At 44.2% G+C, this 55287-nt stretch carries 69 protein-coding genes, 8 tRNA genes and 2 pseudogenes (1 of these 79 running past the window's edge); 72 read left to right on the forward strand and 7 right to left on the reverse strand.

Annotation, left to right across the window (positions count from 1 at the left end):
* Window positions 1-21: 21 nt before the first annotated feature.
* The 8 genes from COJ96_RS05560 to COJ96_RS05595 all read left to right on the forward strand — a co-directional run bounded on the left by COJ96_RS05560 (window position 22) and on the right by COJ96_RS05595 (window position 1194).
* A tRNA-Trp gene (locus COJ96_RS05560) sits at window positions 22-95 on the forward strand.
* A gap of 11 nt (window positions 96-106) precedes the next feature.
* A tRNA-His gene (locus COJ96_RS05565) sits at window positions 107-182 on the forward strand.
* A 29-nt stretch (window positions 183-211) separates the two neighbouring features.
* A tRNA-Gln gene (locus tag COJ96_RS05570) sits at window positions 212-286 on the forward strand.
* 4 nt (window positions 287-290) lie between these two features.
* Window positions 291-365 (forward strand) — tRNA-Gly (locus COJ96_RS05575).
* An 8-nt stretch (window positions 366-373) separates the two neighbouring features.
* Window positions 374-447: transfer RNA gene (locus COJ96_RS05580), tRNA-Cys, on the forward strand.
* A 42-nt stretch (window positions 448-489) separates the two neighbouring features.
* Window positions 490-575, forward strand: a tRNA-Leu gene (locus COJ96_RS05585).
* Window positions 576-602: 27 nt separating this feature from the next.
* A tRNA-Leu gene (locus COJ96_RS05590) sits at window positions 603-684 on the forward strand.
* 436 nt (window positions 685-1120) lie between these two features.
* A tRNA-Gly gene (locus COJ96_RS05595) sits at window positions 1121-1194 on the forward strand.
* Between the two features lie 79 nt (window positions 1195-1273).
* Here the strand turns inward: COJ96_RS05595 and COJ96_RS05600 are convergent.
* Entirely contained in the window at window positions 1274-1945 is a 672-nt protein-coding gene (locus COJ96_RS05600) for a B3/B4 domain-containing protein (protein ID WP_098571983.1), read from the reverse strand.
* 110 nt (window positions 1946-2055) lie between these two features.
* Here COJ96_RS05600 and queG point away from each other — a divergent pair, with 110 nt between their 5' ends.
* From queG to yhbH, 6 genes are all read left to right on the forward strand, one after another.
* Complete coding sequence (gene queG, locus COJ96_RS05605; RefSeq protein ID WP_098571984.1) at window positions 2056-3186, forward strand: tRNA epoxyqueuosine(34) reductase QueG; 1131 nt, start codon at window positions 2056-2058, stop codon at window positions 3184-3186.
* Window positions 3187-3270: 84 nt separating this feature from the next.
* A complete protein-coding gene (locus COJ96_RS05610) occupies window positions 3271-4146 on the forward strand; it encodes an amidase domain-containing protein (RefSeq protein WP_098571985.1) in 876 nt (291 codons plus the stop codon).
* A gap of 73 nt (window positions 4147-4219) precedes the next feature.
* Entirely contained in the window at window positions 4220-4693 is a 474-nt protein-coding gene (gene trmL / locus COJ96_RS05615; protein WP_098571986.1) for a tRNA (uridine(34)/cytosine(34)/5-carboxymethylaminomethyluridine(34)-2'-O)-methyltransferase TrmL, read from the forward strand.
* A 51-nt stretch (window positions 4694-4744) separates the two neighbouring features.
* Entirely contained in the window at window positions 4745-5494 is a 750-nt protein-coding gene (gene nfsA / locus COJ96_RS05620) for an oxygen-insensitive NADPH nitroreductase (RefSeq protein WP_098572196.1), read from the forward strand.
* A gap of 322 nt (window positions 5495-5816) precedes the next feature.
* A complete protein-coding gene (locus COJ96_RS05625) occupies window positions 5817-7712 on the forward strand; it encodes a PrkA family serine protein kinase (RefSeq protein WP_098571987.1) in 1896 nt (631 codons plus the stop codon).
* A gap of 282 nt (window positions 7713-7994) precedes the next feature.
* Entirely contained in the window at window positions 7995-9155 is a 1161-nt protein-coding gene (gene yhbH / locus COJ96_RS05630; protein ID WP_098571988.1) for a sporulation protein YhbH, read from the forward strand.
* Between the two features lie 12 nt (window positions 9156-9167).
* On the opposite strand, the gene COJ96_RS05635 is transcribed toward yhbH, so the two are convergent.
* A complete protein-coding gene (locus COJ96_RS05635) occupies window positions 9168-10715 on the reverse strand; it encodes a recombinase family protein (RefSeq protein ID WP_098571989.1) in 1548 nt (515 codons plus the stop codon).
* A 110-nt stretch (window positions 10716-10825) separates the two neighbouring features.
* Here COJ96_RS05635 and COJ96_RS28470 point away from each other — a divergent pair, with 110 nt between their 5' ends.
* The 13 genes from COJ96_RS28470 (at window position 10826) to COJ96_RS05695 (ending at window position 19584) form a co-directional block, all read left to right on the forward strand.
* Entirely contained in the window at window positions 10826-10993 is a 168-nt protein-coding gene (locus tag COJ96_RS28470) for a hypothetical protein (RefSeq protein WP_180229995.1), read from the forward strand.
* 134 nt (window positions 10994-11127) lie between these two features.
* A complete protein-coding gene (locus COJ96_RS05640) occupies window positions 11128-11958 on the forward strand; it encodes a DUF3102 domain-containing protein (protein ID WP_098571990.1) in 831 nt (276 codons plus the stop codon).
* A gap of 14 nt (window positions 11959-11972) precedes the next feature.
* The gene (locus tag COJ96_RS05645) at window positions 11973-12470 is read left to right on the forward strand and encodes a hypothetical protein (RefSeq protein ID WP_098571991.1); all 498 of its coding nucleotides are present in this window, start codon (window positions 11973-11975) and stop codon (window positions 12468-12470) included.
* A 12-nt stretch (window positions 12471-12482) separates the two neighbouring features.
* Window positions 12483-12872 (forward strand): helix-turn-helix domain-containing protein, encoded by a 390-nt coding sequence (locus COJ96_RS05650; protein ID WP_098571992.1) that lies wholly within the window; start codon window positions 12483-12485, stop codon window positions 12870-12872.
* Window positions 12873-13034: 162 nt separating this feature from the next.
* Complete coding sequence (locus COJ96_RS05655) at window positions 13035-13265, forward strand: hypothetical protein (RefSeq protein WP_098571993.1); 231 nt, start codon at window positions 13035-13037, stop codon at window positions 13263-13265.
* Window positions 13255-13902: an HNH endonuclease gene (locus COJ96_RS28475; RefSeq protein ID WP_218936499.1), complete on the forward strand. Its 648-nt coding sequence runs from the start codon at window positions 13255-13257 to the stop codon at window positions 13900-13902. Before COJ96_RS05655 ends, COJ96_RS28475 begins: the two co-directional genes overlap by 11 nt.
* The gene (locus COJ96_RS05665) at window positions 13902-14294 is read left to right on the forward strand and encodes a hypothetical protein (RefSeq protein WP_098571995.1); all 393 of its coding nucleotides are present in this window, start codon (window positions 13902-13904) and stop codon (window positions 14292-14294) included. The genes COJ96_RS28475 and COJ96_RS05665 overlap by 1 nt, the downstream gene beginning before the upstream one ends.
* A gap of 438 nt (window positions 14295-14732) precedes the next feature.
* Window positions 14733-15083 carry an ATP-binding protein gene (locus COJ96_RS29145; RefSeq protein ID WP_257148444.1) on the forward strand — a complete coding sequence of 117 codons (351 nt, stop codon included), beginning with the start codon at window positions 14733-14735 and terminating at the stop codon, window positions 15081-15083.
* Window positions 15080-15637 (forward strand): hypothetical protein, encoded by a 558-nt coding sequence (locus COJ96_RS05675; protein WP_098571997.1) that lies wholly within the window; start codon window positions 15080-15082, stop codon window positions 15635-15637. The genes COJ96_RS29145 and COJ96_RS05675 overlap by 4 nt, the downstream gene beginning before the upstream one ends.
* A gap of 37 nt (window positions 15638-15674) precedes the next feature.
* Entirely contained in the window at window positions 15675-16664 is a 990-nt protein-coding gene (locus tag COJ96_RS05680; RefSeq protein WP_098571998.1) for a DNA-methyltransferase, read from the forward strand.
* A gap of 30 nt (window positions 16665-16694) precedes the next feature.
* Window positions 16695-16889 carry a hypothetical protein gene (locus tag COJ96_RS05685; protein ID WP_098571999.1) on the forward strand — a complete coding sequence of 65 codons (195 nt, stop codon included), beginning with the start codon at window positions 16695-16697 and terminating at the stop codon, window positions 16887-16889.
* A gap of 109 nt (window positions 16890-16998) precedes the next feature.
* Window positions 16999-18351, forward strand: a complete 1353-nt coding sequence (locus tag COJ96_RS05690) for an AAA family ATPase (RefSeq protein ID WP_098572000.1) — start codon at window positions 16999-17001, stop codon at window positions 18349-18351.
* Between the two features lie 225 nt (window positions 18352-18576).
* Window positions 18577-19584: a toprim domain-containing protein gene (locus COJ96_RS05695; RefSeq protein WP_098572001.1), complete on the forward strand. Its 1008-nt coding sequence runs from the start codon at window positions 18577-18579 to the stop codon at window positions 19582-19584.
* Window positions 19585-19596: 12 nt separating this feature from the next.
* Here COJ96_RS05695 and COJ96_RS05700 read toward each other — a convergent pair whose 3' ends face one another.
* Both COJ96_RS05700 and COJ96_RS05705 read right to left on the reverse strand, forming a co-directional pair.
* Window positions 19597-19821 carry a helix-turn-helix transcriptional regulator gene (locus tag COJ96_RS05700; RefSeq protein ID WP_257148445.1) on the reverse strand — a complete coding sequence of 75 codons (225 nt, stop codon included), beginning with the start codon at window positions 19819-19821 and terminating at the stop codon, window positions 19597-19599.
* Window positions 19822-19875: 54 nt separating this feature from the next.
* On the reverse strand, window positions 19876-20097 hold the full coding sequence (locus COJ96_RS05705; protein ID WP_306460581.1) for a helix-turn-helix domain-containing protein: 222 nt from the start codon (window positions 20095-20097) through the stop codon (window positions 19876-19878).
* Window positions 20098-20200: 103 nt separating this feature from the next.
* On the opposite strand from COJ96_RS05705, the gene COJ96_RS05710 reads away from it, so the two are divergent.
* The 27 genes and pseudogenes from COJ96_RS05710 to COJ96_RS29570 all read left to right on the forward strand — a co-directional run bounded on the left by COJ96_RS05710 (window position 20201) and on the right by COJ96_RS29570 (window position 39343).
* Window positions 20201-21418 (forward strand): AimR family lysis-lysogeny pheromone receptor, encoded by a 1218-nt coding sequence (locus COJ96_RS05710; protein WP_098572003.1) that lies wholly within the window; start codon window positions 20201-20203, stop codon window positions 21416-21418.
* Between the two features lie 332 nt (window positions 21419-21750).
* On the forward strand, window positions 21751-22377 hold the full coding sequence (locus COJ96_RS05715; protein WP_098572004.1) for a MarR family transcriptional regulator: 627 nt from the start codon (window positions 21751-21753) through the stop codon (window positions 22375-22377).
* 437 nt (window positions 22378-22814) lie between these two features.
* Window positions 22815-23717, forward strand: coding sequence for a hypothetical protein (locus COJ96_RS05720; RefSeq protein WP_098572005.1), 903 nt, complete (start codon window positions 22815-22817; stop codon window positions 23715-23717).
* A gap of 274 nt (window positions 23718-23991) precedes the next feature.
* Complete coding sequence (locus tag COJ96_RS05725) at window positions 23992-24762, forward strand: hypothetical protein (protein WP_098572006.1); 771 nt, start codon at window positions 23992-23994, stop codon at window positions 24760-24762.
* A gap of 11 nt (window positions 24763-24773) precedes the next feature.
* Window positions 24774-25076 (forward strand): hypothetical protein, encoded by a 303-nt coding sequence (locus tag COJ96_RS05730; RefSeq protein ID WP_098572007.1) that lies wholly within the window; start codon window positions 24774-24776, stop codon window positions 25074-25076.
* A complete protein-coding gene (locus tag COJ96_RS05735) occupies window positions 25076-25471 on the forward strand; it encodes a group I intron-associated PD-(D/E)XK endonuclease (RefSeq protein WP_098572008.1) in 396 nt (131 codons plus the stop codon). The genes COJ96_RS05730 and COJ96_RS05735 overlap by 1 nt, the downstream gene beginning before the upstream one ends.
* Window positions 25468-25695, forward strand: coding sequence for a hypothetical protein (locus tag COJ96_RS05740; protein WP_098572009.1), 228 nt, complete (start codon window positions 25468-25470; stop codon window positions 25693-25695). Before COJ96_RS05735 ends, COJ96_RS05740 begins: the two co-directional genes overlap by 4 nt.
* Window positions 25692-27917 (forward strand): DNA polymerase, encoded by a 2226-nt coding sequence (locus tag COJ96_RS05745; protein WP_098572010.1) that lies wholly within the window; start codon window positions 25692-25694, stop codon window positions 27915-27917. The genes COJ96_RS05740 and COJ96_RS05745 overlap by 4 nt, the downstream gene beginning before the upstream one ends.
* Window positions 27917-28192: a thioredoxin family protein gene (locus COJ96_RS05750; RefSeq protein WP_098572011.1), complete on the forward strand. Its 276-nt coding sequence runs from the start codon at window positions 27917-27919 to the stop codon at window positions 28190-28192. Before COJ96_RS05745 ends, COJ96_RS05750 begins: the two co-directional genes overlap by 1 nt.
* Window positions 28192-28374, forward strand: coding sequence for a hypothetical protein (locus COJ96_RS05755; protein ID WP_098572012.1), 183 nt, complete (start codon window positions 28192-28194; stop codon window positions 28372-28374). Before COJ96_RS05750 ends, COJ96_RS05755 begins: the two co-directional genes overlap by 1 nt.
* A complete protein-coding gene (locus COJ96_RS05760) occupies window positions 28371-28565 on the forward strand; it encodes a hypothetical protein (protein ID WP_098572013.1) in 195 nt (64 codons plus the stop codon). The genes COJ96_RS05755 and COJ96_RS05760 overlap by 4 nt, the downstream gene beginning before the upstream one ends.
* A complete protein-coding gene (locus COJ96_RS05765; protein WP_098572014.1) occupies window positions 28562-29548 on the forward strand; it encodes a DNA-methyltransferase in 987 nt (328 codons plus the stop codon). Before COJ96_RS05760 ends, COJ96_RS05765 begins: the two co-directional genes overlap by 4 nt.
* Window positions 29545-30516 (forward strand): hypothetical protein, encoded by a 972-nt coding sequence (locus COJ96_RS05770; protein WP_098572015.1) that lies wholly within the window; start codon window positions 29545-29547, stop codon window positions 30514-30516. Before COJ96_RS05765 ends, COJ96_RS05770 begins: the two co-directional genes overlap by 4 nt.
* On the forward strand, window positions 30509-31021 hold the full coding sequence (locus tag COJ96_RS05775; protein ID WP_180229996.1) for a crossover junction endodeoxyribonuclease RuvC: 513 nt from the start codon (window positions 30509-30511) through the stop codon (window positions 31019-31021). The genes COJ96_RS05770 and COJ96_RS05775 overlap by 8 nt, the downstream gene beginning before the upstream one ends.
* The gene (locus COJ96_RS05780) at window positions 31018-31209 is read left to right on the forward strand and encodes a hypothetical protein (protein WP_098572017.1); all 192 of its coding nucleotides are present in this window, start codon (window positions 31018-31020) and stop codon (window positions 31207-31209) included. Before COJ96_RS05775 ends, COJ96_RS05780 begins: the two co-directional genes overlap by 4 nt.
* A pseudogene (locus tag COJ96_RS05785) lies at window positions 31202-32476 on the forward strand (glycyl radical enzyme family protein); the annotation flags it as partial. The gene COJ96_RS05780 and the pseudogene COJ96_RS05785, both read left to right, overlap by 8 nt.
* A 190-nt stretch (window positions 32477-32666) precedes the next feature.
* Window positions 32667-33296, forward strand: a complete 630-nt coding sequence (locus tag COJ96_RS05790; protein WP_098572018.1) for a hypothetical protein — start codon at window positions 32667-32669, stop codon at window positions 33294-33296.
* Between the two features lie 90 nt (window positions 33297-33386).
* Window positions 33387-34355: pseudogene (locus COJ96_RS05795) on the forward strand (ribonucleoside-triphosphate reductase, adenosylcobalamin-dependent); the annotation flags it as partial.
* Window positions 34356-34466: 111 nt separating this feature from the next.
* Window positions 34467-35120, forward strand: a complete 654-nt coding sequence (locus COJ96_RS05800) for a PhoH family protein (protein WP_098572019.1) — start codon at window positions 34467-34469, stop codon at window positions 35118-35120.
* 222 nt (window positions 35121-35342) lie between these two features.
* On the forward strand, window positions 35343-35540 hold the full coding sequence (locus tag COJ96_RS05805; protein WP_098572020.1) for a hypothetical protein: 198 nt from the start codon (window positions 35343-35345) through the stop codon (window positions 35538-35540).
* 44 nt (window positions 35541-35584) lie between these two features.
* Window positions 35585-35764, forward strand: coding sequence for a hypothetical protein (locus tag COJ96_RS05810; RefSeq protein ID WP_098572021.1), 180 nt, complete (start codon window positions 35585-35587; stop codon window positions 35762-35764).
* Complete coding sequence (locus COJ96_RS29565; RefSeq protein WP_098572022.1) at window positions 35764-35952, forward strand: zinc ribbon domain-containing protein; 189 nt, start codon at window positions 35764-35766, stop codon at window positions 35950-35952. Before COJ96_RS05810 ends, COJ96_RS29565 begins: the two co-directional genes overlap by 1 nt.
* Before the next feature lie 151 nt (window positions 35953-36103).
* Window positions 36104-36679, forward strand: a complete 576-nt coding sequence (locus tag COJ96_RS05820) for a DUF4230 domain-containing protein (RefSeq protein WP_098572023.1) — start codon at window positions 36104-36106, stop codon at window positions 36677-36679.
* Window positions 36676-36981: a hypothetical protein gene (locus COJ96_RS05825; RefSeq protein WP_098572024.1), complete on the forward strand. Its 306-nt coding sequence runs from the start codon at window positions 36676-36678 to the stop codon at window positions 36979-36981. The genes COJ96_RS05820 and COJ96_RS05825 overlap by 4 nt, the downstream gene beginning before the upstream one ends.
* Window positions 36978-37505 (forward strand): dUTP diphosphatase, encoded by a 528-nt coding sequence (locus COJ96_RS05830; protein ID WP_098572025.1) that lies wholly within the window; start codon window positions 36978-36980, stop codon window positions 37503-37505. Before COJ96_RS05825 ends, COJ96_RS05830 begins: the two co-directional genes overlap by 4 nt.
* 649 nt (window positions 37506-38154) lie before the next feature.
* Window positions 38155-38841: an FAD-dependent thymidylate synthase gene (gene thyX / locus COJ96_RS05840; protein ID WP_098572027.1), complete on the forward strand. Its 687-nt coding sequence runs from the start codon at window positions 38155-38157 to the stop codon at window positions 38839-38841.
* Window positions 38842-38875: 34 nt separating this feature from the next.
* The gene (locus COJ96_RS29570; RefSeq protein ID WP_373561662.1) at window positions 38876-39343 is read left to right on the forward strand and encodes a 3D domain-containing protein; all 468 of its coding nucleotides are present in this window, start codon (window positions 38876-38878) and stop codon (window positions 39341-39343) included.
* Here COJ96_RS29570 and COJ96_RS05850 read toward each other — a convergent pair.
* On the reverse strand, window positions 39333-39530 hold the full coding sequence (locus COJ96_RS05850; RefSeq protein WP_098572029.1) for a hypothetical protein: 198 nt from the start codon (window positions 39528-39530) through the stop codon (window positions 39333-39335). The genes COJ96_RS29570 and COJ96_RS05850 overlap by 11 nt on opposite strands.
* 86 nt (window positions 39531-39616) lie before the next feature.
* On the opposite strand from COJ96_RS05850, the gene COJ96_RS05855 reads away from it, so the two are divergent.
* Genes COJ96_RS05855 through dcm form a run of 5 tightly spaced genes read left to right on the forward strand, consistent with a single transcriptional unit; the run spans window position 39617 to window position 43073 of the window.
* A complete protein-coding gene (locus COJ96_RS05855; protein WP_142332964.1) occupies window positions 39617-39946 on the forward strand; it encodes an ImmA/IrrE family metallo-endopeptidase in 330 nt (109 codons plus the stop codon).
* Window positions 39946-40386 carry a hypothetical protein gene (locus COJ96_RS05860; RefSeq protein ID WP_098572030.1) on the forward strand — a complete coding sequence of 147 codons (441 nt, stop codon included), beginning with the start codon at window positions 39946-39948 and terminating at the stop codon, window positions 40384-40386. Before COJ96_RS05855 ends, COJ96_RS05860 begins: the two co-directional genes overlap by 1 nt.
* Window positions 40383-40979, forward strand: a complete 597-nt coding sequence (locus tag COJ96_RS05865) for a nucleoside/nucleotide kinase family protein (protein WP_098572031.1) — start codon at window positions 40383-40385, stop codon at window positions 40977-40979. Before COJ96_RS05860 ends, COJ96_RS05865 begins: the two co-directional genes overlap by 4 nt.
* Window positions 40972-41646: an AP2 domain-containing protein gene (locus tag COJ96_RS05870; protein ID WP_098572032.1), complete on the forward strand. Its 675-nt coding sequence runs from the start codon at window positions 40972-40974 to the stop codon at window positions 41644-41646. The genes COJ96_RS05865 and COJ96_RS05870 overlap by 8 nt, the downstream gene beginning before the upstream one ends.
* Window positions 41646-43073 carry a DNA (cytosine-5-)-methyltransferase gene (gene dcm / locus COJ96_RS05875; protein WP_098572033.1) on the forward strand — a complete coding sequence of 476 codons (1428 nt, stop codon included), beginning with the start codon at window positions 41646-41648 and terminating at the stop codon, window positions 43071-43073. Before COJ96_RS05870 ends, dcm begins: the two co-directional genes overlap by 1 nt.
* Here the strand turns inward: dcm and COJ96_RS05880 are convergent.
* A complete protein-coding gene (locus tag COJ96_RS05880) occupies window positions 43053-43424 on the reverse strand; it encodes a hypothetical protein (RefSeq protein WP_098572034.1) in 372 nt (123 codons plus the stop codon). The two genes, dcm and COJ96_RS05880, sit on opposite strands and share 21 nt — an antisense overlap.
* Window positions 43425-43845: 421 nt before the next feature.
* Between COJ96_RS05880 and COJ96_RS05885 the strand changes: the two genes are divergently transcribed.
* The 13 genes from COJ96_RS05885 (at window position 43846) to COJ96_RS05935 (ending at window position 55050) form a co-directional block, all read left to right on the forward strand.
* Window positions 43846-45099, forward strand: coding sequence for a DUF4942 domain-containing protein (locus COJ96_RS05885; RefSeq protein ID WP_180229998.1), 1254 nt, complete (start codon window positions 43846-43848; stop codon window positions 45097-45099).
* A complete protein-coding gene (locus tag COJ96_RS05890) occupies window positions 45099-45488 on the forward strand; it encodes a sigma factor-like helix-turn-helix DNA-binding protein (protein ID WP_098572036.1) in 390 nt (129 codons plus the stop codon). Before COJ96_RS05885 ends, COJ96_RS05890 begins: the two co-directional genes overlap by 1 nt.
* A complete protein-coding gene (locus COJ96_RS05895) occupies window positions 45475-45945 on the forward strand; it encodes a hypothetical protein (RefSeq protein ID WP_098572037.1) in 471 nt (156 codons plus the stop codon). The genes COJ96_RS05890 and COJ96_RS05895 overlap by 14 nt, the downstream gene beginning before the upstream one ends.
* Window positions 45946-46263: 318 nt before the next feature.
* A complete protein-coding gene (locus tag COJ96_RS05900) occupies window positions 46264-46593 on the forward strand; it encodes a hypothetical protein (RefSeq protein ID WP_098572038.1) in 330 nt (109 codons plus the stop codon).
* Between the two features lie 31 nt (window positions 46594-46624).
* Window positions 46625-46759 carry a hypothetical protein gene (locus tag COJ96_RS29150; RefSeq protein ID WP_257148446.1) on the forward strand — a complete coding sequence of 45 codons (135 nt, stop codon included), beginning with the start codon at window positions 46625-46627 and terminating at the stop codon, window positions 46757-46759.
* 3 nt (window positions 46760-46762) lie between these two features.
* On the forward strand, window positions 46763-46885 hold the full coding sequence (locus COJ96_RS29155; RefSeq protein ID WP_257148447.1) for a hypothetical protein: 123 nt from the start codon (window positions 46763-46765) through the stop codon (window positions 46883-46885).
* A gap of 72 nt (window positions 46886-46957) precedes the next feature.
* A complete protein-coding gene (locus tag COJ96_RS05905) occupies window positions 46958-47194 on the forward strand; it encodes a hypothetical protein (RefSeq protein ID WP_098572039.1) in 237 nt (78 codons plus the stop codon).
* Window positions 47184-48116: a hypothetical protein gene (locus COJ96_RS05910; protein WP_098572040.1), complete on the forward strand. Its 933-nt coding sequence runs from the start codon at window positions 47184-47186 to the stop codon at window positions 48114-48116. Before COJ96_RS05905 ends, COJ96_RS05910 begins: the two co-directional genes overlap by 11 nt.
* Before the next feature lie 1420 nt (window positions 48117-49536).
* Entirely contained in the window at window positions 49537-50358 is an 822-nt protein-coding gene (locus COJ96_RS05915; RefSeq protein WP_098572041.1) for a hypothetical protein, read from the forward strand.
* Window positions 50359-50412: 54 nt separating this feature from the next.
* Complete coding sequence (gene terL / locus COJ96_RS05920; protein ID WP_098572042.1) at window positions 50413-52167, forward strand: phage terminase large subunit; 1755 nt, start codon at window positions 50413-50415, stop codon at window positions 52165-52167.
* A 15-nt stretch (window positions 52168-52182) separates the two neighbouring features.
* Window positions 52183-52620 (forward strand): phBC6A51 family helix-turn-helix protein, encoded by a 438-nt coding sequence (locus COJ96_RS05925; protein ID WP_098572043.1) that lies wholly within the window; start codon window positions 52183-52185, stop codon window positions 52618-52620.
* A 490-nt stretch (window positions 52621-53110) separates the two neighbouring features.
* Window positions 53111-54232 carry a phage portal protein gene (locus COJ96_RS05930; protein WP_257148448.1) on the forward strand — a complete coding sequence of 374 codons (1122 nt, stop codon included), beginning with the start codon at window positions 53111-53113 and terminating at the stop codon, window positions 54230-54232.
* Window positions 54232-55050 (forward strand): phage minor capsid protein, encoded by an 819-nt coding sequence (locus tag COJ96_RS05935; protein ID WP_098572044.1) that lies wholly within the window; start codon window positions 54232-54234, stop codon window positions 55048-55050. The genes COJ96_RS05930 and COJ96_RS05935 overlap by 1 nt, the downstream gene beginning before the upstream one ends.
* Window positions 55051-55053: 3 nt before the next feature.
* Here COJ96_RS05935 and COJ96_RS05940 read toward each other — a convergent pair whose 3' ends face one another.
* Window positions 55054-55287 carry the 3' portion of a hypothetical protein gene (locus tag COJ96_RS05940; protein ID WP_098572045.1) on the reverse strand. It continues 192 nt past the right edge of the window, so the window shows 234 of its 426 coding nt (coding positions 193-426); its start codon lies beyond the right edge, outside the window; the stop codon is at window positions 55054-55056.

Raw genomic sequence — 55287 nt, forward strand, 5'->3', positions numbered from 1 at the left:
CCGTCCCCCTCCACCATTTATAGGGGTATAGTTTAAAGGTAGAACGAAGGTCTCCAAAACCTTTGGTGTGGGTTCGATTCCTACTACCCCTGCCAATTATACTGTGGCGATTGTGGCGAAGTGGTTAACGCATCGGATTGTGGTTCCGACATTCGTGGGTTCGATTCCCATCAGTCGCCCCATTATATTAAAATTCAAAATTAGTAAACATTGGGCTATAGCCAAGCGGTAAGGCATCGCACTTTGACTGCGACATGCGTTGGTTCAAATCCAGCTAGCCCAGCCAATTTGCGGAAGTAGTTCAGTGGTAGAACACCACCTTGCCAAGGTGGGGGTCGCGGGTTCGAATCCCGTCTTCCGCTCCAATATTTATGGCGGCATAGCCAAGTGGTAAGGCAGAGGTCTGCAAAACCTTTACCACCGGTTCGAATCCGGTTGCCGCCTCCATAATATTTGCCAAGTATATATAAGACTAAGTAATTAGTTTTCGCCGGGGTGGCGGAACTGGCAGACGCACAGGACTTAAAATCCTGCGGTAGGTGACTACCGTACCGGTTCGATTCCGGTCCTCGGCATTGCTTTATCAAAACATTTTAATACGCGCCGGTGTGGCGGAATTGGCAGACGCGCACGACTCAAAATCGTGTTCCGTTAGGAGTATCGGTTCGACCCCGATCACCGGTATCAAATGGTTTTAAAAAAAGTTGCTCATATATTTATGGGCAATTTTTTTTTGACTAAGATTATCGACCCTAATCGTTCCCTTGAATAAAGAAAAATGCAGTCAACGGTAACGAATAACCCCTAATTGTTCCCTTGATTAAAGAATAAAGCAGTCAACGGTAACGAATAGGCTCTAATCGTTCCCTTAATTAAATAAAAAAGCAATTAACGGTAACGAATAGCCCCTAATGGTTCCCTTAATTAAAGAAAAAGACAGTTCACGGTAACGAATAGATATGTCCGTATTTTCGATCATTGTGGGGGACGTGAACATCCGCACCCCCCTTTGTAATCTTTTTCGACAAAATCTGCATTTTTCCCTTGACTATAGTAAAAATAGTGTGTAATATAATAAGGGTCAGTTGCTGATATAAATGATTCATCAACTGTTAAAAATGCGGGTGTAGTTTACTGGTAAAACCTCAGCCTTCCAAGCTGATGTAGTGGGTTCGATTCCCATCACCCGCTCCATACATATTAACTAACGCAGTTTATCGTTACATAAGAGAACGATGAATTGCGTTTTTTTTATATAAAGAAAAAAGATGCCCTATGGACACCCGACTAATTGGAAGGTTGCTTCTCCTCCATGTATTTGAGTAAACATGTTCATCAATGACTCTGTTAGTCTCCTCGATTTTTCAACATTGGTTGACGGCTGCAAATAGATTATCTGCAGGGCATTTTTGGTCGCTAACGTTACTGGTGCTCTATCAGAATCGACGAAGGGACTTCCAAAGGGCCCCAGATTATCTGATGATACAATCAGGCGATGCAAAGAGTTTTTTCGTCCATTCAACCCAGTATACTCTTCTCCCTCCGTTCCCAATCGAATGTTCACGGGTCCATTTAAATTATCCTGATCGTAAATTCCAATAGGTACTTGATATTGTAAGGAGAAAAAATTATTTATATCAATTGCACTTTGAATAGATGAAAGATAATTTTGTTTTTGAACTCTTCTGTATAACGCTTCGACTGAGGGACGATATCGATTCGGGTCTTTCCCATACTTTTTAAAAACCGAACGCCATTCCTGAATACCAGAGAGTTCGCTAACATTTTTATTCTCTAAATCAAAAAAAATAGACTCTTGGAAGAGCTGAAGCCGTCCTCTAATCATTTGCGGCGACTCACCGACATTGATATTTTTATATTCAATTACCCCCACTTTAAAACTAGGTATTAGCTGGGTTACTTCCTCAGATAGATTAATTTCCAACCATTCCACCTCCAAAAATCATTGGAAATAGTTTATCATAAAATGATGCGCAACTAATAATTTAACTATCCAAAATTTTTATAAATCATTTCAAAGGAAGGAGGGGCCAAATGAAAGTCAAGGACTTAAAAGAAGAACTGATTGCCTATAGTAAAGAAATAGGTATCGATAAAATTGGTTTCACAACAGCGGACATGTTTTCTGAATTAAAAAATCGCCTAATAAGGCAGCAGTTACTTAACTACCAATCAGGATTTGAAGAACCAGATATAGAGAAACGAGTGAATCCTTCACTATTACTAGAGGAACCTCGTTCGATCATTTCTATTGCGATTGCTTATCCTTCCAAGATGAATCACCGTGTCGAAAGTAAGAAGGGTGAACGGAGAGGGATTTTCAGCAGGGCCTCATGGGGGCTTGATTATCATCATGTGCTTAATGATCGTCTTAAAAAGTTAGAGGATTTTATTATCACAAAGGTACCTGATGCGAGGTTAAAATCGATGGTTGATACTGGAGAGCTCTCAGATCGAGCCGTAGCTGAACGTGCTGGAATTGGCTGGAGTGGGAAAAACTGCGCCATTATTACACCGGAGTTTGGGTCGTATGTGTATTTAGGGGAAATGATCACAAGTATACCTTTTGAACCTGATACTCCAATAGAAGATCAATGCGGGTCCTGTACAAAGTGCTTGGACGCTTGTCCCACAGGGGCGCTGGTCCAAGGTGGACAGATTAATGCACAGCGCTGTATTTCCTTTTTAACACAAACAAAAACGTTTATTCCAGATGAGTATAGAGATAAAATTGGTAATCGCATCTATGGTTGTGATTCATGCCAGACTGCATGTCCTGTTAACAAAGGGAAGAACTATCATTTTCATGAGGAACTAGAACCACTTCCTGAAATTGCGAAACCTTTATTAAAGCCGATTCTAAAATTAAGTAATCGAGAGTTTAAAGCCAAATTCGGAAATGTTTCTGGTGCTTGGAGAGGGAAAAAGCCAATTCAACGGAATGCCATTATTGCCCTGGCACATTTTAAAGATGAATCAGCTATTCCAGATTTAGTAGACATTCTAGAGAAAGAGGGTAATCCCGTTTCAAGAGGAACAGCTGCTTGGGCCCTTGGGAAAATTGGCGGTGAGACAGCATTATCTGCATTAAAAAAGGCACAAGAACAAGAAACAAATCTTGAAGTACAAACAGAAATTGAAAAAGGACTACATTTTTATAGGTAAAAATGAGTGAACTAAAATGGTTCGCTCATTTTTTTGATTAAATTCTACTGACTATCATATGTATGAATGAAAGGGGTGAAGAATATGCTTCATTTGATACAAGAGTTATTTGAAAAAAGAGCAAATCAATTTGTTAGCGATAAAGGAACTACTCCTAAAGTATTTTTTCCAAAGGCTGATATGAAGCAAAGCACCTTTGCAAAAAGATCCGCTGAAATTGTAAAAGTAAAAACTTCCGGTAAAATAATTGAAATAGATAAGGAAGATGAATTTCAAACAGTAAAATATCAAGCCCATTATCAATATTTAATCAAGCAAAATGAATTACTGTATATGGAAGAAGAAGTGGAAGAAAGATTAGCTAAGTTTTATAAAAATGCTTTAGTGATGGACGAGGAAATCAGCCCTTATGGAGCGCAAGAAACCTATCAGTTTCCAACAGAATTGGATGTAAAGGATCAGGATGAACGATTAAGCTATCAGTATAACAGATTAAAGGCTGTCCAATATGCAGAAAGGTGGTGGAATAGCTACAATCCTGCATATAAAAAATTTGAGAATGATTGCACCAATTTTATATCACAATGCCTTCATAGTGGCGGAGCACCTATGAGAGGCTATCCTAATCGGGCAGCAGGCTGGTGGCTCCAAAAGAGCAATTATAGCTATAGTTGGGCAGTGGCACACTCTCTAAAGGGATACTTCGCAAATTCGAAAATAGGTTTACGGGCAAGGGAAGTGAACAGTCCGGATCAATTATTATTGGGCGACATAATTTGTTACGATTTTGAAGGGGATGGACGGTTTAATCATAATACGATTGTGACTGGTAAGGACGCAAATGGTATGCCGTTAGTTAATGCCCATACGTATAATAGTCGGATGAGGTATTGGGCATATGAAGATTCATCTGCCTATACCCCGAATATAAAGTATAGATTTTTTTCAATAATCGATTAAGGATGCTTAATTATTGAAAGGGTCTATGATAATGGTATAATTGCATGTAGAGTTTTTACATGAGGTGATTTCCATGTCAATTAATGTTGTTTTATTTCAACCGCAGATCCCTTCCAATACAGGAAATATTGCAAGAACTTGTGCAGGGACAGATACAAATTTACATCTTATCCGTCCGTTAGGCTTTTCTACGGATGACAAAATGTTAAAAAGAGCAGGACTCGATTATTGGGAACACGTTAATATCTTCTACTATGATTCTCTTGATGATTTTTATGAGAAGAATGCAGGCGGTGAATTTTTTTATATTACAAAATTTGGGCAGAAGGCTTTTAGCAGTTTTGATTACAGTCATTCAGGCAAAGATTATTATTTTATCTTTGGGCGTGAAACAACAGGACTACCGAAAGATGTCATTGAAAATAATAAAGAAGTCAGCTTGCGGATTCCAATGAATGAAAATATTCGTTCTCTAAACCTGTCCAATACAGCCGCCATTCTTATCTATGAAGCGCTAAGACAGCAAAACTATGCGCATCTACAATAATCCGAGGGGGCCTAAAGGGCCTCCTTTTATGTAATGGAAAGGAAGATTGTTATGAATGAAGTAATCCAAACAATATTAAACCACCGCTCTATTCGCCAATTTGAGGACAAGCAACTAACAGACGAACAAATTAAAACAATTGTTACTTGTGCTCAATCTGCATCCACGTCCAGCTTTATTCAGGCTTACTCAATAATAGGTGTGAAAGACAAAGAAATAAAGAAAAAATTAGCAGAGATTGCAGGTAATCAGGAATATGTTGAAAAAAATGGCCACTTTTTTGTCTTTTGTGCGGATTTATACCGCCATACCATTATTGGAGAGAATGAACAGGTAAATGTAGCCCCTTCGCTTGAAAGCACGGAAAAGTTTATGGTAGCCCTCATCGATGCATCTTTAGCCGCACAAAATGCAGTGATTGCCGCAGAATCGATGGGGTTAGGAATTTGTTACATAGGTGGAATTCGAAATAATTTAGATGAGGTAGCAAAGATTTTAAAAACACCAGAGCGGGTTATTCCTTTGTTTGGCCTAGCAGTGGGGTTTCCGACTAAACTAAATGAAAAAAAACCGAGGTTGTCATTTGAACATGTTTATCATGAAGACGAATATGAACAAGATGCAGAGGCATATATTAGCCAGCTGCAGAATTATGATAACTTAATTTCTAATTACTATGAAGAGCGGACAGGCGGGAAAAGAAAAGACCGTTGGACAGAACAAATGGCAAGGATGCTTGATAGGAAGAGTAGAATGTATATGAAGGAATTTATTCAAAAAAATAAACTGGATCTTCATTAAAAAAAGCTGCCAATTGGCAGCTTTTATTTGGTTGAACCTGGTTTGTCATTATAACCTGATGTGAAGATTGCCGCTAAAAATGCGACCATTACTAAACAAACGATGAAAGTGTTCATATTATGTAATCCTCCTTCGTCATACATTTTTCTATCTTGTCTCACATATAGTTTTATTATAGCCTATCTTATAAAAATGAAAAGAGGAAGATTCTTTTTATTGTTACAAAAAAGATAGACGCTAACCACAATGGTTACGCATGTTCAAAAGCTTATCAGCATAGAGTATATTAATCGTCTCTGATAAACCTACGGGGGAGGGCCTTATGGATATTCTAAAAAAAATCGAGATGTATCGTGAGGAAGAAGAAAAGTTACGTTGGGAAGGGTCATTCGCAGATTATTTGCAATTGTTGAGAGAGAAGCCATGGGTTGCACAGTCGGCACATTCACGAGTTTATAATATGCTTAAGGATGCAGGAATTACTGAAGAAAAAGGGACGAAGAAGTACGAATTCTTTAGTAATCAATTATTTGGGTTAGAGGAGTCACTTGAGAGGCTTGTTGAAGAGTACTTCCATCCAGCAGCCAAAAGACTAGATGTAAGAAAACGTATTTTATTATTAATGGGTCCTGTAAGCGGCGGGAAATCCACGCTTGTTACCATGCTAAAACGTGGACTTGAAGCATACTCCCTCACGGATCGAGGCTCTGTTTTTGCGATTAAAGGATGCCCGATGCATGAGGACCCACTTCATTTAATTCCACATCATTTGCGGAAGGATTTTTTTGATGAGTATGGCATCCGCATTGAAGGTAACCTTTCACCTCTGAACATGATGCGTCTTGAACAGGAATATGGTGGAAGGATCGAAGATGTATTGGTTGAAAGAATCTTCTTCTCTGAAGATAAGCGAACAGGGATCGGTACATTCAGCCCATCCGATCCGAAATCACAGGATATTGCCGACTTAACAGGTAGTATTGATTTTTCAACGATTGCGGAGTATGGTTCTGAATCAGATCCTCGTGCCTATCGATTTGATGGTGAACTTAATAAGGCTAACCGAGGAATGATGGAGTTCCAGGAGATGTTAAAGTGTGATGAAAAATTCTTGTGGCACTTACTGTCGCTCACCCAGGAGGGGAATTTTAAAGCAGGACGCTTTGCCCTCATTAGTGCTGATGAGTTGATCGTTGCTCATACGAATGAAACGGAATACCGATCCTTTATCTCCAATAAGAAGAATGAAGCATTACATTCAAGGATTATTGTTATGCCGATACCTTATAACTTAAAGGTGTCCCAAGAAGAAAGAATTTATGAAAAAATGATCAATGAAAGTGATGTTTCTGATGTTCACATTGCACCGCATACATTAAAAGTAGCTGCAATGTTTACTATTCTTACTCGTTTAAAGGAACCGAAAAAAGGCGATATTGATTTACTTAAGAAAATGCGCCTATATGATGGGGAAAGTGTAGAAGGCTTTAATACTGCCGATGTGGATGAATTGAAGAAGGAATATCCTGATGAAGGTATGAGTGGTATCGACCCTCGTTACGTAATTAACAGAATTTCATCGACAATCATACGTAAGGAAATACCATCAATTAACGCACTTGATGTATTAAGATCATTAAAAGATGGACTCGACCAGCATCCGTCCATCACCGCAGAGTTACGGGAACGTTATATGAATTATATTTCATTAGCCCGGAAAGAGTATGATAATATTGCCAAGAAAGAAGTCCAAAAGGCATTTGTATATTCGTATGAAGAATCAGCAAAAACCTTAATGGACAATTATCTTGATAATGTGGAAGCCTATTGCAATAAATCGAAACTGCGTGATCCGCTCACTGGCGAGGAGATCAATCCAGATGAGAAGTTGATGCGCTCCATTGAAGAACAAATTGGGATTTCTGAAAATGCGAAAAAGGCCTTTAGGGAGGAAGTCCTCATTAGGATTTCAGCCTTTGCTAGAAAAGGGAAACGATTCGATTATAATTCCCATGATCGTCTCCGTGAAGCCATTCAAAAGAAATTATTTGCTGATCTAAAAGACGTTGTGAAAATTACCACTTCATCCAAAACACCTGATGAACAGCAGTTAAAGAAAATCAATAATGTAGTTGCAAGATTAGTGGATGAACATGGCTATAATTCACAATCAGCGAATGAATTACTTCGTTATGTAGGAAGTCTATTAAATAGATAATAGGTTGGGGTTAAAATAGTAGGGACTGGCAGAAGGAAATCTGTCAGTCTATTTTTTTCCTTACTCAAATTCACGATAACATCTGTAATGCTCTCACTGTAACACTTTGTCCAAATTCATAGGCGAAAGCACAATTGTCAAAATAATTTGTAAATTATTCTTTATTTCTGCATAGGATAAAGTAATCCATATTTATCTTATTTTTTCACTCTCGTTATCATATGTATTGGATGAAAATGTGTGCATTTTGGAACCTATTAAATTAATAAGGAGGGGTTTACATTGTCAACAAACAACCATCAATTTGTCATTTCAAGAGAAGATTGGTCCCTCCACCGTAAAGGCCACGATGACCAGCAAAGGCATCAGGAAAAAGTGCAGGAGGCAATTCGAAACAATCTTCCTGACTTAATTACTGAAGAAAGCATAATCATGTCTAACGGTCGAGATGTCGTAAAAATTCCAATTCGTTCATTGGACGAATATAAAATCCGTTATAATTATGACAAAAACAAACACGTGGGCCAAGGTGATGGTGACAGTCAAGTAGGTGATGTAGTAGCACGTGATGGTTCTAGCGGCCAGAAGGGACCTGGAAAAGGCCAAGGAGCTGGGGACCAAGCAGGTGAAGATTACTTTGAAGCGGAAGTATCATTAATGGAGCTGGAGGAAGCATTATTTAAACAATTGGAGCTTCCAAATTTGAAAAGAAAAGAAGAGCAAGAACATCTAGTTGAAAACATTGAATTCAATGATATTCGCAAAACAGGGCTGATGGGGAATATTGATAAGAAACGGACGATGATGTCAGCTTTTAAAAGAAATGCGATGACTGGAAAGCCAGCGTTCCACCCTATTTACAAGGACGATCTAAAATTTAAGACCTGGAATGAAGTAATTAAACCAGATTCTAAAGCAGTTGTGATTGCCATGATGGATACAAGTGGTTCGATGGGGATCTGGGAAAAGTATATGGCGCGCAGCTTTTTCTTCTGGATGACTCGATTTTTAAGAACCAAATATGAAACGGTAGAAATTGAATTTATTGCCCACCATACGGAGGCTAAAGTTGTTTCAGAGGAAGACTTCTTTTCAAAAGGGGAAAGTGGTGGAACGATTTGTTCGTCCGCATACCGGAAAGCACTTGAGATCATTGATGCCAAATATAATCCACGTAAGTTCAACATCTATCCATTCCATTTTTCAGACGGTGATAATCTTACTTCGGACAATGCTCGTTGCGTAAAGCTAGTTGAAGAATTAATGAAAGTGTCTAATATGTTTGGCTATGGTGAAGTAAATCAATATAACCGTAAACGCTCTACACTCTTTTCGGGGCTAGAGCGCATTAAGAACGATAAGTTTCGGTATCACATTCTGAGCCAAAAAGCGGACATTATCCACGCGCTTAAAACGTTTTTTCCGAAAGAAAAAGAAGGCTGATTTCCGGCCTTCTTAAATTCGCGGATATAGCCGTACCTCAAAGTCGTCTGGCTTCGTCCATTCTTTTTTTCGGAGGTAGGTCGCTTTATCCAACACCGTTTTCAATAGTGCATTTTTTCTCTGAATGTCTGCGCTGTGGTATGCGTCAAGCACCGATTTTAATTGCGGCAGAAAGTCGTCCACGTTAGACTTGCGCATTTCCTCCTTTTGAATCTCGTCAGTAAAACCTCGAATTTCTTCTTGCAGACCGTTTATGCGCTCGGCTAGGTTAGTTTGACGTTCCATAAACGTATCTATATCGTAGATGCCACGCTCTAGTAAATCGTGCAACTTGCTTTTCTGCGTCAGCAGTTCGTCGACTTCCGTTTGCTTTTTATCTATAAGCAACTTTTTATACGGAGTGTCATCGGTGCTGTCCGGTTTATTAGTTTCGGTAAGTGCAGCAATCCGTTTCGCCATTGCGCTTAAACCGCCCAGTACACTTTGCTCAACGAGATTAAGCGCGGCTCCTTTTTGAACGCCTTTGCACCCTGGCTGAGCGCATCGTATAACGTCGTTAGGCCGATTCGGTCGTGGCTGATACAACATGGAGTATCCACACACTTCGCATTTTAGGATGCCTGCCAACGGATTTGATAATGCCCTTCCTACGTTAGTAGACGGCCGCCAACGGCCGGAATGTGCGCGGTTTGCTGCTTCGAATAACTCAGCCGACACTAGCGGATCGTGAGCGTTCTCTTTTATCGTCCATTTATTGCGAGGCATTTTCACCTTCTTATACTTGCCGTTCCGTTTTACGTGCTTTATCTGGCCCCATACGATATTTCCGATGTATGCCTCGTTTTTAATAATCGCAGTAATGCTACTCGGCGACCAATTTTTACGCTTAGTGTTTGGCGGCTTAATTCCGAGTCTGTCCAATTCTTGAGCAATGGCTTGGCGACCGTGTCCGTCTCGCATCATTTCGAATATCTTTTTAACGACCCACGCCGTTTCAACGTCGGGATAAAGACGCAGATTTTCATCGCGTGCATATCCGTATGGCGGCACCTTTGAAATTGACTTTCCTTCGCCGGCCGATGCGACTCGACCACGCTGCATACGACGGGTAATCGCTTTTAATTCTTCGCGGGCGACAAGCGACTTGATTCCGAAGACCAGTTCCCACGTTTCCGATTCCGGATCATAAACTTCGGTCGGCGTGAGTATCTTCGTGCCCGAATAACGGAAGGCTCGGTCGAGTAATCCTTGGTCGAGCATGTCGCCACGACCCAGCCGGTCTAAGTCCATAACGAGGACGCCATCTACTACGCCAGCCTCTAACTCGCGGAGCATTTCCTGAACTTCAGGGCGCTCGGTGACGGATTCGCCGGATACGACTTCTTCATATATATGGACGATGTTGTGGCGCTCCCTTTTCGCAACAGAAAGCAAGGTGTTGCGGTGGCGTTCGAGCGTATCGTAAGTTTCTCCGTGTTCGCTCGCTTTCTTTTCTTCTTCGAGGTCTTTTCGACTTTTACGTAAATAAATATCAATATTAAGGCCGCTAGGACGACTCATTTAAATCACCTCTCCACGAATTATAACCGACTATACACGCCAATGTAAATTGAAATTATCTGCGCGAAAGAGCCGACTGGCGCGACATACAGTTTGGGAGCGTGGTTGACATGAAAGAATATAAATTCGGAAATACGAGGGTCATAGTTCACTCGCCGTTATGGGCGTTATCTGACGAAGAACAAGATAAATGGGTAAAAGAGGAAACCGAAAAAGGTAATCCCGTGCTTGCGGAGATTCGCGAGGCGATAAATGATTGTTATAGAAAGCGAGACTAGCGGTGCCGAAACGGGTATCGTTATTTTTTTTTCGATTTTTTTTACGAAGTAAGTGCGCGATGTTCAGGAGTCGTGCGACATACATTGTGTAAGGCGTAATAATCACACGGCATAAAACCGGAGGGGATTAATTAGTGAATAGTGTTACGGCGCTAAGCGATGATTTGCATGTGATAACGGTCGAGATTAATTCCTATAAAGAAGTTGCGGGTACCGCGATTTTTGAAATAGGTAAAAGACTAAAACATGTAAAAGAAAATGACTTAGCAAAAGGTCAGTGGAATAGCTGGTGCGAAACAGTGGTGGGGTTTAAGCGACAAACGGCAAATAGATTTATACAGGCTTTTGAACAGTTCGGTAACGGTACGACGTCGTACCATATTGAAAGTGGGAAAATTTTTGAGTTAATATCACTACCTGCTGAAGTGGATAGGGTTTCTTTCTTAAAAGAAGAGCACGTAATACCTTCTACAAAGGAGGTTAAGATGGTAGACGAAATGACCGTTCGCGAGCTACGCGAAGTCAAAAAAGCGCTAAAGGCAGCGGAAGCACAACGCGAGCTTGCCTTAAGAGACGCGCAAATCTTACGCGACACACTTGAATCAATCGAAGATAAAGAGCCAGAAGTTGAAGTTCGTACCGAGTACGTTGAAGTTAAGGACGGAGCTGCGGAAGAAAAACTTCGTAAATATGAAGAACGATTCGGCGACATTGGTGTTTATGAAGGTACTACGACAAGAGTAACGAATGGTGACGCAATAACTTACGCTGTATTCGAATTCTCTGAGGATGTCCGAAAATTCGTAGAAAAGTATAGCCATCTGCCTCATTTCGCAAGAGAGTTTAGTGGAATGATAGGCGAAGGTAAGTCGGAATATCAGAATGCGATTCAGGCGATGTTTTCATTAATGAAGTCGATCGAACGAAACTTATCCGAGGAAGACGTACTAATAATTAACCAATAAAAGGAGCGATTAATATGTTGAGTTTAAAAAACGTAAAAAATGGTGGAGTAGCAATTGTTTTCGGAAAAGAATTCGCAGAGGAAGCGCGAATGTTGTTTCCGGCAATTTCGGCGAAAATATTCGGTTTTGAAAAATTAACGGCACTACCTGAAAAGAAAGAATCTTCTTTGTTAGAGATTAAGCAGAAGGTTGAAGGATGTGGTTTGCCGAAGCCGTCCGTTCAGTTGAGTATTGAAAAACTCGAACCATCTAAGCCGGACTTCTCAGTGTACGTAAAACAATACGTTGACGAAGAATCTAAACAAATGCTCGCTTACAAAAGAATTTACGCTGAAATATATGCGCGAACAGGTTTAAAAGTAAACGAGGAAAAGAAAAAGATGATCGCTGCGAGAAAAGAAAAGCCTCACGGAATGAGAGGTCCTCAAATATGGGCGAGCGATGTTATAAGAGCTTTAGGCCTAAATGACTTAGCGTTAGAAATCGCTAAGCAGGTTGTTAAAGAAGTCTAAGGAGGCGCAATAATGTCCGACAAACATCTCGTATCAGTCGAAACTCAATCTGAAATATCGCTCACCACCGGAAAAAAGGAAACGCGCATCTTCGTTAAAATGTACGTCGAAGCCGTCCACAGCGGACTAATCGCCGACATGGGACCGGAACGCTGGCAGACACTTTGCGTAATAGCAGCGTTTATGGACGAAAAAGGCGAATGCTATCCGACACAATATGCGATAGCCCAACGATTAAATGTCGCCAGAGAAACGGCAAACAGGCGCATCAAGTCGCTATGTGATTATCGCTGGCAAGGGCGGGCGGTCGTTCAGAAGGTTCAGTCGCGGGATCACGATAAGCAAACGTGGGATAACGTCAGGTATACGATATTGCCGATAAGTGGGCTCGAGATATTCTAACGTCACACGGTAAGCGTCACTCGGCGGACGTCACATAAACAATAACCATAATAACGAGAGCCATTATAACGAGAGCCATAAAACATTGCGCTAGATAGAAAAGCACTATCTATCGCTACGATTATAAGAATAAAAGATATTGCGAAAAGGGGATAGTCGAAAATGAATAATAAGATAAGAGTTCCGAAACAAGTCGCAGCCGCCATCGCCCACTACGTCGCCCTAGCCGATTCCAAAACGCAAGCCTTCACGGACATCCTAGCGCTAGGCTACGAGGCTGCCCAATCCGAAGTCATCCTGCGCCATTTCGACCACGATTACGACGAACTGATGGAGGCGCTGATTTGCGGATATGAGGTGGCGGAAGATTGGAGTGGGAACTTTGAAAAATAACTATATTACAAAAGGCGATGTTACAGAAATCGAGTTAAATCACCGCTCAAAAGGTAAGTTTATCGCTTTAATAGATACCGAAGATTTACCTATAGCGAGTAGCATCCTGAATTCATGGTGCGCGAATGTAAACTACAGAGATAAAGTATACGTCGCAACAACTCAGAAAGGTAAAAACGTTAAGTTACACAGATTGATAATTGAGTGTCCGGAGGATAAACAAGTAGACCATATAAACGGGAATCCTTTAGATAACCGTAAAGTAAACTTAAGAGCAGTTACTCCTTCTGAGAATCAACTTAATAGACAAAAGGCACAGTCCAACAGTAAGAGTGGTGTACGAGGTGTTTCTTGGGATAAGGAACGGAATAAATGGAGAGCGATTATACGAGTAGAAGGAAAGCAAAGATATTTAGGGCACTATCTAGCATTAGATGAAGCCGAAAGAGCGGTTAGGGTGTTTTTATTTAAAAATGTAATTATACCTGAAGAAATAAGACTACCACTACAGAAATATTATAAGTATCTTTCCGAATCAACCCCAGACGAATATACTATCGGGCAGATGGACGGTGTAATGGCAACGCTTGACATTCTCGGTCTTAAAATCGCCGGCATTAATGGAGGTGAGTGCTGATGGCAACGAAAAAGCCTAACGTTAAAGATTGGCGCAACCTACCGAAGGAATCCTGGACCGTAACCACCTTTCGCCAATTCCTCTACGATCAGCACGAAGCAAAATACGGAATCAAATATACAACGCGCAGCTTTGCGATTGAAGGGCGATGGATTAAGGCGATGGTGGCGGAACACGGGGCGGAAGTAGTTAAGGCATTTATCGAAGGCTGCCTCGCTGAATATAAGCCGACGCGGGATTATCCTGGGCTTAACTTTTCGTTTATGTTTACGTATCAGAGGGCTCGAGTGCTTCCTAGGGTGCTGGCTGAAGTGAAACGAAAAGAACAGGCCGAAGCACGTCGCAATCACACACCGCAAGAATCAATCGAAGATATTACCGAATGGCTATAAAGGAGGTGAACGCTATTGACTAACGAAAAATCATGCCTTCTCGCTAGTCGGTGTAAAATCGCAGGGTCAGAACACTGTACACGCCAATGTCCACACGCCATAGCAATGCACGGTTTAAGCGGACTAGGAGGGCGCTCAGCGTCGGCAAATGTTCCGAGGGACTATCGCTTAGTCACCGTTGAAAACTCGCCAGCAAGGGCGTCTCAGGCAGGCGTGTATAAGGCTATCGATGCTTACATTAAGACGTACGAAAGGCAATTCGACGAGAACGGCGAAAGGATAAAGTCGTTATTCCTTTGGAGCGCAAATACCGGTACGGGAAAATCAACGACGGCCAGTGCTGCACTGAACGAATATTTAATAACGCATTATCTCGGCAGCATTAAAAGAGGACGACAAGCGCTTCAAAATCCTGCGTACTTTTTATCGGTGAATAATTTGCAGCAGACGCATAATAAAACGCATTTACCTGCGTCATTATCAACGAAAGAGAAACTCGGCGAGGAATTGATACGCGATATTGAACGAGCAAAGACTACGCCGTTTTTAGTAATGGATGACATTGCAGTTCGCAAAGCTACGACCTCCTTTGCGGGTATCTTATACGATATTTGCGATTACAGAACATCGAATCGCTTACCTACTATCTATACGTCCAATAAGTCGCTTGATGACTTACGCGAGTTTTTTATCGATGAAGATCCGGAAGGTAAAATCGTAGATCGTATTTCTGACATGGCTGCCGTACTCGAATTCAGCGGAGATTCAAAAAGGGGGATGAGGCGATGAGCGACGAACAAAACGAAAACGAAATTTACTTCAATTTCTTCGACTTAGTCCGAGTGGACGGTTACTGGCCGAGAGTATTCCGCGTTGACGGATACCACACGGACACTTGGCGCTATCCTAACGAAACATGGACAGAAACGGTCTACGAATTGGTAGATGCGCACAGCGGCGAATTCTTGGAGGCAGACGTCGAGGACTTAACGCTAGTGGAAACGGCAGACAAGGCGGACGCTTGGCTGGCGGCGAATCCTGCACCGACGGGCGCAAGTAAGCCGTTAGACACAAGCGAATGGGCAATCGATATTTCAAAATATTTCGGAGGTGTAATGAATATGGCGAAAAAGGAACCACGCAAGCCGACGGCAAGGGAGTTAAGCGCACAATTGGCGAAGGAAGCGAAGGCGGCACGGAAGAAGCGCGGCGAGCAGATTGATAACTTGCTAGACTTGCGGAATTGGGCTGCGGATATGTTGGCGAAGACGAATGATGAGGCGTATGGGGATCGCGTGATGGCGATAGATGCGAAATTGAAGGAGATAGTTGAGACGGAATAGACAAAAATTGTGACTTAACGAAAGGGGAACGAATTAATTGAGGAAAAAGTTACTAGGGAGTTTGGAGTTAAACCGGATATATCAAATGGACTGCTTAGAAGGAAGCAAACTTATCGAAAATGAAAGCGTGGATTTGATACTGACTGACTTGCCCTACGGAAATATGAATACTGATGGCGGACGAAAGCTCGGAATTAACGGATGGGATCACGCTATTGAGCCCGCGAAAGTGTTCGAAATTGCTAATCGTGTTTTGCGGAAAAATGGCAAAATGATTCTGTTCAGTCAAGAGCCTTACACTACCGAATTAATAAACTGTGCGATACCTAATTTACCATTTTCATATCGCGCTATATGGGAAAAGGACAATTTCGCTAATGCTCTCGGCGTGAATAAAGCGATGGTTAGTTTCTATGAGGATATTCTTATATTTAGTAAGAATGACTATCACGAAGCTAAACACCCATTAAGAGAGACTATGAAAAAATATTTAGAAAAGTATGGCAGGGACTACATCTTCGACTTATTCACTAAGGAAGGAAGGTACTCAAAACGCACAGTCGCGAAGGTACACGCCTCGTTTAAATTCGGATTTAACAGTGGCAGGTTCGATTTTATGGATTATAAAATGTACGAGTTTTTGAGTAACTATATCCAGTTTGAAGAAACCTACGAACAGTTGAAAGCAATAGACACCGTGTATAAACAAAGTTATTCCAGCACATTCAATCTCTGGGAAGGAAATAAATTTAAGTCAAATATCCTTAAATACAAGAAGGATTATGATGGATTTCACCCAACGCAAAAGCCTGTATTATTGCTTGAAGACTTAATAAAGACGTTCAGCAATGATGGCGATATAGTAGTCGATTTAACCTGCGGAAGTGGGTCGACTTGTGTAGCTGCCGCAAGAGTTGACCGCAACTTTATCGGATTTGAATTGGAAACGGAATATGTCCGCATTGCTAACCAACGCTTAGAAGTGATACAGGACGAAACGGCTGAACGGAAATTAACTGAAGAATAGACAAAAATTGTGTCGTTAGGAGGAGAGGAAATGAAAATTAAAAAGGAACATTTAGACATTCCGTTTTGTTCACTGATAGTAGGTGCGACAAATGATGAATCACCAAGAGAATTCATTAGAAACAGTGAAAGAGAGTTTGGAATGTCAATGGCTGATATTGATAATATGTCAGAAGAAGAACTTAATGGTTATATCGAACACTTGGATTATTTGTGGGATAAATAGTCGCACTTCGAACATATTGCGACCAAAATAACCAAAAATCGGTAAAAATGTATTTCGTATTCACGGGACTTACGGACTATGCTAGTATAAAAATTACGGAGGTGAGCGAATGCACTATACGCAAATGCTACTGAGCAAGGCGATCGACGATAACAACGTCCAGGCGCTAACAAAATACGGCATTACAGCGAAGGATTGTGCGACGGAGGGTGATAGGCAGACCCTCCGGTATATCCTCGATTATGCCGAGAAGAATCGCGGGCAGGCGCCCGGCTACGCAACAGTTACGGCGGAGTGTCCGGACTTCGTCTACACGCCGCAGGTGGGCGACAGCTACGAGTTTTTAGCGCGCGAAATAAAGAAGCACTCGGCAAAAGTGCAATTTGCGGAACTGGTTAACGGCAAGCTCGGCGAACAATTCGAAAATGTCGGACAAAAAGATATATTTAAGATGTTCGAATGGTTGCAATCCGAAGTCGAAAGTATTAAACTAAGAACAAGCGTTCGTAGTAAAATAGGAACGGACATCAAATCGGACGCCGAAGCGTTCCTTGCCGAATACCGCAGGCGAAAAGACGGCGAATCCTTCAAAATATGGCGTAGCAAGTTTCCGTCCATAAACGAACAAATTGGCGGATATCTCAGCGGTAACATGTATACATGGCACGGGCGATCAGGACGCGGTAAGTCGGTATTTACGATGGAGGAAGCGATTGAGGCAGCGGTCCAAGGCGCTAACGTACTCGTCTGGGCGATGGAAATGTCGCGCTTTGAGTGGATGGCGCGAGCCTATTCGGCAATCAGCGCCAGGGCAGGCATTGTCAACGCCAACATCGACGGCATTGATTACGAGGCAGGCTTCGAAAATCGAGCGTTGTTAACCGGCAAGCTGTCGGACGAATTCGAGGCGGGCTTCGAAATATTCTTATCGCAAATGGCGGAAGGAGAGCACTTGGCGGGCAATATTACGCTGAGAGCTGCTGATGATGCCGACTTCTTTACGCGAGATGTGAAGCAGTTGGAGGCGGATATCCTTGCGACAAAGGCTGACGTCGTGGTCGTCGATCCGATTTACCTGATGGATTACGAGGCCAATACGTCAAAGGTTGCCGGCGGTGATGTCGCCAATACTTCGAAGAGGATTCGGAGGCTGGCCGGACTGACTGGCGCCGTGATTCACGTTATTACTCAGGCGGACGAAGTGAAGGATGATAGGGATGACGAAGGCAATCGTGAGTTAAGGGCTCCCAAAAGGGCGGAGATAAAAAAGACGAAAGCGGTCCTCGAGGATGCTGCGAATGTATTCGGCATTGATACGTTGGATGGCGCTGGGATCATCGAGATTGGCAAAGGGCGAAACGGCGGTGAGGGTACGCAGGTCGAAGTGTTGTATCTGCCGAATTACGGAATAGTTCGCGAGGTGGAAACCGGAGAGGCGGCCGTGAGTCAGTTCGATTTTTAGTGGATGGGTAAAATAATCTGCAATTGGATGGTGTGTTCCATTTGTAGGTATGTTAAGTTCGTTCTACAAAAGAACAAATTTGGAATTTTTATTACAAAATAGTTACAAACGACATAAATCGACAAGTTTCACCTATTTACACATCGTTTAGACAGGCGTAATATTATAAAGTACTCAAACATGTATATTCAAGTTTTTGAATATTTAGATGCGGAGGCATGCACGATGGAACCAATACGAATACGCGGTCAGGACGTGGCGGTCGACATCCGCACCGAGCTCGAGCAATTTAATTGGGTGCGCCCGAAATGGTCGTCAGATAAGCTGATAGCAGCGAGCCCCTTCCGTTACGACAAAACGCCGAGCTTCTTCGTTAACTTCACCGGTCAGTATGCCGGATGTTGGGGCGACTCAGGCGCATATGACGCGGAATGGGCGAGCGGCAATTTCACGAAACTATTAAGCTTTCTTCGCAACGAAACGTATGAGGAAACCGAGGAGTACTTGCTCGGAGAATACGGTATAAACGATAGCCAAACCAATGTAATCACGCTCCGACCGGTCCGGCTTCAAGTTCAGCGATCTAGGCAGTCGCTGAGCGCTAGTATTCTCGCAAACTATACGGAAGACTATGCGTATCTGAAATCGCGCGGCATTAGCGAGGAAGTCCAAAGGCAAATGGGCGTTCTTTATGACCGCGAAAGCAGAGCGGCAGTTATTCCGTGGTGCTCTCCGAAAAAAACTTTAGAAAGTGTGAAGTACCGCACAGTCTACGGGAAAACTTTCTGGTATCATAGGGGCGGGCGACCTATTCGCGAGTTAGTTTACGGAATTGACCAGGCGGAAGCGACAACGGTAATCTGTGAGGCGGAAATCGACGCAATGAGCTGGCTTCAAGCGGGCTATAGTGCGGTAGCGGTTGGCGGCGCTAATTTTAACGCACAGAAGCGCGATTTACTCTTGCGTTCGAAAATTTCAGAATTAATCATCTGTTGCGACAACGATAAAGCAGGCGGCAAACTGCGTCGGGAAATTGAAGCGGCGATGAAAGGGCATGTGCGCGTGAGGCAGGCGTATGTGAGAGCGGATGGCCACAATGACGGCTTTTTCGTCAAGGACGCCAACGAGGCGCTAGTGAAGTACGGAGTGAGTTCCTTGCGTGAGGCGGTTGAGGAAGCGAAAATTTCGGATCAGTTGTACGTGAATTTACGTACCTTTGGTCGGGGTAGGTAACGCTCTGTTCCGTTACTTACCTTTCCTTTTTCGCTTGCGTTCGGACGGATCGACATAAACCCATTCGTAAAGATCGGTGATTTCGCAGCCGAGTATTTCAGCGAGATTCATTGCGCTATCGAGTTCCATTACGTTGCGTTTATTTTCCCAGCCGGAAATCGTCGATTTCGACTTTCCGATTCGGTCGCCGAGTTGTGTTTGCGTAAGACCGCGGGATTTCCGTATGTTCCGAAGCAAGCACTTTCCGACCGCAATCGTGGCGCTTCACCTCGCAAAAACGTATGTATTTAATTATTTCGACTTGGAGCCGTCAGGAGTGAAGCGAACTACTGCTTCGATAGGGACGTCCAGAAATAAGCAAATCTTTTCGACGGTACTTAGGTTGACGTCGCCATCACGATTAATGGCGGCGATTGTTTTCTGATGAAGGACTATGCCACGCATGTCGCTAATCACCATCTTTTTCTCAGTTAAGGTTTTACGAAGTGGCGAAAAATCTATCATTTTAACCATTTCCTTCCTAATTTTATGTATACTTTAGTGTACATTCGTGGTACAATTCAATTATAACAGACAACGGAAAAATTTAACATCATTTTTGAAAGGGGATTTCCGAATGGATAAACTGTCTAAAGAAGTTTGCGATACAATTGAAAACCACGATTATTTAACGTACAACCTAGTCGCCGAAATGATCGACGGCACTAAGGATGATATGTCAAAATTCCATACAAATAAAAGGCAATTAAGTTTCCGTAAATTCTTACGGTTATCTTATGTTCTTCATCCGGACAACCAAAAAGAAGTGTTTGACGGATGGTGCTTGCGCTTCAATACTACGGAAGCTATAAAACAAAGCTTTGAGTATGCGTCGATCACTCGGAATAAAGAGCTTTTAAAAACGCTTATTGATAAGTATAGCGATGACAGCGCTCTAAGTAAACACGTCGCGATTTATACCATCTTATACGATTTCTATACGAATGAGATTAGAGCGAAGGATTTAATAACCAGACTCGATAAAGTCGGGCAGTTAAAAGGCGAGTTAGTTATTTTATCCGATATCATCAAATGCTATAATTATTACTGGGCGGAAAATTACTCGTTAATGCTGGCAACTGCAAAAGAAGCCGAGAAAGAAATCAACAAATTGGGAGACAGGCAGTTATTCATCAAAGAGTGTTACTTACATAGGGTTGCCGAAGTATTAGGCCACGTTAGCCGTCATTTAAACGACATTGATTCAGCTCGTTTTTACGCTAATTTAATAATTAATGCAGATATCTGCGCGAAAACAGTTGCGGGCGCGACATATATATTAGGGATGTCGTACTTGCCCGAAGATAAAGAAAAAGCAATTAAATATCTTCAGATAAGATACGATATCACTAAAACTCTCGGAGAGCAAGATATAGAAAATAACGCTCGACGAGATTTAGATTTCGCAAAACTCTATTTAGACATTCAACTAGACGCCGACGCCGATCCTATACTTCTCAGACTACAGAATAACGAGGGAAGCGAATTCGAACTAAAACTAATTAGGGAGGCGGTTTTCCAGGGAGGCGACGATGAATTTTTAGTTTTCTTATGCGCTATGGCCAAAAACTCCTTAGAGAAAATGCACGAATGTCGCAAGTACTTTTTCAAACGAGGCAACTACTTCTTTACAAGTATGGCAGCCAGAGAAGCGAAGAAGTTAGGTGAAAGTTCCGCATTGATCGAGGAATTCATTGAAATTAAAACCGAAACCAAAGGGGATGTTGAATTTGAAGAAAATTTTATTAAGTGTTTTAATCGCGTCAGCAATCATCGCAGTTCCATTAGTGCTTAGCAACGGAGGAAAAGATACTGCCAGCGAAAAAGTCGGCGGCATTGTCACTTACTCAGAGAAAGTCGGAGGTTAATCCTAGAAATAAATAAAAGAAACTCCTTAAGGCGGCCATTGAGGTCGTCTTTTTTTTATGCGATTTTTATGTACACTGTAGTAGACAAAGAGTCAGAATTGAAAGATTGCCTACTTTCTACATTTTACCAATCGCCCATGCTATATTATTTATTGTAGACACGCACCAAAAAGTTTTTAAAGAAAATTTCAAAAAAGTGCGCGAAAACAAAAAGTCGTGCGACATACATTATGTAGCCGATAAAACGGGAGGTAATAAAATGAACGAAAGTAAAAAACTAAATATCAACCACGCAGTAGCTCGATACCTGGTAACGAAAGGCGAAGCGGATTTCAACGAAGTCTACCGCAGCCTACACGCAGAGTACCGAAAGAAGATCGCCTACTGGTCGACATCAACGTTTATGGCAAACAAACACGACGTTATGGAGATTTTCGATGATATGTTACTCCGGTCATTGGACGCAGTTGAAAAGAATGGCGGCGACTTCGTAAAGTTATTTCACCTCTCGCTAAACAGCCGCTACAAATCGCTACTACGAAAATTGACAACACGAAGAAAATTCGAGCAATACGAAGTGGAATCAGAAGAGGATGAGAAGCCGGCAAGCTTCGAAATCGACAGCGGATTCAGAATCGAAGAAGAAATTATCGCAAAGAAAAAAGCCGACCAGCGGCAACTGATCGACTCTCTTCTGAACGATGCGGATGCTAAAACAACGGCAATTGTTGAAGCGTTCCTGGTAAGTGAGAATGCATCTCCGACGGCAATCGGTGAAGCTCTCGGTTTACACCATTCAACTGTTATACGCTCACTCAAACGCCTGGCCGGCAAGTTTGATTCAAAAAAGTACGGCGATTATACCGACTTTTTAGTAGCGCTTTAATTTTAAGAGGTCGGTTAGGCCAATAGGCATTAGGTCTAACCCCTCGCGTTCATTATATCAACTTAATTTCGTTTTGTATATACGTTGTCTTGACACGTAATACGATTTAATCAAATTTTAATCTTTAATATAGTACGCTATTTTCGCCAAAAACGCAACGCCAAAGGAGGCTACGAAGTTGGGAAAATTCTTAAATAAACGTTTCTCTTCCTATTATACGCCGGAGTACCTAAAACATACGTCGTTTGAGCGACAAATTGAGCGGTTACAACACGATCCTATCCGACTTTGCGATGGCAATAACGAAAATGTATCGATAAAAAATATAAAGGCGGTGCGACTATGATGTTCGGAGCGTATTTATTACTGGTAGCTGCGTGGGGAAGTTGGGAAATTTGGCGTGAATGTTAACGAAGTCTAACGCAAGGAGGAACGAAATGAATCTCGAAGGGTTGACAGAGAAAGTCACTAAAGGGCGTTGGAAGACCGTTTACTACGAAGACCGGTCAGGAGAAATTGTCGCAAAAAAGTGTAGAGGAGATTGCGGCGAGGTTAAAGCGCTAGATGAATTCTCGGAACGCAATGATAAATATACTATAGGAGGGCGTGAATCAAAATGTAAAAAGTGTATGGCGGAATTAACTCGCAAATGGCGTACAAATAACAACGAACGTAATAGGGAGTACCAACGGAAATGGCACGAGGAAAATAGGGATTACCATATAGAACTTAATAAAGAATGGCGAAAGAATAATCCGGAGTATAGGCGTAAGTACCGAGAAGAAAACAAGGAACGTGTTAAAGAAGTCGAACAGAAGTACTACAAGGAAAACAAGGAACGAATTGCAGAGAATGCTAGAAATTGGTACCAAAATAATAAAGATCATTATATAAAGGCAAAACAAGAATACAGAAAAAATAATCCCGACAAAGTCGCATTAATCAAGCAACGTCGAAGAGCTAGAAAAATAAGTTTACCAGACGATTTCACCTCAGAGCAGATGGAAGTAACATTGTCTTGGTTTGGAGGATGTGCATTAACCGGTGACGATGGTGATTACCATTGGGATCATGTTATACCGATAGCTACCGGAAATGGAGGAACAACTTTCGGTAATATGGCACCGCTGAGAAGCGACTTAAATATATCTAAAAATAGCGCAAACATCTTCGAATGGTTTGAGGCGAATAGGCAACGTTTCAAACTAGAACAATGGCGCTTCGATAGACTAATAGAATGGCTTGCGTCGGCAAACGCAATGTCATTTGAGGAATATCGCGCTTATGTTTACGAATGTCATGCGAATCCAAACGAAATAAATGACGCCAAGGCGAATTAACTTTCGCCCGTCCGTGAACGCTTCGAAACAAAGGCGCTGACGCAAGCAGACTGTACGTAACGGTCGGCTCACCGTCCAGGACTTGGCGGCCCTCGAAGCGACCACGGGCGACTGGAGACGCTCGACACCTCCTTATGAAAGAAAATAATTGACGAAACGGCCTTCGGGTCGTCGCGGTAGGATTGACCGTCTACCGCCTGATGAGTCAGGTCGTGCGGGTGTGGGCGTTGCCGATACTCGAAAACTAAACGCCGAAAGGCAAGGAGGAAAACGAATGACACAATTTCAAAGCGGAGCTGACGCTCTAAACTCGCTAAACGCATCAAACGAAGGTGGTAACGGAAGCAAAGCGGAATTCGCAAGCTTCAAGAGTGGCAGTTCGTACAAAGTCCGCGTAACAAGTACAACGGACTTAATCAAGTTTTACAGCTACGGAATTTTTAAGAAGGTCAACAGTTTCGTTGCGAAAGACCCTTCGGTCAAAAACGCCAAAGGTTTCGCAGAGTCAAACTTCACACCGTGGGATCTTGCTTCGAACTACTATTCGGACTTAAAGCGCAAAGCAGAGGACGCAGGTCAAGCCGCCAAAGCTGAGGAATACAAAGCGGAAGCCGGCAAGTATCGCGCCAAAGAACGCTATGCCTTCGGATTTATCGACTTAACAACTGGCGAGCCAATCATCGTCGACCTATCGAAAAAGCAAGCGCAAGGCATCCACGCAGTTATTGCGAAGTATGCGGCGAAGCTTGGCAAGTTGGCGTTCGAATTAAGCAAGAGCGGAAGCAGCACGTCGACCGTCGTAAGTTTATCGCCAATTATCGATATGGACGAAGATTTGTCCGATAAAGAACGCGAGAATTTCGCTAAGTTTGCAGATAAGACATTCGATATGTCTCTATTTGACGGACTGTTATTCGAGGCTGACGAAAAGCAGCAGATTGAAAACTTAGTGGCGGCGGGCTTCGATATTACGCTTATCGGCTTGAGCATCGGCGCTAGTGGAGACGGACTTGGCGACTTATCCGAAGATAAATTCGAATTTTAGGAGGCGAAATAATGGGCGTTGACTTTTTAGCTTGTGAAACATGCGGAGATACATTTCCTGATTGTGGAGATTACGTCACTTGCGAATGTGGCAGACAATGGTGCTCCGATAGTTGCGCCGAGTCTGATGGCTTTCGCGAAGAAGAGGACGGATTTACTCCTAAAGGTTCGAACTGGTCGCAAGAAACAAGTTGTGATTATTGTCGCGGAGAAGATTTCGAGGATTACGAATTATTGTCGGAAGCACTCGACCTCCTTGGAAAAACGCGTCAAGACATCGTCGATATTTTAAAAGCTAAGCGGGAGGCGGAGTAATGGCACACGCAACTATTACGAAAGGACGTCACTCTGAACTCCTCGCCCAAACGGCGCTACTTGCTAACGGATGGAACGTTGCGGAGCCAATCGCTCCCGAAGCGTTCGATCTCGTAGCAAGGGCGCCAGGCTCTACGGAGTGGCAACGAATTCAAATTAAAAGCGCAAGGGTTCGCGATGATCGTAACGGTGAAATCGTTTGCTACACACGGAAGAACAACGGCAAAGTCTACGACCAAGATGATTGCGACTTGTTTATCGCGGTATTGAACAGCGACGTTTACATGTTCGCCAATCGGAATATCTCCGAGTACTGGGTAACGGCGGCCAACATCGAAGAGAAGTGGACGAAGTTGGAAATCGGAATTGAGCACTTAAAAGGGGCGGTTGTATGAGAGAGCCGTGGGAGTACGAGTTCGACCGATGGAAAACGACGCCACCAGCCGAGCCGGCCAGCGTAAGATTATGCGCCCATTGTGAAGGCGACCTTTTCGAAGGCGGCGAGTACGTCAAAGACCTGGTCGAAGGCGAATGGTACTGCGATACCGACTGCTACTTCGAGAAGATGCGCGACAACACTACGCTTGCAATTCTCGAGGCTGAGCGTGATGAGGAATGACGCCTAAACTAACATTAAATATTAAGGCGGACGATGGCGCGGCTGCTGAAGCGAATGCGCGGGTCAAATCGGCGGCCAAGAAGAAGGCGGATGCGACGGAAACGCTTAGCGAGGCATGGACGCGTATACTAGCGATGAACAATAGCGAGAGCGATCAGAAAAGACTTATCGAAGTGAAAAACGGAATGGATGCGGGCCTGGTAGGCAGAGAGCCCGCTGCCGTTTCGAAAAAGTTCAGTAAAGCGGAGGCTTTGCGCTTGTGGCGGCAACTACGAGAGCAAATGCGCGAATCAACCTTACGGAAGATGGTCGATGAAACTCCGGATAATTACTGGCTAATAACCGACGAAAGAAAGCTGCGGGAGTTTACCTTGTTGCTTTCGAAAGAAGACGAGATTGTCTTTGACGTTGAGACAACGGGTGTTGACGTATGGAACGACTACATTGTCGGTCATGTAATAACAGCAGTTAAGGCGGATATACACGCGTATATTCCAACTGGTCATAAGACGGATCATAAACAACTGCCGAAAGAACTCGTATGGAAGCATCTTAAACCGATATACGAGGACGAAAGAATCGGAAAGCTCGCACATAACGCTAAATTCGATATTCATATGCTCGACCGAGACGGAATTGATTTACGTGGGTTGACATGGGATACGCAAGAGGCTATGCGGATGCTTAACGAAAACGAAACGTCATTCGCGCTTAAAAACCTCGTAACAAAGTATTTAAAGATTCCTTCTTTAACTTACGGGGATTTATTCGGACAAATCGGATTTGACGAGGTTAGTGATTTAAAAGTAGCCTTGGCATATGCGGCAAAAGACGGTGACGTCACTCTTAAATTACGAAATTTTCAACGGGAGCACTTGGCGAAAATGCCTGGCGTACTTGAATATTTTCAGACGGTAGAGGTTCCGTTAATTAAGACGCTTGTTTATATGGAATCGACCGGATTTGAAATCGATAAAGAGTATGCCAAAACATATGGCGCTGAGATGAAAGCGGACATCGAACGCATGAAAGCGGAATTGATACAAGAGTTTGGCGACATTAATATCGATAGTCCAGCACAGTTAAAGCCTGCACTTGAACGTATAACAGGACTTACGCTTGTTTCAACGGATGCCAAAAAGGTATTAAAACCGTTAGCCGGAGAATATCCGATTATCGAAAAGCTACTCAAATATAAAGGCATGAACAAACTTTATTCGACTTATATCGGAGTATTGCCGGAGTTAATCGACCCACGTACCGGAAAGCTTCATACGAATTTTAATCAAAATGGTGCGAAGACAGGCCGATTATCAAGCGGTGGTGAGTCAGGCGTTAACCTTCAAAATCAGCCTTATCCGGCCCGTAAGTTATTTATTGCGCCACCTGGTTACGTATTGTTAGGCGGAGACTGGTCGCAACAGGAGGTCCGGTGCCTCGCTTACTTTACGCAGGAACCAACGTTGCTTGAAGCTTATCAGACAGGTCGCGATATCTACTCATCAATGGCGAGTGAAGTATTCGGCAAGCCTTATGAAGAGTGCGGAGATGGAACGTTTGAACGTAAAGCAATGAAAACCGGCGTACTTGCGAGTATGTATGGAACAGGGCCGAAAACACTCGGTCAGCAGCTCGGCATTTCAGAAAAAGAAGCGAAAGCATTTCTCGCCGACTTCTTTGACCGGTTGCCTCTCGTTAAAAAGTGGATCGATGAAAATACGAAGTTTGTTCGCAAACATGGATTCGTTTATATGGACGGAGAAAAGCGCAAGCGCCGACTGCCGACTGCATTAGACCGAAAAGCCACTTACGGACAAAAGAGTCAAGCAGACCGTCAAGCTACTAACGCAAGGGTGCAAGGATCGAGCGCTATCCAATCTAAGACGACGTTAAATGCGTTATATCAACTATGTCAGCGAAAAGAGGATTGGCGTATGTGGGTCACGGTCCATGACGAAGCCCTCAATGTAGTACCTGAATCTTTAACAAGAGCTGATGTTGCGGACTTTGAAAGAACGATGGTAAATACCTATGCGTTCGGAAATGTGCCTAATAAATGTGATATCGAAATTTCCCGCAGATGGGGCGAGGGGATGTCGGTTACTGAATTCTTCGAAGGCCCATCTGCAGTTTATCGCGAAGATTATAAAACCGATGAATCTTACGAAAAGAGAGTCCGATTCGTTACTGCGAATTGGCAAAAACGGGAGGAAACGAACTAATGGCGATTATTACAATTAAGAAATTTTCACGACAAGACTGCAGACCTTGCAAAGCACTAGCGAACTACCTTGGCGATATCGATTTATTCGGACTTGGTGCGACGCTTGAAAATATTGATATCGAAGAGCAGCCGGAAGTCATCGATCAATACGGTTTATCGAGTGTGCCCGTAATGGTGCTAGAGAGATCAGGCGTAGAAGTCCACCGCATCGTCGGCCTACGTCCTACCGAAGAAATCATCGACGCAATCGAGCACGCTAAGGTGGTGCGCTGATGACTCTTCGATATACTTTCGAAAAAGTACACGGAGAAGAATGGTATCAAGTCCGATTGAATGGCGAATTTATCACGTATGCAGAACGGAAAGATTCGAAGTTAGTCGATGAAATATTACGCGATAATGGGTTCGAAAGTAGAGAAGTTTATTGGGCGTATTTAATGGAGGCACGCAAATGACCGCCCGCATTGCAAACTTCGCAATCGTGATGGCGACGGTATACTTCGCGTTACCTGTCGTCTTTCACGGCGGAAGGCTAGCCCAAGCGGCGGCGATAACGTTGTTGGCTTTCGTGGCTAAGACGTTGTTATCGCCAGAGGCTCCGGAGATTTACTTGATTAACGGAAAAGACGGGGAGGATGCGGAATGACGAAAGAATTGCTCGGCGGGCTGGAATTAAACCGGATATATCAACGTGATTGTTTAAGCGACGGAGGCATGGCGCTGATTCCCGACAAGTCAGTCGATTTAATCGTAATCGATCCTCCGTATAATATCGGCAAGGATAAACGATGGGATAAGTGGCAGACGATTGAAGGCTATGTTCAGTGGATGTCGGACGTATTTAAGGAGTGCGAACGTGTTTTAAAGGACAGTGGTTCCTTTTACTGGTTTCATAACGATATGACGCAAATTTGGCGATTAATGCAGTCGATAGAGATTGAGACTAATTTCGTATATAAGCAGTTTATCGTATGGAATAAGCGTTTTGACTCAGCCTCCAATAAAGGATTCCTTGATGGGTTCGTCGAGGTCGGAGGCTTACGTAATTATCAGCAGATGGCGGAATATTGCTTGTTCTACACTTTGCAAGACGAATACGGATCTAATAAAAGCGGTTTTGGGTTTACGGACCTTCGTAAATATTTCAAGGAATTACACTCGTCTATCGGATTGAGTAAAAAGACTATTATTGAGACTGTCGGACAGCGTGCTGACCACTGTTTCCGGTATAACAGTTCGCAGTGGGATTTGCCCACGAAAGAAACTTACGACGCGATTTCTGAACTTCCTAGAGCAGTAGAATTCGAGTTTATCAGCTACGATGATTTGCGGAGTTTGTATGAAGCATCTAAGTATACGTATAACAACCTAAAAACGCATCACAGTGTATGGAATTATGAAATCGCTCAGAAACAAGGACACGTAACTCCTAAACCGTTAGAAACTATCGAAGCAATCATTCGCCACTCTTCAAACGAAGGTAATATCGTCCTCGACTGTTTCATGGGAAGCGGGACAACAGCTGTCGCATCCGTAAGAACGGGACGAAAATTCATCGGATTCGAGCGAGAGTCTGAGTATATAGAAATCGCAAATAAACGCTTAGATAACGAGGAGGAATCTATTTGACGAATATAAACGAAATCGCACGCCATTTCACGCAGGAACTTGATCGATGGTATTCGCAGCCTGAGCAGTTTGATAACGAGCTCGACCGTCAGATTCACGTATGGTACTCGAACCCACCGACAGTATGGCCGAAACGACCGTATTTCAGTCCGTCTAGTTCGAAAGCCTGCCCGCGAGAGCTCTATCTTAAGGCAAAGCGCGCTAAGAAAGACGTTAATCCTCAACCTCCGTACCAAGGCAGGTGGAAAGAAATCGGAACAGCTATCGGAGACGTGATTCAACGGACGGTACTCGCAATGGAGCGAAACCTGCCCGGCTGTCCTTTCCGATTCGAACGCAACGATGATGGCACGCCAGTATTCGAAGATTTTGCGAAAAAGAATCACGAGATTTACCATAACGGACAGCGCTTTTACCTGTACGGCACCTGTGACGGCATCATGCAGTATGTGAACGAAGAGACGGGCGAAATCATTCGTGTCGGCCTCGAAATCAAGTCGAAGCAAAGCACGCCAGCCAAAACGTCGCTCTATTCCTTCAAGGAAGCGGAGGAAGGCCACCGAAAGCAATGCGTTGCCTACTCGATCATGTATAACGTCGATTACTACATCATCCTTTACGTGAACGCGGCTAAAAAGGCGTGGGTGATGAGCGACGAGGATTACGAAGCGACTCCGGACATTCGAGCGTTTGGCTTCGAGATTACGGATGCCGACCGTCAGGAATTGCTAGATAGCTTCGCCGAGATAGCGAAGTGTATTGCTAACGACACACCTCCGGCGCTTGACTTGTCTCGTTGGACCTTTAACGGATTCAAGACGGCATGTGCGCAGAGCTTGACTGACGATGAATTTTCGATATTAAAGGCGCAAGTCAAACGCATGCAACGCTCAGGGCTTCCGCAATGGAAAAAGGATCAGTTCGTCGATGCGTTTATGTTTATCGAAGAGGCGCGTCAAAATGAGTAAGACGAAACCTTTCCGCGTTCTTGGACTCGATTTAAGCTTGACGAGTCCAGGATTCGCAATCGTTGAAGTTAAAAACGGAAATCCTCGCCTCATCAAGACGGCAAACTTTACGACAGACTCGAGCACGGCGCAGGCACTCCGCTACGAGGAAATCGAGGCATTTACGCTATTATTCATTCGCGAAAATAAGCCATTTGACGTGATAGCACGCGAAATATGGCCGCCAAGCCGTAACTATGCGCAGAACAATAAGATACACGGATGTTGGGCGGCTGTCGAGCGGGCGCTCTCACGATATGGATACGAAGTCGGCGAACATTTGACGCCAAGTAACGTCAAGAAAACGGTGACGGGGAATGGCTCAGCGAAAAAACCAGAGGTCGCCGAACATGTCCGTAAGATACTTGGGCTTGGCGAAGATTACAAGTTCGATAGCGATGACCATTCGGATGCAGCGGCTATCGCGCTCGCCTACCTGATTCGCGAAGGACTGATTAAGAAATGACCACGGAAGAACAACTCGAAAAATTGCACGTTGATATGGAACGCCAGCTCCGCGAGATTGAATTCGAATTAAAACATCTCGCGGACAAATACGGCGACAAGATGATAGAGTGGCGCAAGATTAAAGGCGGAATTATCGGAATAGAAGCAGAATTAGAACGCATAAAAGGGAGCGGATTGAATGACTAAGACAACACAACTATTAACGAATGAATTTATCGGAAAATACCCGGAGTTTCCTGCGCATATGAACGCGCTTGGCAAGTTTGTATACTTCCGGACTTACTCAAGGTTCTTGCCGGAAAAAGGGCGTCGTGAAAACTGGAAGGAAACGGTTAGGCGTGCGGTTGAGTATAACGTTGAATTATCCGTTAAACATAACGAAAAAATCGGCTATCCTGTTGACTTGGAGAAACATCGCAAAGAAGCGGAAGACTTATTCGACAGCATGTTTAATCTGCGCCAATTCTTATCAGGCAGAACAATGTGGATTGGCGGTGCGGATGGCGGAGTTGCTGAAAAGTATCCATTGGCAAATTTCAACTGTAGCTTCGTCAATATCCGGAGTTGGAGCGATTTAGGTGACTTATTCTACTTACTGCTTGTCGGCACAGGCGTGGGGTTCAAATGTACGAAAGAATTCGCGAATAATCTAGCCCCAATTCGCACGAACACAACGCTAATTAATGCTCCATATGAGCCGGTATCGAAAGACCTCCGACTTGAGCATACGAAGATTACAAAACTTGATAATGGGTACGCGAAGATTTACGTCGGCGACAGCAAGGAAGGCTGGGTTGAGGCATTGCGATTCTACTTCGACGTGCTGACTAAACCGGAGTACGAAGACGTCCACACAGTAAAAGTTTCGTATAATTCCGTCAGACCACTTGGAGAAAGACTGAAGACATTCGGAGGAACAGCGTCTGGACATGAACCGTTGGCGGAAATGTTCGAAGGAGTCGACCGCGTGCTGAAGAATAAAATTGATCCGAACTTGGCGCCACTAGAAGACGCAGTTAATGGTTATAAACACGTCCGACCGATTCACATTCTCGATATCGGAAATCTAATCGGAAATAACGTTGTTGTCGGAGGAGTAAGAAGAACGGCCGAAATTTTCCTTATGGACGCAGATGATTATGAATCTATTTTCGCTAAGTACGGAATTAACGGTCTTTGGGACGAAGCGAAGCATAAAGCGGTAATTGATAACGTTAAGGCAGTCGGCAAGGACGAAGTGGCGCAATGGCTCGAAAATATGACGCTATTTGACGCAAATGTACGTCCGCTGCATCACCGTAGAATGTCCAATAACTCTGTGGCATTTACGGAAAAGCCGTCTCGCGAACTATTAAACTTGATATTTACGATGATGCAAGCGGAAGGCGAGCCGGGGTTCATAAATCTCGAGGAAGCGAATCGACGCCGACCTAACGCAGAAGGATTGAATCCGTTAACCGCATAGCGGATGTAAAACCTCTCTAATTGCTGGGAACTCTGACCGCGTAATGGCGAAGACAATCAGCAGCGAAGCCCGAAAGGGAACGTTCAACGACTAGGCGAAAGCCGTAGGGTCCAAGAGGATTCGAAACGGGAGGCAGTCGGTCATAGATTACGTCACAAACACTGTAGGAGTGATTTGTATGAGGGAGTTCTTTAAAGAGCGAAACCTTTCTGACGGATTTATGGAGAATTTTACTGGTTTTATGTTAGGAGATGGGTACTTATCCAATCAAAATAAAAGCAAACATTCTGCGCAACTATGTATGAGAAACAAATTTCCGAATTATATCTACTACGTCTCGAAGTTGTTAACTGCTGAGGATGTAGAGCATATCGTGAAGATTAATGATGTGAAGGGTAATTTCAAAGGGTCAGGGTTTTCTTCGACCGTTTATACGAAATTCTATAAGACTTTCGCCGATTTAGAAAGAAAGTGGTACGAAACAAGAGATGATGGCACTCATTTCAAGATCGTACCGGTAGATTTAAAACTGACGCCAATCAGTCTACTACAATGGTACATCGGCGATGGATACTTAGTCAACCTTCACGGAAAACCTGAGCGAGTTCAGTTTTGTACTGACAGATATTCGGATGAAGAAATACAGTTTTTGCGAGATTGCTTCGAGCGCGACTTTGGAATAAGCGTTCAAATTGATTGGTGCCGAAGAAGGCTACGAATACCTAAGCGGTATCTCGGTGATTTCTTCGAAGTACTTCCGGAATGTCCACAGGATTTCAATAACGTATTAGGGTATAAGTGGGCGTAATCTAATAAATGACCGACTGGTGATATAGTCTGAGCCTTGCGGAAACGCAAGGAGGCAGTACGGAATCGGTGCTGCCGTAACATATCTGGTGCAGAAATATTATTAGACTCATATGGCGTATGTAATCTGACAACTGTAAATATGGTCCAGTTTGTCCGTGAAGTGGGCGGTAAGTACGAACTTGACATCGTAGGATTACTTGATGCTCAGCGACGTTCAGCTCGTGCCGGCTTACGTATGACATTGGCGACTTTGGAATTGCCGCATTGGGATGCCGTTCAGCAGCGCGATCGTCTGCTCGGAACATCATTAACAGGCGAAAAAGACGCGTTAGCTATGCTCGGATATAACGAAGAGGACGAATCTAATTTGCTGAAACTTCTCGGTCAAATTGCACGGGATGAAGCGGACGAATATGCGAAAGAACTTCGGGTGAGTTCTCCGTTATTAGTAACGACAGTTAAGCCGGAAGGAACCATTTCGCAAGTAGCTGGCGGGGTATCGAGCGGACTCCATTGGTCGCATTCACCGTACTATATCCGCAGAATCCGTATTAACGCTGCTGATCCACTAGCAAAAGCGGTTCAGAGTATTGGATGGCCTGTTAATCCGGAAGTAGGCACTCCAGGCGAAACGCATGCAGAACGATTATCAAATGCAAGAACACTTGTTATTGACTTCCCTGTTGCTAGCGGAGCGTCAAAGACGAAGGACGACGTATCTGCAGCCGAGCAATTTGAAACGTACTTCTCGTTCCAGCGCAATTATACCGAGCATAACTCGTCTAATACTATTCACGTTAGACCTGACGAGTGGACTACTGCGGAGGAAATCGTTTGGAATGGTTGGGACGAATTTACGGCGGTAAGTTTCCTTGCTTACGATGGCGGAACGTATCAACTCGCTCCTTACGAAGCCATTACAAAAGAGCAGTATGAGGTTCTGGCATCTAAGTTGACAGAGTTTGATCCGGAAATTTTACAACAATACGAAAGCGGAGCCGAGAGTGATTTAGACGGTATGGATGGCTGCGATGCGGGAATTTGCCCCGTTCGTTGATAAAATAATTTCGCAATAACTGCGCGACATTCAAATCTCGCGCGACATAGTAAATAGAAGGGCGGTAGCCAATCGGTTATCGCCCTTAATAAAACCCGGAGGTGTTGAAGCTTGCCATTACCGAAGAATAACTTACTTTTCGGATTTGAACCGAAGCTAACCGATGAACAACGTGAGTACGTCGATTCTATTTTCGATAACCAGTTAACGATCGTCAACGCAAAGAGTGGAACGGGAAAAACGACGCTGGCAGTAGCTTGCGCCAAGATTATCGGAAAGCCGCTAATTTACGTATTCTCACCTGTGCAAGAAAAGGCGATGGGCTTCCGTCCAGGAACGCAGCAAGCGAAAGAGAAGGAGTACCTGCAGCCGTTAATCGATGCGCTCCTAAAGATTAACGAAGTACCAGCGCGAGTCCTTTTTGACGAGGAGAATGTCGACGCATTAAAGGCGGGCCATATTTGGGTCTATCCGAAGTCTCACATCTTTGCACGCGGAACGAATATCGAAGATTGTACGGTGATAATCGATGAGTGCCAGAACTATACTCGCAACGAACTAAAGAAACTGCTAACGCGAATACACGACAATTGCACGGTAATAATGATCGGGCATGACGGCCAGGTCGACCTCGATAAACCGGAGAAAAGCGGATTTGCTCCTTACATCGAACATTTTCGCGATGAGCCTTACGCAAAAGTCTTAGAGCTTCACGTTAACTTCAGAGGAAAATTAGCGCGCCATGCGGACGAATTGAAATGGTAATCATCGTAAGTATTTTAGTCGGCAGCATGTTCGGTTTCATGGGAGCGTCACTTTTCGCAGTAAACGCTTATAACAAAGGATACGAAGACGGAAGGGGTGAGTAACGATGGAAAATCAAACGCACTTAAACGCAGTCGGCGAAATAACCGAAATGATTTACAAATCTACACACGGCGAAGAGGCGTAATCGAAATAAATTGCGACACAAAGGAGTTGGAAAAAATGAAATATGGAATAGGCGATATTGTTCGGTTTAAGTATGGTAGAGGGCAAAAAGACGGATTACATGAAATAACTGAAGTCTATAATGACAAGGTTTATCAATATGCCGTAACAAATGATGAATGTAATAGCGAATATTACGCTAAACATGACGATTTAATTTTCGTTTGTGCTTACAAAGATAGAAAAGATATTTAGTGCACACTACGAGGAAAAGGCGAAACAAAAGGAGGTAAATAACGATGGGTCAGGGTCAGCCGTTTAATTACGAAAATATCCTTTATAACGAAGTTATCGACTATTTAGAAACGAAGTGGCAACGCAAACTAACGGATCATGAGAAACACGTAGTCATCGAAGGTTATCGCTTCGGCAGAATGATTGAGTCCGAAAATGAGATACGTATACTGGAGGCGTTCTAATGCCGTTTTATTATTTCAAGTGTACGAAGTGTGACGAAGTTAAAAACGAACTTGTAGCGATGAATACGGAGTCAACCACCTGCGCCACCTGCGGAGCACTCACTACCAAGCAGCCGAGTTTTCGGTTCAGCGCGCACGGATTGCCTAACGGCTTCGCAAATACTCGGAGTCAATCACGAAAGGAGTGACGTAAATGTTATATGACGCAATACCCGCGCTAATTGGCGCAAAAGTCGTAGAGGCGGATGACAACACGCTCGTATTCGATAATGGTATTCGAATTGAGTGCGAAGATTTATATAACTACATCAACGTCTTACATTATAAGGAGTGATTTGGATGAAAAAAGCGGCCCTAGTCGCATCTGTCGCCCTAGCCAGCGGCATCTACGTCGGCACGGTATTAAACGCAAGCCATGCCGAAGTGGTCACGCCCGTCGAGGCGCCACACTATGTCGACAAGCAAGCGGTCATCAATGCGCTGTCAACGAAGGCTCAGCTCGTCGGTCTCACCGGCAAGGTTGCGAAAACGATCGAGTATCACGCGGACAAATGGTACGGAGACAAAACGTATAAGCTGGCGGCAACCGGCACGTTCAAACTTGGCGTATCAACGTCGGACATCATCGTAACCACCAGCGGCAACACGGTCACGGTCAAGTTTCCGCAACCTAAGATTATCAGCGTCGACATTCCGTTCGACAAGGCGGAGCTCAGTAAGGACGTCGGCATGTTCCGCAGTGACATCAGCGAAGGCGAGCTCCAGGCGATGTTCGGCAAAGCACGTACTGGGGCGGTCGAGGACATCAAGCGCAATAGGCAAGCGTTTGACAAGGCGGAGGCGTCAGTGGAGCGGACGATTGAGGCGTTGGTGGGTCAGGTTGATGGCGTGAAGAATGTGGAGTTTACGCAATGAGTTACGTGATGCTCAAAGCGGCCCGCCGCCTGATGTGCGACAAGTTTTCGGTGTTGTGCAATCTGGCGGAGCTCAACGCGAAACAATTAAGGGAGGAAGATACGATGAACGAAGATAAAACGTGCTGGTCTTGCGGTCATTACTTAATTGGCGGAGGTTGTTGGAAAGACGGAGACTTTGGCGAAGATGGTTGGCGCAACGTTGGTCCTAATGATTCTTGCGAAGGTTGGGTCGAGGAAACTACGCCCGGAACTATAAACGGAGAAATGTACGAAATGAACTCTAAGGAGGAAACGGAATGAATCTAAACGTTAGAATTAAACGCTTGAATGAGGACGCAGTTATTCCGAAATATGCTCGCGAAGGAGATGCGGGTTTTGATCTTATCGCTAGTCAGGACGTCATAATTGAGCCGGGAGTTACTACGTTAGTACCTACGGGCTTGGCGTTCGAGATACCGCCAGGTTACGAAATGCAGATTCGCCCACGTAGCGGAGTTACGCTAAAGACTAAACTTCGCGTGCAATTAGGGACGATTGATTCAGGGTATCGCGGAGAGGTTAGCGTCATTGTCGATAATATTGCCGAAATTAATGCCGATTTCGACCCTTGTATTTTACTAATTGACGACTCGGTAATCCGTTTTGATGACGGAAGCCAATCTAATACTTACATCATCCGCAAAGGCGACCGAATCGCTCAGGCGGTAATCGCACCGTTCGAAACGGCACACTTCGTTGATTCCGATAAGTTAGAAGAATCGATTAGAAGCACACAAGGTTTTGGCAGCTCAGGCGTTAGGGATGAAGGCGATATTATTGACTAAAGTAGATCATACAGGCAGACAGTTTGGTAGGCTTACTGCGATTAGAAAGGTCATTATCAATAATCGCGGACATTATGTTTGTAGATGTGAATGCGGTAATGAGCGAATTATCAGAGGAGACTCTCTCGTAGGAGGAAAATCCAAGAGTTGCGGATGCCTTTCTCCAGATGTTAATCAGGAAGTCCACAAAACTCATGGAGACTCAGCCACAAGGCTATATAATATATACCACAAAATGATATCACGTTGTTATCACAAAGAGAATGACAGATTTCATAGATATGGACAAAGAGGAATATCTATATGTAACGAATGGCTCAATGATTATGAGTCGTTTAAAGAATGGTCATTAAGTAACGGCTACACTGACGATTTGTCCATAGATCGTATAAATAACGACGGTAACTACGAGCCAAGTAACTGCCGCTGGACGACGGTAATAGTGCAGTCAAACAATACGTCAAGAACTAGGAAAATAGAATTCAACGGAGAAATTAAATCAATATCAGAGTGGTGCAGAGAACTTAACTACTCTTATGGGACAACGAGAAAATTACTGAAACAAGGGCATAAAACACCTGATGAAATATTCACGAGACCTCGATTAGGAAAAGGATATACCGGAACAAGATAACTAGGAGGGAGTAAAATGAACGAAATGATTAGCGTATTAGACAAAGGTTATGTGCGATTAACGAACGTAATGGGGTCCGACTTATCCGTCGTAAACTCAGCGCGAGTCAGTTACGACAAGGAATCTACGGAACTATCAGAAAAGGATGCGCGATTAATTCGCTTTCTAGCACGCGAAGGCCATACTAGCCCATTCCGCCATGCAACGGTTCAATTCGAAATGTACGCTCCGTTAATGGTAGCTCGCCAGCATTGGAAATACGTTGTCGGCAGCGATCATACTATGGATGCTTGGAACGAGTCAAGTCGGAGGTACATCACGGAAGAGCCTGCGTTTTATATTCCGCAATCAAATGAGTGGCGCCAAGCACCGGAAAACTCGAAGCAAGGTAGTGGAGACATAGTTGGCGGATATTTAGGAAAGGTAGCGACAGAGGCTTTAACGGAGTATATAGAGCGCGGTGAGCGACTTTATAGCGAAGCCATTGAATCCGGAATCTGTGCAGAGCAAGCGCGCCTATTCCTTCCGGCTTACGGAATGTATGTCCGCTATTACTGGACGGCAAGCCTTCAGTCGGTCGCCCACTTCTTACAACAACGTCTGGCACACGATAGCCAAGTCGAAATTCAGGAGTATGCAAAGGCGGTCAAAGCGCTAGCCGAACCGCACTTCCCTGTCAGCATCGCAGAATTAACGAAATAAGGAGCGGATACCTATCGGTTTACTAGCAACGATGATGTTAACTTACAATTTACTAAGTCCGCCAAGCATTGTCGCAGGGGAGCTCGCTAATCAAGTCGCTCCTCTAGCGCAAGAGTGGCGCCAGCAAGCCGAAGTACTAGCGCAGGAAAACGAACGCCTACGCGCCGAGAATAAGCGTCTGAGAGCGTCTCAGTGGCGGGACTTCACCGCAACAGCTTACACCGCAGATTGTCCGGAAGGATGCATCGGAATCACCAAGACGGGGCTCGACGTAAGGAATCGGACGCACCTAGACGGCAAGCGCATTATCGCCACTGATCCGAGCGTAATTCCGTTAGGCACGGCGGTCGAGCTCCGGTTTAGCGACGGACGGACCGAGCAAGCCGTTGCGTTAGATACCGGAGGCGCCATCAAGGGCGAAATTATCGATTACCTAATTAGCGACAATGAAAAAGCCCTCCAATTCGGAAGGCAACGGATAAAGATACGGATTATAAAATAGACGATAATTCATTGCGGTAAACGTGAATCATTCCGGATAAAGGAATGCTGCCGTCTTTACATCGCCCGTGCTTATGCAAGAATTCACGGAATACAATTTCGTTAACTTGAGTAGGAGTGGCGAAAGGGTCGTCGATTCTAACTTCGTAAACATCACGCTTTTTGCTATACAATACGGCACAACGCATAATAACACGCTCCTTAGATTTATTGTCTTAATTTTAACGTAATAACTAACGCAAGTCAAACGCATAATTAACGAGGGGGAATCAGAATGAAATTCAGAGTTGGCGCAATTGACTACGTAGTAACTGAGGCGCCCGGCCTACTAAGCAAGCACGACCTATTCGGACAGGTAACGTATGATGACGGCCTTATCGAAATCGAGCCTACGTTAAGCCAGCAACGCAAGCACAACGTCATTATTCACGAATTGGTCCACGCTTGCCTATTCGAGGCTGGCTACGATGAGCAGGACGAAGAGCAGGTCCGCAGGCTCGGCAATGTGCTGACGCAAGTGCTGCGGGATAATGATTTCGGATTTATGCGGGAAGTGGACGAAGGAAGCAACGAAATTAACGGAGCATTGGAGGCGTTGTATTAATGAGCGAATTTGCTAACGTAAATACCGATAAAGAAATTTGGCGCGAGATTGAGGGCGATTATTATGCGCCTAGTATTCACGTACACTCAAGCGGAAAAATAGGAATCAATGTCGGCGGAACCGTTCATATAAAAGACGTCCGCGATTGGCACAATCTAGCGCAAGAAGATTGGAAGTCCGAAGAAGTCACGGTCGACGGCACGCAAGCCAGCGAGCAAGTCGAAGTCGATGAAAGAGACGCATCGCCTTCTGTAGTCGAAATGCTCGCAAATCTGGCGCGCCGAGTAACTTCACTCGAGCAACAACTGGCGGCGACCCAGCGCAATTTGGAAACTTTCGCCGAGCAGACGGAGAGCAACTCGGAGGACATCCGGACGCTTGACGAACGCACGCAGTATAGAACGCTTGCAAAGGAAATGGCGAGGAGGCTAAGCCGATGAAACATACGCTAAATGTGAATCGTGAAGTCGACGTAATTAAGATAGCCATTTGCGGCCGCATTAGAAGCGGAAAGGATACTGCTGCTGAACATCTTTATATTAAATACGGATTTGACCGTATCGCATTCGCAGACGCGCTCAAACGAACTGTTAGCGAAATATTTCCGTGGATGATAGGGCCGAATAAGCCACGCGCGCTCTTACAGCAATACGGACAGTTAATGCGGGAGATTGACGATTCAGTTTGGATCAAACACGCCGAACGCAAAGTTAACGGCACGATTGACTTCCGGGTGAATACGGGTTCGGACCGCATCGGCATTGTGATAACGGATTTACGCAATCCTGTTGAGTACGACTGGGCGCGGGCGAACGGCTTTACGTTGATTCGCGTAACCGCTCCGGATGATGTCCGCATTGCTCGGGCGATTAAGGCGGGCGACGATTTCACCGTTCACGATTTATGTCATGAGACGGAGCTGGCGATTGACACTTTCGAAGTTGACAACGAAGTTCAAAACGACGGCACTGTCGACGAGTTAAAAGCGCAGATTGACGCGATACTCTCGCAGTTAGAGGTGTCCAATGCCTAAATTGAATGATTTAACAGACAAAAAGTTTGGTAGGTTGTCTGTGCTATCAAGAGCAGGGACCAACAAATCTAAAAAACCCATTTGGGAGTGTCTTTGTGACTGTGGCAACGTAACAATTGTTGTAGGTGCTGAATTAGTAAAAGGCACTACAAAGTCTTGCGGTTGTTTAAGAAAAGAAGTGACTGCTCAGCGTACACAAACACACGGAATGCGAAAGACTAGATTCTATGAAATTTGGTATGCCATGAAGAAGAGATGTAGAGATGAACACAATATCAGTTACCAATACTACGGCGGACGAGGAATACGCGTATGTGATAGATGGGGAAGCTTCGAGAATTTTAAAGCGGATATGTATGCGGCTTACCTAGATCACTCAGAAAAGCACGGAGAAAAACAAACTACGGTAGACAGAATAGACAACAACAAAGACTACACCCCAGAAAATACACGTTGGGCAACTTACACGATTCAAAATCGAAACACACGCATCAGAAGTGATAATAAGACTGGTTACAAAGGCGTTTATAAGCGCTACGAAGGTGGAGGATACACTGCGCACATCAGAGTAAACAACGAGCAAATTTACCTTGGAACTTTTGATAATATCGAAAACGCAATCGAGGCGAGGATAGACGCAGAAAAAACATATTGGGAGGCGATTTAATGACGTTCAACTACGTATCATTATTCAGCGGCATCGGAGGATTTGAGCAGGCGCTAAACAGACTCGGAGGCAGTTGCGTAATGGCGTCCGAAATTGATAAATACGCCAATCAAGCCTACGAGGTTCTTTACGGACACTCAACGGTCGGCGACGTAACCAAAGTCGCAGCTGAAGACGTTCCGGATCACGACTTATTGGTCGGAGGATTTCCGTGCCAGGCGTTCTCAGTCGCTGGAAAAAGATTAGGCTTCGAGGAGGCTCGCGGAACACTATTCTTCGAGATTGCAAGAATTGCGAAGGTTAAGCAGCCGAAAGCGATGATGCTCGAAAATGTGAAGGGACTCGTTGGGCATGACGGGGGCAAGACGCTAGACACGATCATCCAAACGCTGGACGAAATCGGCTATACCGTTGATTTCGAGGTAATGAATTCGAAGTATTTCGGAGTGCCCCAGAATCGCGAACGTATCTTTATCGTAGCTGTCCGCAATGACCTGATCGAGCCAAGCGAATGGAACGTCGGCAAACGTTCTGATGTAGTGGCGAAAGGTAAGCGTAGGATTGCGGGACTGGGTGTTAAGACGTTTAACTTCGACTTTCCAGCGCAAAACGAAGTAACTGTTAGGTTGCGTAACATCCTCGAAAATGACGTTGATGAGAAGTTTTATTTGAGCGAGGAAAAGACGGCTAGTCTGATTACACAACTTGAAAACGGGATTGCTGTAAAAGAAGCTACTAAGCAAGGGTACGCAGTGGCGGAAGAAGGGGACGCAGTTAATTTTCAGTTTCCGGACAGCCAAACACGCAGAGGTCGAGTCGGCAAGCAAATCGCACAAACGTTAGAAGCAAGCGGAATAAATCAGGGCGTAGTCGAACCGCAAATGCTCGGACATATCGACCTAAAAGGTCATGACGCAATCAAGCGTGTATATGATCCGCAAGGTGTTTCACCAACACTGACGACAATGGGTGGAGGTCATCGCGAACCTAAAATCGCAGTACAAATGAACCGCCACGAAATTAATAAAGAGACAGACATAGCGCACTGTCTAATGGCTCGTGATTATAAGGGATTCGGCAACCAAGATATGACAGGTATTATCGAAGAGGTACGCCCAGTCCTAACGCCAGACCGATTAGAAAAACGTCAAAACGGACGCAGATTTAAGGAGGACGACGAGGAATCATTCACACTGACAGCTCAAGACAAACACGGAGTAGCGATCGGAAACCCACCGAAATACCGCATACGCAAGCTTACACCGCGCGAATGCTTCCGCCTTCAAGGATTTCCGGATTCAGAGTTCGATAAGCTGACGGCAAACGGCATATCAAACTCGCAGCTTTACAAGATGGCCGGTAACGCGGTGACTGTAAACGTAATAAGTGCGTTAGGCAGGCGCTTATTACCTTACATCGCGGACTAACTGAAACGAATGCCAGAACACGCTGCCCTCGTCGATCTTTCCGACATACTCAAATTTAAGCGGAAGGTCGGCGTCCGCCAGCGCCAATTTACTAACGACTAGCTTTCCGGCAGCAACACCGAGATACCCGCGTTTGTCAGGGCGCACGACTGAGGCGTTGGGAATCTTCGCAAGCTCTTGCTTAACGACACCGACACGCTTGTTTTCTACATCAACGCTAATAACGACGGGTGTAAATGTGGTCAACGCAAGTTCTTGGCGCATGGTCGCAGACAGGCGGATGCGGTGCTGCTTATCGATTGTTAGTGACTTACCGCTTTGGCGAGCGAGTTGTAACGGCTCGAAGGGCATATATAACACGTCCTTTATCGGTTTTATTAACGCAATTATAACGAATAAGCACGAAATTAGCAAGTTAGATTAAACGGACTAACTACGACATATTTAGACGAAAGGGGCGAACCGGATGTTTAACGAGGACTTTTACCCGACGCCTGACGAATTAATTGAGGAATTATTATCTATGAGTATAGGCGATAACTTACCGAAAATAAAAGGCATAAGCCGATTTACATTACGAGGTCGCGTTTTAGAGCCATCAGCTGGTAAAGGAAATATCGTTAAGTATATACGAGAAAAAGGTCGTTCAATAAAGGTAGATACCGTTGAAAACGATCCCGAACTCGCTAGTTTCTTAGTAGGAGCCGGTCACAACGTTGTTTGGTCGGACTTCCTTACCTTCGAAACCTTCCGAGAATACGAGGCTATCGTCATGAATCCTCCTTTTAGTGCTTGCGATAAACACCTATTACACGCTATCAGTATTGCCAACAAGCAAATCACGAAAGATTGTGAAATATACGCAATTATCAACGCCGAAACGATTAAAAACCCGTTCAATACGACTCGTAAAGAGTTGGCGCGATTGCTCGCCTTACACGGTGCCAGAATAAAGTTCGTTAGCAACGCTTTTAGTGGTGCAGAACGTAAGACGGATGTTGAGGTAGCGCTCATTTATGTCAAAGTTAATCGGAATAACGCTAGTGAGGATTTATATAGGAGAACCGTTGACGCTGTAAGAGGAGATCAGAAGGAGCAATCATCAGAAATATCTAGCGCGTTAAGTACGTATGTAAAGCACCAAGAAGTGCAGGAACGCCTAGATGATATTACTCGATTAACTTACGAATACGATCAAGCTGTCAGGTTAATCCGCGAAGCGTATGAAATAGACAAGCGCAGGACGGACTTCATAAGTTATATTTCAAATTTAAACGGTGGAAAACTGCACGTACCAAGCGATACTATCGCGAGAGACTATGAGGAAGATTTACAAAGGTTGCGGTCGACATATTGGCAGTTAATACTGCAAACAGACAAATTTATGAAGATGTTAACGACGGAAGCACGTGAAAAATTAACCCGACAACTAAACTCGGCTTCGGAATTAGAAATAAATTCAACGAATATTTACATGCTTTTGCACGCCATCATGGCGAACTCTAACGAAATGTTAATAAGTAGTGTTGTTAGCATGTTCGAAAAAATAACGTCATATAGTCGTAGGGAATTTTCGACGAATATCCATTACTACAACGGGTGGAATACGAACGAGGCGTACAAGATCGGCAAGAAAGTAATTTACCCGTTTTTCACTAGTTTCGGAGATTGGGATATGGGATCGCGAGGCAATAGTTTTAATAGCGTGGATTATCGGATAAAAGGTTTTATTTTCGACTTATTAAAAGCGTTTGAGCCGTTTAGAGACGTAAGTTACGAATTTGACGTAATTGGGAAAGGCGAATTTAGTAACGATATTCTACGTTTCAAGATTTTCATGAAAGGAACGGTTCATGTTTGGTTTAAGGACTTAGATTCGTTAAACAAGATTAACTACGTATGCGGACGTAAGTTTAACTGGCTTCCGACGGATGAAGAAATTAAAACGGACGAAAAAGCGCGAGAGTATATCGTTAAAGAGTTCGGAGAAGAATCGTTATCTATTAAGTTATTGGAGGCGAATTAATGGGCCACGTAAAAATCGATTTATCGCAGAAAGAACGCAGCCTCGAAGCGAAGTATCCAGCGCTCGACAATCCGGCCGGCCTCCGCATCTTATTATCCGACTACCACGCGTTGATAAATAGGCAATATCAAGGCGACTATGATGCGGTAGTCCTGCTCGCTGACCTACGTAAAGCGGTTCAATTAGCGGGGCTCACCGCCCGGCAATCCGAGGCTCTCCACCTGGTTTACGAGGAGGATTTGACGCAGGAAGAGGCGGGGCGACGGATGGGTGGACTCGCAAGAGATGCGGTTAATCACTTACTCGATCGGGCCATCGAAAGCATATCGGACATCTATTATTACTGGAGTCATCACGGAGAGGGGTACGTAATTAATGGCGGATTATAAAGCGAAATTACACGAATCAATAACTGAGTTACAGCAGGCGATTAAACGCGGTGAGATGCCGCGGGAGGTTCGCTTGGGGAAGATTGAGGAATTGGCGGAGAGGTACTTCGCTAAAACTGGCGAAATGCCCGACGCTGTGACACTCGAAAGAATGTCCGATTTATGTCTATTCGAAGAATTATCGGATACACATCCGGATAAGGTTACCCGAACAGAGTATCCGTTCTTTAGCGAAACACAATTCGAGGAGCGCCGGAAGGCTGAGGTATCGTTTAAGCTATCGGAAGAGCACGGCGTTGACGGACGGAATCATAAACCGCCTACCAGGCGCGAGCGTACTAATCGAGAAATTAAACTCATGGATAAGCACGCTAGAATTCGGAATAAAGAGCGCAAACAACGATATCACGAATTTACGAAAGTGCAGCCGGTGGTTGTGCGAAAAATAGGACTTTAGTCTACCTCCATTTTTATCGATTTCACGGCCTTATATATGAGGAGAACTTTTTGCGGAAAAGACGTGGACTTTTCTCCTCTTTTACGGTCTTTATAGTGAAGGACTCCATAAAAAGAACTGTTTTGTGTCCTATTATATGAGAGGGTATAAAAATGAGTCTTTAGAACTACTGTACTTTTATGCCCTTAGTTGTCTATACGTTATGAAGAAGTATTTTTAGAAAAACGTATACTTTTAGGCTGTTTTGTGGCTATACGTTATGAGGGCGATCATTTTGACGTCCTAGACGAAAATTGCGTACTAAGGAGGATTTAAAAAATGAGTTTTAATACAGTTTTTAAGGAGTACGGTGACGTAATTAACTTTCTTAAAAATCATGACAACCCCGCTTGCTTTACTGTTAATTACAGACCCAAAGAAGATGATTATGAATTATGGATTGGTAATCAACCTTATGAAAATTACGAAAAAATGATTGAGGAATTAGAAACCGAATTAGTTAAAGCAGATATAGACAAGGCAGGGTATATCACACAAATTGAACTATTAGAAGAACAAGCTGAAAAGTATCAACGGCTTAGAAATAAAATACTTGAACAAACCATTCAAAAGAACCATGAAGCATTAAAGAAATTAGCAGATAGTTAATGAACTATACGAAGAAAGGAGATTGTGAAAATTGAAATACAGTGATTACCTTGAACTAAAAAGAATGGTACTCAATGATGAAACAACCGTAAATTATGTGATGGAATATTTGAAAATCCCTTACATTGTAGCACGTTGTTTAGTTAAGGATTGGAAGGAGGTTTGAAAAATGACTGGTAAAGAAATTGCTAACCTAATTTATGAATGGGCTGAGAAAAAGAATATTCACCCTGATGATTTTGACGCATTATTTGTACCTGAGTTATTAGAAAAACTCGAAGAAGATAAGTGAACTATACGAGTAAATTATGAATCTTTAACGCTCGCTTCGGCGGGCTTTTTTAATTAAAAGGGAGATGGGAAAATGGAAAATCAAAAGCGATTTATCTGTGGAACGTGTAACGAGTTAATGGAGCTTAAATACGACGATTATTATTTGGAACATCGAGGAGAAATCGAACTAGTTACCGATGTACCTCAACATATTTGCCACACTTGCGAGGTTATCGCGGTAGCAAACGAAGACATAGCGAAGATGCATCGGATTATTGACCACAACCTCTTTATCGAAAGATTTGGAGGTTATGACGATGAGCAATAGGAATGCGGAGCAATTAGCATGGCAACGCCTGGCACCGAAACAAAAGCGCGGATTCATGGCGATAAAAGATAGCGCAACCGTTATTAACGGGGTTGTATACGATAGGAAAGGAAACGACCAGTCTCATCGCGCTGAGTTAGTCGTTAATACAACGGAAGCACAATACGAATCTCTTCAGGCGATTGATGAAATGACAGCACACGAAGTAGAAAACGGAAAGTTTGTATTCGCCTTTTTCGAAAGTTGTAAGACGATGTGCGATCAGTACCCGTCACTAACTAAAGCGGACTTAGCGCGTCTTATGTTTGTCGGAACATATACAGGATACCGTACCGGACGATTGCAGCATGATAACGGACGAGTAATCGATAAGAAGTCGCTCGAAGGGTTAATCGGAATCAGCCGGAATAAGTTTAGCGAGTTTTATAGAAAGCTAATCAACGAGGATATTCTACAGGAGTATGACGGAGAGATATACGTTAATCCTAGCGTATTTTACCGAGGGTCAATTAAAGACATCGGATACCAGCTCGATGAATATCGGCACACGCGATTATTCCGAAAGACGGTGCGAGAGTTGTACGAAAAGTATTCCGGACGTAAAACGGTTCAACTGGCTATTATCTACGCTGTGTTGCCGTTCTTAAACTTCGATACTAACGTCGTCTGCTTTAATCCGAAGGAATATAACGAAGATGAGTTGCGTCCTATGAATCTCGAAAACTTGGCGGCATTGTTACATTATAGTGATACGCATAAGCTAAAGCGCGCTCTTGATTCCGTTAAGATTGACGGTCAGCCAGTCTTTTGGTTGCCGAATAATGCACACGATAAAAGGCAGCGAAGGATCATCGTAAATCCTCGTATCGTGTACGCTGGTAGTGCCGAATCATTGCGTGCGATTAAGGTTCTGTTCAACTAAAAATACACTGCTTTTAGGGTGCAATATTGGCGAAATACACTGCTTTTAGGGTGCATCGTAAATTTAGCGATAAACACGATATATGGTGTCTAAATGGCGTTAAATCAACGTTTATAACACTATATGTTGTGTTTATTGTGGTTGTTGGCTAAATCTATCCCTCTTAATCAGACTAAGACCTTGCGCCTCATTCGCTAACGCTCATTCGTCGCCACGATTCTTTTCTTATAAAGACCGTCGATAACAATACAATAATGGCAGTGGGACGGCTCGGCCGGCACACAAGGTTTTGAAGTCGTAAGACTTCTCGTTTATCATTGCGTACATATTTTCGTCAACATTTGCGCTATCAGTTGTCTATACGTTATGAAAGGTAATCCTTCGTAATGTTCCTTACGTAGATGAATTCGGACTGCTTAACGATAAGCATTGCGCACATATAAGCGCCATACATTACGCACATAATAACGTTGTACTATTATATAGAAGGAACACGGTATTAAACGGAATGGCAGCGGTAAGTTAACGTAAGCAAGGGCGCCTACTATTGCGGTAGGGTGAGGCTGTACTATCGCTAGGCTACCGAATAGCGCTCCGCATTAGCACGAAGCCACCAGCGGAGACGCCTCGGTCAAACTCACGGGGTTTGCTACGCAAATGGTGGAGCGGTGTCGAATAGTGGCGGGGCATACCTGGCGTAGCTACTCGGCAGCACGATCGGTACATATTCGCCAGCTCATCCGCCTTTATGCAATAACGACGGGAAATAATACGGCAATCAATCGTAGCCGCCCACTTAAAAGCCCGCCATATCAACGCTGCATAAAAAGATGCATGGCGTTATGATCTGCGTAATGATAAGGTGTTGATATCACGGCGTTTGTAACGGACATAATTACGTCAAATCGTTATTTTACGTAATTATCTACGTATATTTATACGCCGGTATACATTGGCGGGCAGGTGGCGGTGGGCTAGTCCGTACGAACAGTCGTTCGATTGTCCAAATTGCGTTAATTGTGCGAACAATACAAACAATTCTGACAATGTCGAAGGCTGTCGACCCCAAGCCTACCGTTCGACAAAGCAGAGATAAGAGGTTTCGATTTCTAACCAAATTTTCAAAACCGACCCGTTGTTCTGAATGCCTAACGGAACACATTACGAAGGCGATTTCGCAAGAAGTCGTCTTTTTAGTGCGCGGATTTTCATTATCACTCCTATTATCTAGTGTATACGTTGTCCGAAACGGCAAACTAGCGCGTCAATATTTATATAAGGTGCGCGATTTCCGATTCTCGTGCGACATATTACATAGGCGGAATAGTTTCCGAATAGCTACCGAAAATGAACGCAGGACACTCCGACCACGTTTTCCGCCAATTAAAACATTCGGAGCACTAACGGAGGGTGATGACGTGTGTTAACGCAAAAGAAAAACGGTAAAGGTACGATTTACTTCGTTGACGAAAATGACGTAATAATCTCGAAAACTTGTACGAAGTGTAACGAGATTAAAACGCTTGATTGTTTTGCGGAAAATAAAGAAGGGCTTGGAAATAGAAGGGCGAAGTGCCTCGGATGTCATAACAAAGTGTATGCGTCAACCAAGGACTACGACGTAAGGAAACTGACGAGAGTAGCGTTAGAAACACGCGACGGAATTTCCGGAAAAGAGTGTACAGTTTGCGGTAAATGGAGTGCGCTAGGTAACTTCGCGAAGGATAGCAGAGGATTAGGCGGAAGAGAATCTAGGTGCAAGACATGTGTCGCCAAGTTTGGTCGGAAATTGCGAGAGGCTAACAAAGAACAAGAAGCGGAACGTATTCGTACTTGGAGGAAAGCCAATCCTGAAAAGGAAGCACTAAAGAAACAACGTCGGCGCGCCCGTGAGAAGAACTTACCAGACAACTTTACGAAAGAGCAGATGTCAGCGACGTTTGATTATTTCGGAGGATGCGTCTTAACGGGGGATGTCACTAATATCGATTGGGACCATGCCGTACCATTAGCGACTGGCGAGGTCGGAACAACTTTCGGCAACATGATTCCGTTGAGGAGTGACTTAAACAAGTCGAAGAATGACTCGAACATCTTTGAGTGGTTCGCTACAAATAAAGAACGCTTTAAATTATCGCAATCTAATTTTGATAGGCTCGTAGGGTGGCTCGCTGAAGCTAACGGTATGACTATCGAAGAATATCGGGCATATGTTTATAAATGCTTTGAAAAAACGGCGTAGAGCGAAAACTCTACGCTTTTTCTATACATAGTTTTCACGAAAGGAGGGCGCAAAATGGCAATGGTGAATGGTGAGTGGTTGGAGCGCAAAGAACGTCAGCAACGTATTGAGTTATTGTCGGAACGTATTCGTAAATTGGCTACGCTAATTAAAGCGGATAAGGCAAACGATTATCATATTGAGTCATTCCGAAGCGATAAGCAAGAATTAACGAAGCTTAAAAGAGTTCATCGAGCGGAAGTTGATGTCGCTTATTTCTTTTACGAATATCTAAGCGATGGGGCTAATCCGGCGAACGAGGATAATGTTATACGTAATAGTGAAGACGGAACGCAGCATGATCCTATTGAGCTAATTGCGCCTATCCATCGGGACTTCTTTGAACACTGCGATTACGTTAACGAAGCGGAGCGAAACGCGCGTTTAGCAATAGCGGCGGCACGTGGTCACAATAAATCCGGTACATTCTCAAACGGATTCCCTCTTCATCAGATAGTATTCAGGCGCCGAAAATATGTACTTCTCATATCCGAGACAGACTCACTCTCGAAAAAGTTAATCGGATGGGTAAATAAGCAACTGAAGTTTAACGCAAAGCTTCGAGAGGATTTCGGAGTATTGCTAAATGAGCGCAATCAGCAAAACGAAAAAGATAACGAGGAAGCATTTATCACACTATCTAATGCGTTAGTTGAGGCGTCGTCGTCTGGTAAACAGTTGCGTGGTAAAAGACACGGTGCTGTTCGTCCAGATTTAGTTATAATTGATGACCCTTCCTCAATGAACAACGAAGGAACAAAAGAAGCGCGGGAAAAACTCGTACATTGGTTTAATAGTGTAGTCGTTCCAATCGGAAGTAAAGCGACGGCCATCGTGCTAGTCGGAACAATGGTCAGCGCGACCGGACTTTTAAACCACGTACTGAAGCGGAAGGATTTCAAGTCCTCGTTTCACGGCGCGGTCATTAGCGAGCCGAGCAATCCGAAGTTATGGGACCAATATTGCGAAGTGTATGCGCGGGCCGACTCGATGGAAGAGGTCGACGAGTTCTATAACGCAAATCGTGAGGCGCTGGAAGCCGGCATCGAACTGGCGTGGCCTTGGCGATGGACTTATCGCGCTCTGATGCACGAAAAGGTCAACATGGGAACGCGGGCATACAATTCGGAGTATCGGAACCTGGCGTTCAGCGAAGACGAGCAGTTCTTCTTTCCGGAAAACTATGCGAAGTATCACTATTACTACGAAAATGATCGAGCGTTTGTTGTTTACGAAGATATGCGAATACCTCTCAGCGACTTATTCATTGTCGGCGCATGGGATATCGCTATGGGGAAGAATAAACGGTCGGATTATAACGCAATCATCATCGTCGGTAAGCACGCGCCTACCGGCTTAATTTTTGTGCTTGACGAATATGCGACTAAAGAGCAGCCTCACACGCTTATCGACGTCTGTATCGAAAAGATAAAGAAGTTTAACGTGCGAATCTTCAGCGTTGAGACGATTAACGCTTATCACGAATTCTATCGGCAGTTACAGGAGAAGGCGCGGGTTGAAGGCGTTTATAAATGCCGGATTAATGACGTTAAGGGGCACGGAAGCAGTAAGGAACAGCGGATTGAGTCGCTGGAGCCTATTTTGCATAATAAAACGCTGATTCTTAACGACAGACACACGATGCTACTTGACCAAATGGCGCAATATCCGTTCGCTGATTTTGACGATCTTTTAGATGGAACTCAAATGGCGGTAAATAGCATCTTTAAACCGAAATCAAGAGTCGCAGTAAAACCGAAATGGTTATAGAGAGGAGTGGAGCAAATGTCAAATAACAAACTAAAAGCGCTCGAAGCGAAGTTAACAGAGCAACAAAAGAAAGCGGCCTATATGCTCGTTGAGAACGACTTAAAGTCGAACAAAGACCCGTTAAAGCTAACGTATGAGCAAATCGCTGAAGAAGTCGGCGTATCATATAAAACGATCTGGAGCTGGCGGACTCAGAATCGCAATTTTATCGCATATAAGAACGAAATCTCTGACGATTTCCTCAGCGACAAACGTTCGCGAGTATACGGGCAATTATTGAAGCTTATCGAAGGCGAACAGCCGAGCGTAAAGGCGATTGACCTGTTTATGCGTAGATTCGGACTACTTACGGAGAAACAAGTTATTACAACAGAAGAAAACGGCGGTTCACGTAGCAATGACGACTTAGCGAAGGAACTCGCAGAACTAGACGACTTATTAAACGAGGATTAAACGGAAGGAGGTGTGCGACTTGGGCTTATTTTGGAAAGGCAAAGCCGAGCTCGACAAAGTTAACGAGTATACGTCGGTATATACGTTCAACGCGTTTCAGCCTGGCGAACAGTTTCCGCCAGTTGCTGACCGAGAACGTATCTCGAAGTATAAGCGGTTGAAAAAATTATTTCAAGGCAAGCAGGCCGAAGTATACGAGCGAGCGTCGAAGCTATTAAAAGATACGCCACACGCGAGCCAGCTTGAGCAGTTATATATTGCGGTCAATATTTCAGATATTTTGGTGACCAAACCAAGTGACCTACTTGTAGGCGAACCACCGAGCTTTGAATCGGGATTGCCCGACAGTAGCGAAGAACAAAAGGCGGTTAATCGGTATGTAGAAGAAAACGATCTTGTTAAATTGGTACACGAAAGCGCGATTGGTAACGGCTATCGCGGCGACGCTTGGATTAAGACGCGGTACGGCTATCGTCAAGATTTTTCTGAAGTGATACAACGAGGCGGAACTATTCCGGCCGGAATCGAAATGGAGCCGATAATTGAGCATGTCAATGCCGAGTTCGTCTTTCCGGAGACATCGCGCGGTAATGTGAAATCGTTTAAGGCAGTCAATATCTGCACGGTCGAATATGTCATCGACGGCAAGACAGAAAAGCCGTTCCTAAATGTCGAGCGACACATTCCAGGATATATCATCTATGAACGCTATCGTTTGTTCGAATTTGAGGGCGGAATTGACACGCGTTGGGGGTATCCGTTGCAAATATTCACAATCGGCGAAAGAGTAGCGACAGGACGCGAAGAAGACACTGTGGAAACTGGCGTTCCTCATTTACTCGTCCATCACATCCCATATAAATCGGTCGACGACGATTGGGAAGGCGTTAGCGGGCTTGAAAAACTTGAGTCGTTGTTGGCGGCGATTAATGATCGTTTAGTATCACTTGATTTCATACTTATGAAGCACAGCGACCCGACGGCTTACGGACCTGAGTTAGACGGAAGTGGAGACAACGTTCGGTTAAGCGGAGCGTACATTCCGATGACAAAGGAAGACGCCACTCCGGGATATATGACTTGGGACGGACAACTAAACTCAGCGTTTAAAGAATTAGAAGTTTTAATATCGCTAGTCTTTCAGATTTCAGAAACACCACAGTGGCTATTCGGTACCGTTCTAGGCGAAAACAGCGGTGGAACTGGAACTAGTCATACAGATAGTGCTTCGATTAAGGCGCGTTTTCTACCGATCCTTTCCAAAGTAAACCGGATTCGAACTCATTACGATAAAGCAATTAGAGACGCATTGTGGACGTGTCAACTTTTAGATGTCGCGCACGGAGAAGCCAACTTTGAACCTGTTTACCCTACGATTGCTTGGAAAGACGGAATTCCGGTCAACGAGAAGGAACAAGCGGAAATTATGCAACTTAGAACGCAGAAACCTACATTAGACGTCAAGAGCGCGATCAAACGCCAGGATAACGTGGATGATATGCAAGCAGACGAAATCATGCGTCGAATTGAAGAGGACGAAAAGAACGCGAATGGAGTCGTTGATTCTAGCATTTTTAACGGAAATGGAGCGGCGCAAGGCGGTGGTAACTAATGCCGAATTACGACGCTCAGACCGAGGCACTAGTCCGCGAGTATAAGTTAGCCGTTGAGCGCATTAAAGCGGAACTTGACCGTTTCGACTTAACGGACTTCCGGCGTGCTAATTCAATGGCTACGCTAAAATCAATCAGCGAAATTCTCTCTGCTCTAAACGACGAATCAGCGAAGTGGGTAGAGACTAACATTCCGATTGCGGCCCGAGCTGGTGTTGCTGATGCAATAGTGGCGCTTGGCGTAGTAAGTACGGTTTCCGAAGCGCAGCAGATCGTCAAGTTTAACCGAGTTAATGCTGAGCTGGTGAAAGCGGCCATTGCCGACACTCAAGCCGACCTGCTCGCTGTTACGCAAAATATTGATAGGAAAGTTCGGGCGACGGTGCGCCAGGTAGCTTCGGAGTCTATGCGACAGAACCTAGCGCAGGGGATTAACGGCAGGCGGACCATGAACGCCGACACGCTTAGTGGCTTACGGGCAAAGCTAGGCGACGCGGTAAATACCGGAATCATTGACGCAAGTGGGCGTAGGTGGCGTCCGGAGGTTTACGTGGATATGGTAACGCGAACAAAGATGATGCGAATAACCACCGAGGCAACAATTAACGAGGCGGTACAACGAGAAGCGTATTACGGGGTCATTTCGAGTCATGGCGCAAAGGACTTGTGCCGGAATTGGGAAGGTAGAACGGTTAAGTTAGTCGACGAAGCACCGGGCGACTATCCATACTACGGCAACTTACCTAACCGCGAGATATTTCATCCGAATTGCAAGCATTCAATTTCGCCAGTTAGAGATCCCGAGAGATACAACTAACTACTACATTAACGAAGAAATTTCGCGGTAACTCTTTTCGTCACAACGAATATGGAGCGCCACTTCTTCGTTTGTTTCCGGATTAATTAAATAAACGAATGCTTTAGAGCGGTCGCGTTTCCGTCCGCCAATTGCGGCGCCGGCAATCGTACCTAGTGGTCCAGCGACCATTGTTCCGATTATTGCTCCACCGGCAGCTTTACCTGCGCTGCGAGTAGCGGATTCTTCCCATTCGAT

Source organism: Bacillus sp. AFS073361 (assembly GCF_002567005.1).
In the GTDB taxonomy this organism is placed as follows: Bacteria; Bacillota; Bacilli; order Bacillales; family Cytobacillaceae; genus Neobacillus.

Excerpts from the sequence above, each read along its gene's own strand:
- queG (WP_098571984.1), top strand. The coding sequence starts at position 2,056 with ATGAAAGTCAAGGACTTAAAAGAAGAACTGATTGCCTATAGTAAAGAA.
- COJ96_RS05610 (WP_098571985.1), top strand. The coding sequence starts at position 3,271 with ATGCTTCATTTGATACAAGAGTTATTTGAAAAAAGAGCAAATCAATTT.
- trmL (WP_098571986.1), top strand. The coding sequence starts at position 4,220 with ATGTCAATTAATGTTGTTTTATTTCAACCGCAGATCCCTTCCAATACA.
- nfsA (WP_098572196.1), top strand. The coding sequence starts at position 4,745 with ATGAATGAAGTAATCCAAACAATATTAAACCACCGCTCTATTCGCCAA.
- COJ96_RS05625 (WP_098571987.1), top strand. The coding sequence starts at position 5,817 with ATGGATATTCTAAAAAAAATCGAGATGTATCGTGAGGAAGAAGAAAAG.
- COJ96_RS05635 (WP_098571989.1), bottom strand. The coding sequence starts at position 10,715 with ATGAGTCGTCCTAGCGGCCTTAATATTGATATTTATTTACGTAAAAGT.
- COJ96_RS28470 (WP_180229995.1), top strand. The coding sequence starts at position 10,826 with ATGAAAGAATATAAATTCGGAAATACGAGGGTCATAGTTCACTCGCCG.
- COJ96_RS05645 (WP_098571991.1), top strand. The coding sequence starts at position 11,973 with ATGTTGAGTTTAAAAAACGTAAAAAATGGTGGAGTAGCAATTGTTTTC.
- COJ96_RS05650 (WP_098571992.1), top strand. The coding sequence starts at position 12,483 with ATGTCCGACAAACATCTCGTATCAGTCGAAACTCAATCTGAAATATCG.
- COJ96_RS05655 (WP_098571993.1), top strand. The coding sequence starts at position 13,035 with ATGAATAATAAGATAAGAGTTCCGAAACAAGTCGCAGCCGCCATCGCC.
- COJ96_RS05665 (WP_098571995.1), top strand. The coding sequence starts at position 13,902 with ATGGCAACGAAAAAGCCTAACGTTAAAGATTGGCGCAACCTACCGAAG.
- COJ96_RS05675 (WP_098571997.1), top strand. The coding sequence starts at position 15,080 with ATGAGCGACGAACAAAACGAAAACGAAATTTACTTCAATTTCTTCGAC.
- COJ96_RS05685 (WP_098571999.1), top strand. The coding sequence starts at position 16,695 with ATGAAAATTAAAAAGGAACATTTAGACATTCCGTTTTGTTCACTGATA.
- COJ96_RS05690 (WP_098572000.1), top strand. The coding sequence starts at position 16,999 with ATGCACTATACGCAAATGCTACTGAGCAAGGCGATCGACGATAACAAC.
- COJ96_RS05695 (WP_098572001.1), top strand. The coding sequence starts at position 18,577 with ATGGAACCAATACGAATACGCGGTCAGGACGTGGCGGTCGACATCCGC.
- COJ96_RS05705 (WP_306460581.1), bottom strand. The coding sequence starts at position 20,097 with ATGGTTAAAATGATAGATTTTTCGCCACTTCGTAAAACCTTAACTGAG.
- COJ96_RS05710 (WP_098572003.1), top strand. The coding sequence starts at position 20,201 with ATGGATAAACTGTCTAAAGAAGTTTGCGATACAATTGAAAACCACGAT.
- COJ96_RS05715 (WP_098572004.1), top strand. The coding sequence starts at position 21,751 with ATGAACGAAAGTAAAAAACTAAATATCAACCACGCAGTAGCTCGATAC.
- COJ96_RS05720 (WP_098572005.1), top strand. The coding sequence starts at position 22,815 with ATGAATCTCGAAGGGTTGACAGAGAAAGTCACTAAAGGGCGTTGGAAG.
- COJ96_RS05725 (WP_098572006.1), top strand. The coding sequence starts at position 23,992 with ATGACACAATTTCAAAGCGGAGCTGACGCTCTAAACTCGCTAAACGCA.
- COJ96_RS05730 (WP_098572007.1), top strand. The coding sequence starts at position 24,774 with ATGGGCGTTGACTTTTTAGCTTGTGAAACATGCGGAGATACATTTCCT.
- COJ96_RS05735 (WP_098572008.1), top strand. The coding sequence starts at position 25,076 with ATGGCACACGCAACTATTACGAAAGGACGTCACTCTGAACTCCTCGCC.
- COJ96_RS05740 (WP_098572009.1), top strand. The coding sequence starts at position 25,468 with ATGAGAGAGCCGTGGGAGTACGAGTTCGACCGATGGAAAACGACGCCA.
- COJ96_RS05745 (WP_098572010.1), top strand. The coding sequence starts at position 25,692 with ATGACGCCTAAACTAACATTAAATATTAAGGCGGACGATGGCGCGGCT.
- COJ96_RS05750 (WP_098572011.1), top strand. The coding sequence starts at position 27,917 with ATGGCGATTATTACAATTAAGAAATTTTCACGACAAGACTGCAGACCT.
- COJ96_RS05755 (WP_098572012.1), top strand. The coding sequence starts at position 28,192 with ATGACTCTTCGATATACTTTCGAAAAAGTACACGGAGAAGAATGGTAT.
- COJ96_RS05760 (WP_098572013.1), top strand. The coding sequence starts at position 28,371 with ATGACCGCCCGCATTGCAAACTTCGCAATCGTGATGGCGACGGTATAC.
- COJ96_RS05765 (WP_098572014.1), top strand. The coding sequence starts at position 28,562 with ATGACGAAAGAATTGCTCGGCGGGCTGGAATTAAACCGGATATATCAA.
- COJ96_RS05775 (WP_180229996.1), top strand. The coding sequence starts at position 30,509 with ATGAGTAAGACGAAACCTTTCCGCGTTCTTGGACTCGATTTAAGCTTG.
- COJ96_RS05780 (WP_098572017.1), top strand. The coding sequence starts at position 31,018 with ATGACCACGGAAGAACAACTCGAAAAATTGCACGTTGATATGGAACGC.
- COJ96_RS05790 (WP_098572018.1), top strand. The coding sequence starts at position 32,667 with ATGAGGGAGTTCTTTAAAGAGCGAAACCTTTCTGACGGATTTATGGAG.
- COJ96_RS05805 (WP_098572020.1), top strand. The coding sequence starts at position 35,343 with ATGAAATATGGAATAGGCGATATTGTTCGGTTTAAGTATGGTAGAGGG.
- COJ96_RS05810 (WP_098572021.1), top strand. The coding sequence starts at position 35,585 with ATGGGTCAGGGTCAGCCGTTTAATTACGAAAATATCCTTTATAACGAA.
- COJ96_RS29565 (WP_098572022.1), top strand. The coding sequence starts at position 35,764 with ATGCCGTTTTATTATTTCAAGTGTACGAAGTGTGACGAAGTTAAAAAC.
- COJ96_RS05820 (WP_098572023.1), top strand. The coding sequence starts at position 36,104 with ATGAAAAAAGCGGCCCTAGTCGCATCTGTCGCCCTAGCCAGCGGCATC.
- COJ96_RS05825 (WP_098572024.1), top strand. The coding sequence starts at position 36,676 with ATGAGTTACGTGATGCTCAAAGCGGCCCGCCGCCTGATGTGCGACAAG.
- COJ96_RS05830 (WP_098572025.1), top strand. The coding sequence starts at position 36,978 with ATGAATCTAAACGTTAGAATTAAACGCTTGAATGAGGACGCAGTTATT.
- thyX (WP_098572027.1), top strand. The coding sequence starts at position 38,155 with ATGAACGAAATGATTAGCGTATTAGACAAAGGTTATGTGCGATTAACG.
- COJ96_RS29570 (WP_373561662.1), top strand. The coding sequence starts at position 38,876 with ATGTTAACTTACAATTTACTAAGTCCGCCAAGCATTGTCGCAGGGGAG.
- COJ96_RS05850 (WP_098572029.1), bottom strand. The coding sequence starts at position 39,530 with ATGCGTTGTGCCGTATTGTATAGCAAAAAGCGTGATGTTTACGAAGTT.
- COJ96_RS05855 (WP_142332964.1), top strand. The coding sequence starts at position 39,617 with ATGAAATTCAGAGTTGGCGCAATTGACTACGTAGTAACTGAGGCGCCC.
- COJ96_RS05860 (WP_098572030.1), top strand. The coding sequence starts at position 39,946 with ATGAGCGAATTTGCTAACGTAAATACCGATAAAGAAATTTGGCGCGAG.
- COJ96_RS05865 (WP_098572031.1), top strand. The coding sequence starts at position 40,383 with ATGAAACATACGCTAAATGTGAATCGTGAAGTCGACGTAATTAAGATA.
- COJ96_RS05870 (WP_098572032.1), top strand. The coding sequence starts at position 40,972 with ATGCCTAAATTGAATGATTTAACAGACAAAAAGTTTGGTAGGTTGTCT.
- dcm (WP_098572033.1), top strand. The coding sequence starts at position 41,646 with ATGACGTTCAACTACGTATCATTATTCAGCGGCATCGGAGGATTTGAG.
- COJ96_RS05880 (WP_098572034.1), bottom strand. The coding sequence starts at position 43,424 with ATGCCCTTCGAGCCGTTACAACTCGCTCGCCAAAGCGGTAAGTCACTA.
- COJ96_RS05885 (WP_180229998.1), top strand. The coding sequence starts at position 43,846 with ATGAATCCTCCTTTTAGTGCTTGCGATAAACACCTATTACACGCTATC.
- COJ96_RS05890 (WP_098572036.1), top strand. The coding sequence starts at position 45,099 with ATGGGCCACGTAAAAATCGATTTATCGCAGAAAGAACGCAGCCTCGAA.
- COJ96_RS05895 (WP_098572037.1), top strand. The coding sequence starts at position 45,475 with ATGGCGGATTATAAAGCGAAATTACACGAATCAATAACTGAGTTACAG.
- COJ96_RS05900 (WP_098572038.1), top strand. The coding sequence starts at position 46,264 with ATGAGTTTTAATACAGTTTTTAAGGAGTACGGTGACGTAATTAACTTT.
- COJ96_RS29155 (WP_257148447.1), top strand. The coding sequence starts at position 46,763 with ATGACTGGTAAAGAAATTGCTAACCTAATTTATGAATGGGCTGAGAAA.
- COJ96_RS05905 (WP_098572039.1), top strand. The coding sequence starts at position 46,958 with ATGGAAAATCAAAAGCGATTTATCTGTGGAACGTGTAACGAGTTAATG.
- COJ96_RS05910 (WP_098572040.1), top strand. The coding sequence starts at position 47,184 with ATGAGCAATAGGAATGCGGAGCAATTAGCATGGCAACGCCTGGCACCG.
- terL (WP_098572042.1), top strand. The coding sequence starts at position 50,413 with ATGGCAATGGTGAATGGTGAGTGGTTGGAGCGCAAAGAACGTCAGCAA.
- COJ96_RS05925 (WP_098572043.1), top strand. The coding sequence starts at position 52,183 with ATGTCAAATAACAAACTAAAAGCGCTCGAAGCGAAGTTAACAGAGCAA.
- COJ96_RS05935 (WP_098572044.1), top strand. The coding sequence starts at position 54,232 with ATGCCGAATTACGACGCTCAGACCGAGGCACTAGTCCGCGAGTATAAG.